Origin of the sequence: Streptomyces sp. PKU-EA00015 (assembly GCF_013387495.1) — a bacterium.
In the GTDB taxonomy this organism is placed as follows: domain Bacteria; phylum Actinomycetota; class Actinomycetes; order Streptomycetales; family Streptomycetaceae; genus Streptomyces.
In genome coordinates this window covers 111063-167126 of the sequence record NZ_JABZEE010000024.1, presented here as the reverse complement: position 1 = coordinate 167126, position 56064 = coordinate 111063, and the positions used below count along the sequence as shown (strand labels likewise).

General features: G+C 72.3%; 57 protein-coding genes and 1 riboswitch (1 of these 58 cut by a window edge). Of the genes, 35 read left to right on the top strand and 22 right to left on the bottom strand.

The genetic code is table 11. The features are described 5' to 3' along the window. Together HW130_RS16495 and HW130_RS16490 are read left to right on the top strand one after the other, a co-directional pair. Positions 1-650, top strand: the 3' portion of a protein-coding gene (locus HW130_RS16495; RefSeq protein WP_177150329.1) for a futalosine hydrolase. The gene continues 22 nt to the left of window position 1, outside the view; 650 of the gene's 672 nt are visible here — the last part of the coding sequence; the start codon falls outside the window, past its left edge; its stop codon occupies positions 648-650. Continuing rightward, complete coding sequence (locus tag HW130_RS16490; RefSeq protein ID WP_177150328.1) at positions 647-1486, top strand: 1,4-dihydroxy-6-naphthoate synthase; 840 nt, start codon at positions 647-649, stop codon at positions 1484-1486. The genes HW130_RS16495 and HW130_RS16490 overlap by 4 nt, the downstream gene beginning before the upstream one ends. A 10-nt stretch (positions 1487-1496) precedes the next feature. On the opposite strand, the gene HW130_RS36580 is transcribed toward HW130_RS16490, so the two are convergent. After that, positions 1497-1880 carry a cold-shock protein gene (locus tag HW130_RS36580; RefSeq protein ID WP_177150327.1) on the bottom strand — a complete coding sequence of 128 codons (384 nt, stop codon included), beginning with the start codon at positions 1878-1880 and terminating at the stop codon, positions 1497-1499. Positions 1881-2060: 180 nt separating this feature from the next. Here HW130_RS36580 and HW130_RS16480 point away from each other — a divergent pair, with 180 nt between their 5' ends. Next, entirely contained in the window at positions 2061-2315 is a 255-nt protein-coding gene (locus tag HW130_RS16480) for a hypothetical protein (RefSeq protein WP_177150326.1), read from the top strand. Positions 2316-2378: 63 nt separating this feature from the next. Here the strand turns inward: HW130_RS16480 and HW130_RS16475 are convergent, their stop codons facing one another. Beyond that, positions 2379-3017 (bottom strand): HAD family hydrolase, encoded by a 639-nt coding sequence (locus HW130_RS16475; protein WP_177150325.1) that lies wholly within the window; start codon positions 3015-3017, stop codon positions 2379-2381. A 98-nt stretch (positions 3018-3115) separates the two neighbouring features. Between HW130_RS16475 and HW130_RS16470 the strand changes: the two genes are divergently transcribed. From HW130_RS16470 to HW130_RS16455, 4 genes are all read left to right on the top strand, one after another. Next, a complete protein-coding gene (locus HW130_RS16470; protein WP_177150324.1) occupies positions 3116-4126 on the top strand; it encodes an iron ABC transporter permease in 1011 nt (336 codons plus the stop codon). Between the two features lie 96 nt (positions 4127-4222). Further along, positions 4223-5296 (top strand): iron chelate uptake ABC transporter family permease subunit, encoded by a 1074-nt coding sequence (locus HW130_RS16465; RefSeq protein ID WP_177150323.1) that lies wholly within the window; start codon positions 4223-4225, stop codon positions 5294-5296. Beyond that, positions 5293-6126, top strand: coding sequence for an ABC transporter ATP-binding protein (locus HW130_RS16460; RefSeq protein ID WP_177150322.1), 834 nt, complete (start codon positions 5293-5295; stop codon positions 6124-6126). Before HW130_RS16465 ends, HW130_RS16460 begins: the two co-directional genes overlap by 4 nt. Further along, entirely contained in the window at positions 6123-7106 is a 984-nt protein-coding gene (locus HW130_RS16455; protein ID WP_177150321.1) for an ABC transporter substrate-binding protein, read from the top strand. The genes HW130_RS16460 and HW130_RS16455 overlap by 4 nt, the downstream gene beginning before the upstream one ends. A 132-nt stretch (positions 7107-7238) precedes the next feature. On the opposite strand, the gene HW130_RS16450 is transcribed toward HW130_RS16455, so the two are convergent. Beyond that, the gene (locus HW130_RS16450) at positions 7239-8246 is read right to left on the bottom strand and encodes a hypothetical protein (protein WP_177150320.1); all 1008 of its coding nucleotides are present in this window, start codon (positions 8244-8246) and stop codon (positions 7239-7241) included. Between the two features lie 101 nt (positions 8247-8347). On the opposite strand from HW130_RS16450, the gene HW130_RS16445 reads away from it, so the two are divergent. Together HW130_RS16445 and HW130_RS16440 are read left to right on the top strand one after the other, a co-directional pair. Next, a complete protein-coding gene (locus HW130_RS16445) occupies positions 8348-10903 on the top strand; it encodes a helicase C-terminal domain-containing protein (RefSeq protein ID WP_177150319.1) in 2556 nt (851 codons plus the stop codon). An 85-nt stretch (positions 10904-10988) separates the two neighbouring features. After that, a complete protein-coding gene (locus HW130_RS16440; protein WP_177150318.1) occupies positions 10989-12659 on the top strand; it encodes a DNA repair helicase XPB in 1671 nt (556 codons plus the stop codon). Positions 12660-13322: 663 nt separating this feature from the next. Here the strand turns inward: HW130_RS16440 and HW130_RS16435 are convergent. Beyond that, positions 13323-13508, bottom strand: a complete 186-nt coding sequence (locus tag HW130_RS16435) for a hypothetical protein (protein WP_177150317.1) — start codon at positions 13506-13508, stop codon at positions 13323-13325. Between the two features lie 364 nt (positions 13509-13872). On the opposite strand from HW130_RS16435, the gene HW130_RS16430 reads away from it, so the two are divergent. The 5 genes from HW130_RS16430 to HW130_RS16410 all read left to right on the top strand — a co-directional run bounded on the left by HW130_RS16430 (position 13873) and on the right by HW130_RS16410 (position 20410). Continuing rightward, positions 13873-15849 (top strand): UvrD-helicase domain-containing protein, encoded by a 1977-nt coding sequence (locus HW130_RS16430; RefSeq protein ID WP_256356133.1) that lies wholly within the window; start codon positions 13873-13875, stop codon positions 15847-15849. A 179-nt stretch (positions 15850-16028) separates the two neighbouring features. Beyond that, the gene (locus HW130_RS35935; protein ID WP_309140454.1) at positions 16029-17132 is read left to right on the top strand and encodes a sigma-70 family RNA polymerase sigma factor; all 1104 of its coding nucleotides are present in this window, start codon (positions 16029-16031) and stop codon (positions 17130-17132) included. A 95-nt stretch (positions 17133-17227) separates the two neighbouring features. Beyond that, positions 17228-18706, top strand: a complete 1479-nt coding sequence (locus HW130_RS16420) for a PepSY domain-containing protein (RefSeq protein ID WP_177150316.1) — start codon at positions 17228-17230, stop codon at positions 18704-18706. 22 nt (positions 18707-18728) lie between these two features. Next, complete coding sequence (locus HW130_RS16415; RefSeq protein WP_177150315.1) at positions 18729-20012, top strand: hypothetical protein; 1284 nt, start codon at positions 18729-18731, stop codon at positions 20010-20012. Between the two features lie 95 nt (positions 20013-20107). Then, on the top strand, positions 20108-20410 hold the full coding sequence (locus HW130_RS16410) for a hypothetical protein (protein ID WP_177150314.1): 303 nt from the start codon (positions 20108-20110) through the stop codon (positions 20408-20410). Between the two features lie 66 nt (positions 20411-20476). On the opposite strand, the gene HW130_RS16405 is transcribed toward HW130_RS16410, so the two are convergent. Further along, the gene (locus HW130_RS16405; protein ID WP_177150313.1) at positions 20477-21175 is read right to left on the bottom strand and encodes a copper homeostasis protein CutC; all 699 of its coding nucleotides are present in this window, start codon (positions 21173-21175) and stop codon (positions 20477-20479) included. Positions 21176-21417: 242 nt separating this feature from the next. On the opposite strand from HW130_RS16405, the gene HW130_RS16400 reads away from it, so the two are divergent. The 3 genes from HW130_RS16400 to HW130_RS16390 all read left to right on the top strand — a co-directional run bounded on the left by HW130_RS16400 (position 21418) and on the right by HW130_RS16390 (position 24644). Beyond that, positions 21418-23682: a cation-translocating P-type ATPase gene (locus HW130_RS16400; RefSeq protein WP_177150312.1), complete on the top strand. Its 2265-nt coding sequence runs from the start codon at positions 21418-21420 to the stop codon at positions 23680-23682. Positions 23683-23749: 67 nt separating this feature from the next. Next, positions 23750-24400 carry a hypothetical protein gene (locus HW130_RS16395; RefSeq protein WP_177150311.1) on the top strand — a complete coding sequence of 217 codons (651 nt, stop codon included), beginning with the start codon at positions 23750-23752 and terminating at the stop codon, positions 24398-24400. Positions 24401-24437: 37 nt separating this feature from the next. Further along, positions 24438-24644 carry a hypothetical protein gene (locus HW130_RS16390; RefSeq protein WP_375256541.1) on the top strand — a complete coding sequence of 69 codons (207 nt, stop codon included), beginning with the start codon at positions 24438-24440 and terminating at the stop codon, positions 24642-24644. Between the two features lie 9 nt (positions 24645-24653). On the opposite strand, the gene HW130_RS16385 is transcribed toward HW130_RS16390, so the two are convergent. Further along, positions 24654-24923, bottom strand: a complete 270-nt coding sequence (locus HW130_RS16385; protein WP_177150310.1) for a DUF4031 domain-containing protein — start codon at positions 24921-24923, stop codon at positions 24654-24656. Then, positions 24920-25276: a hypothetical protein gene (locus HW130_RS16380; RefSeq protein ID WP_177150309.1), complete on the bottom strand. Its 357-nt coding sequence runs from the start codon at positions 25274-25276 to the stop codon at positions 24920-24922. The genes HW130_RS16385 and HW130_RS16380 overlap by 4 nt, the downstream gene beginning before the upstream one ends. A 56-nt stretch (positions 25277-25332) precedes the next feature. Here HW130_RS16380 and HW130_RS16375 point away from each other — a divergent pair, with 56 nt between their 5' ends. Then, complete coding sequence (locus HW130_RS16375) at positions 25333-26280, top strand: MurR/RpiR family transcriptional regulator (RefSeq protein WP_177150308.1); 948 nt, start codon at positions 25333-25335, stop codon at positions 26278-26280. A 42-nt stretch (positions 26281-26322) separates the two neighbouring features. Then, the gene (gene murQ / locus HW130_RS16370) at positions 26323-27267 is read left to right on the top strand and encodes an N-acetylmuramic acid 6-phosphate etherase (protein ID WP_177150307.1); all 945 of its coding nucleotides are present in this window, start codon (positions 26323-26325) and stop codon (positions 27265-27267) included. A gap of 81 nt (positions 27268-27348) precedes the next feature. On the opposite strand, the gene HW130_RS16365 is transcribed toward murQ, so the two are convergent. Beyond that, complete coding sequence (locus tag HW130_RS16365) at positions 27349-27765, bottom strand: PIN domain-containing protein (protein ID WP_177150306.1); 417 nt, start codon at positions 27763-27765, stop codon at positions 27349-27351. After that, a complete protein-coding gene (locus HW130_RS16360; protein ID WP_309140457.1) occupies positions 27762-28016 on the bottom strand; it encodes a type II toxin-antitoxin system VapB family antitoxin in 255 nt (84 codons plus the stop codon). The genes HW130_RS16365 and HW130_RS16360 overlap by 4 nt, the downstream gene beginning before the upstream one ends. Before the next feature lie 22 nt (positions 28017-28038). Here HW130_RS16360 and HW130_RS16355 point away from each other — a divergent pair, with 22 nt between their 5' ends. Next, positions 28039-29364 (top strand): MFS transporter, encoded by a 1326-nt coding sequence (locus HW130_RS16355; RefSeq protein WP_309140456.1) that lies wholly within the window; start codon positions 28039-28041, stop codon positions 29362-29364. A 9-nt stretch (positions 29365-29373) separates the two neighbouring features. Beyond that, positions 29374-30990 (top strand): serine hydrolase, encoded by a 1617-nt coding sequence (locus tag HW130_RS16350; RefSeq protein ID WP_256356118.1) that lies wholly within the window; start codon positions 29374-29376, stop codon positions 30988-30990. 37 nt (positions 30991-31027) lie between these two features. On the opposite strand, the gene HW130_RS16345 is transcribed toward HW130_RS16350, so the two are convergent. Together HW130_RS16345 and HW130_RS16340 are read right to left on the bottom strand one after the other, a co-directional pair. Then, on the bottom strand, positions 31028-31624 hold the full coding sequence (locus HW130_RS16345) for a dihydrofolate reductase family protein (protein ID WP_177150303.1): 597 nt from the start codon (positions 31622-31624) through the stop codon (positions 31028-31030). 74 nt (positions 31625-31698) lie between these two features. After that, positions 31699-32676 (bottom strand): hypothetical protein, encoded by a 978-nt coding sequence (locus HW130_RS16340; protein WP_177150302.1) that lies wholly within the window; start codon positions 32674-32676, stop codon positions 31699-31701. A 261-nt stretch (positions 32677-32937) separates the two neighbouring features. Between HW130_RS16340 and HW130_RS16335 the strand changes: the two genes are divergently transcribed. Next, entirely contained in the window at positions 32938-34170 is a 1233-nt protein-coding gene (locus tag HW130_RS16335; RefSeq protein WP_177150301.1) for an MFS transporter, read from the top strand. Positions 34171-34243: 73 nt separating this feature from the next. Then, on the top strand, positions 34244-36088 hold the full coding sequence (locus HW130_RS16330; RefSeq protein ID WP_309140452.1) for a protein kinase: 1845 nt from the start codon (positions 34244-34246) through the stop codon (positions 36086-36088). Positions 36089-36091: 3 nt separating this feature from the next. Here HW130_RS16330 and HW130_RS16325 read toward each other — a convergent pair whose 3' ends face one another. Together HW130_RS16325 and HW130_RS16320 are read right to left on the bottom strand one after the other, a co-directional pair. After that, on the bottom strand, positions 36092-36310 hold the full coding sequence (locus HW130_RS16325) for a hypothetical protein (protein WP_177150299.1): 219 nt from the start codon (positions 36308-36310) through the stop codon (positions 36092-36094). Further along, positions 36307-36528 (bottom strand): hypothetical protein, encoded by a 222-nt coding sequence (locus HW130_RS16320; protein WP_177150298.1) that lies wholly within the window; start codon positions 36526-36528, stop codon positions 36307-36309. The genes HW130_RS16325 and HW130_RS16320 overlap by 4 nt, the downstream gene beginning before the upstream one ends. A gap of 115 nt (positions 36529-36643) precedes the next feature. Here HW130_RS16320 and HW130_RS16315 point away from each other — a divergent pair, with 115 nt between their 5' ends. The 5 genes from HW130_RS16315 to HW130_RS16295 all read left to right on the top strand — a co-directional run bounded on the left by HW130_RS16315 (position 36644) and on the right by HW130_RS16295 (position 39347). After that, positions 36644-37486: a helix-turn-helix transcriptional regulator gene (locus tag HW130_RS16315; protein ID WP_177150297.1), complete on the top strand. Its 843-nt coding sequence runs from the start codon at positions 36644-36646 to the stop codon at positions 37484-37486. Next, complete coding sequence (locus HW130_RS16310; protein WP_177150296.1) at positions 37467-37676, top strand: DUF397 domain-containing protein; 210 nt, start codon at positions 37467-37469, stop codon at positions 37674-37676. Before HW130_RS16315 ends, HW130_RS16310 begins: the two co-directional genes overlap by 20 nt. A gap of 225 nt (positions 37677-37901) precedes the next feature. Next, positions 37902-38744, top strand: a complete 843-nt coding sequence (locus HW130_RS16305) for a hypothetical protein (RefSeq protein WP_177150295.1) — start codon at positions 37902-37904, stop codon at positions 38742-38744. A gap of 94 nt (positions 38745-38838) precedes the next feature. Beyond that, positions 38839-39090, top strand: coding sequence for a type II toxin-antitoxin system Phd/YefM family antitoxin (locus HW130_RS16300; protein WP_177150294.1), 252 nt, complete (start codon positions 38839-38841; stop codon positions 39088-39090). Beyond that, on the top strand, positions 39087-39347 hold the full coding sequence (locus HW130_RS16295; protein WP_177150293.1) for a Txe/YoeB family addiction module toxin: 261 nt from the start codon (positions 39087-39089) through the stop codon (positions 39345-39347). The genes HW130_RS16300 and HW130_RS16295 overlap by 4 nt, the downstream gene beginning before the upstream one ends. Positions 39348-39446: 99 nt before the next feature. Here HW130_RS16295 and groL read toward each other — a convergent pair whose 3' ends face one another. The 4 genes from groL to thrC all read right to left on the bottom strand — a co-directional run bounded on the left by groL (position 39447) and on the right by thrC (position 43564). Next, on the bottom strand, positions 39447-41069 hold the full coding sequence (groL, locus tag HW130_RS16290; protein WP_177150292.1) for a chaperonin GroEL: 1623 nt from the start codon (positions 41067-41069) through the stop codon (positions 39447-39449). Between the two features lie 307 nt (positions 41070-41376). After that, the gene (locus tag HW130_RS16285) at positions 41377-41580 is read right to left on the bottom strand and encodes a cold-shock protein (protein WP_005315736.1); all 204 of its coding nucleotides are present in this window, start codon (positions 41578-41580) and stop codon (positions 41377-41379) included. A 407-nt stretch (positions 41581-41987) separates the two neighbouring features. Next, positions 41988-42263, bottom strand: a complete 276-nt coding sequence (locus HW130_RS16280) for a MoaD/ThiS family protein (protein WP_018847107.1) — start codon at positions 42261-42263, stop codon at positions 41988-41990. Further along, positions 42260-43564, bottom strand: a complete 1305-nt coding sequence (gene thrC / locus HW130_RS16275; RefSeq protein WP_256356117.1) for a threonine synthase — start codon at positions 43562-43564, stop codon at positions 42260-42262. Before thrC ends, HW130_RS16280 begins: the two co-directional genes overlap by 4 nt. A 17-nt stretch (positions 43565-43581) precedes the next feature. Further along, positions 43582-43726: riboswitch (SAM riboswitch) on the bottom strand. 116 nt (positions 43727-43842) lie between these two features. Between thrC and HW130_RS16270 the strand changes: the two genes are divergently transcribed. The 3 genes from HW130_RS16270 to HW130_RS16260 are packed head-to-tail and all read left to right on the top strand — an operon-like array spanning position 43843 to position 46481. Beyond that, positions 43843-44784 (top strand): glucosyl-3-phosphoglycerate synthase, encoded by a 942-nt coding sequence (locus tag HW130_RS16270; RefSeq protein WP_177150290.1) that lies wholly within the window; start codon positions 43843-43845, stop codon positions 44782-44784. Between the two features lie 38 nt (positions 44785-44822). Beyond that, on the top strand, positions 44823-45041 hold the full coding sequence (locus tag HW130_RS16265; protein ID WP_177150289.1) for a hypothetical protein: 219 nt from the start codon (positions 44823-44825) through the stop codon (positions 45039-45041). A gap of 57 nt (positions 45042-45098) precedes the next feature. Next, positions 45099-46481, top strand: coding sequence for a trehalose-6-phosphate synthase (locus HW130_RS16260; RefSeq protein ID WP_177150288.1), 1383 nt, complete (start codon positions 45099-45101; stop codon positions 46479-46481). 228 nt (positions 46482-46709) lie between these two features. On the opposite strand, the gene otsB is transcribed toward HW130_RS16260, so the two are convergent. The 3 genes from otsB to HW130_RS16245 all read right to left on the bottom strand — a co-directional run bounded on the left by otsB (position 46710) and on the right by HW130_RS16245 (position 49101). Beyond that, the gene (otsB, locus tag HW130_RS16255; protein WP_177150287.1) at positions 46710-47555 is read right to left on the bottom strand and encodes a trehalose-phosphatase; all 846 of its coding nucleotides are present in this window, start codon (positions 47553-47555) and stop codon (positions 46710-46712) included. 10 nt (positions 47556-47565) lie between these two features. Further along, positions 47566-47802, bottom strand: coding sequence for a DUF3263 domain-containing protein (locus tag HW130_RS16250; RefSeq protein WP_177150286.1), 237 nt, complete (start codon positions 47800-47802; stop codon positions 47566-47568). Between the two features lie 81 nt (positions 47803-47883). Further along, positions 47884-49101: an extracellular solute-binding protein gene (locus HW130_RS16245; protein ID WP_177150394.1), complete on the bottom strand. Its 1218-nt coding sequence runs from the start codon at positions 49099-49101 to the stop codon at positions 47884-47886. 287 nt (positions 49102-49388) lie between these two features. Here HW130_RS16245 and HW130_RS16240 point away from each other — a divergent pair, with 287 nt between their 5' ends. The 4 genes from HW130_RS16240 to HW130_RS16225 all read left to right on the top strand — a co-directional run bounded on the left by HW130_RS16240 (position 49389) and on the right by HW130_RS16225 (position 53032). Then, entirely contained in the window at positions 49389-50318 is a 930-nt protein-coding gene (locus HW130_RS16240) for an ROK family protein (protein ID WP_177150285.1), read from the top strand. Then, positions 50318-51481 carry an N-acetylglucosamine-6-phosphate deacetylase gene (gene nagA / locus HW130_RS16235; protein WP_177150284.1) on the top strand — a complete coding sequence of 388 codons (1164 nt, stop codon included), beginning with the start codon at positions 50318-50320 and terminating at the stop codon, positions 51479-51481. The genes HW130_RS16240 and nagA overlap by 1 nt, the downstream gene beginning before the upstream one ends. A gap of 118 nt (positions 51482-51599) precedes the next feature. After that, entirely contained in the window at positions 51600-52526 is a 927-nt protein-coding gene (locus HW130_RS16230) for a 1-phosphofructokinase family hexose kinase (RefSeq protein WP_177150283.1), read from the top strand. Between the two features lie 104 nt (positions 52527-52630). Further along, positions 52631-53032 (top strand): hypothetical protein, encoded by a 402-nt coding sequence (locus HW130_RS16225; protein WP_177150282.1) that lies wholly within the window; start codon positions 52631-52633, stop codon positions 53030-53032. A gap of 122 nt (positions 53033-53154) precedes the next feature. Here HW130_RS16225 and HW130_RS16220 read toward each other — a convergent pair whose 3' ends face one another. After that, positions 53155-54126 (bottom strand): carbohydrate-binding protein, encoded by a 972-nt coding sequence (locus HW130_RS16220; RefSeq protein ID WP_177150281.1) that lies wholly within the window; start codon positions 54124-54126, stop codon positions 53155-53157. Between the two features lie 86 nt (positions 54127-54212). Continuing rightward, positions 54213-55850 carry a diguanylate cyclase CdgB gene (cdgB, locus tag HW130_RS16215; RefSeq protein ID WP_177150280.1) on the bottom strand — a complete coding sequence of 546 codons (1638 nt, stop codon included), beginning with the start codon at positions 55848-55850 and terminating at the stop codon, positions 54213-54215. Positions 55851-56064: the final 214 nt, after the last annotated feature.

Below are 56064 nucleotides of genomic sequence, written 5' to 3'. Positions count from 1 at the left end.
CCGTGGCGGCGGAGGCCGAAGCCGTCGCCACGGGGGACCCCGGCGTCCTCCCGGGCGGCTACGCCCTCACCCGTACGCCCTCGCTCGACGTCCTCGTCGCCGGCGTCGGACCGGCCGCCGCCGCGGCGGCCACCGCCACCGCGCTGACGGCCGCGACCGAGCCGTACGGCCTCGTCGTCTCCGCCGGCATCGGCGGCGGCTTCGCGGCGCACTGCCCGGTCGGTTCTCTCGTCGTCTCCGACGCGATCGTCGCCGCCGACCTCGGCGCCGACACCCCCGACGGCTTCCTCCCCGTCGACGCGCTCGGCTTCGGCCGCACCGTGCACCTGCCGCCCGCCCGGCTGTCCGCGCGCATCGCCGAGGCGGTGGGCGCGGTGCACGCACCCGTCCTCACCGTCTCCACGGTGACCGGCACGGCGGCCCGCGCCGACGAGCTGACCGCACGTCACCCGCGCGCCGCCGCGGAGGCCATGGAGGGCTTCGGGGTCGCCGAGGCCGCCGCCGCCCACGGCGTGCCGGTGGTCGAGATCCGCGCGGTCTCCAACGCCGTGGGGCCCCGCGACCGCGCCGCCTGGCGCATCGGCGAGGCGCTCGGCGCGCTGCGCGGTGCGTTCCAGCAGCTCGCCCCCGTCCTCCAGGAGCAACCGTGACCCTGCAGATCGCCTACTCGCCCTGCCCGAACGACACCTTCGTCTTCGACGCCTGGGCGCACGGCCGCATCCCGGGCGCGCCCGAGCTGGACGTGACGTTCGCGGACATCGACATCACGAACGGCATGGCCGAGCGCGGCGAGTTCGACGTCCTGAAGGTGTCGTACGCGGTGCTGCCGTGGGTCCTCGACGAGTACGCGCTCCTCCCGTGCGGCGGCGCGCTCGGCCGCGGCTGCGGCCCGCTCGTGCTGACCCGCGAACCGGGCGCCGCCCTGGAGGGCAGGACGGTCGCGGTGCCGAGCGAGCGCTCGACCGCGTACCTGCTGTTCCGGCTCTGGGCCGCCGACGTCGTCCCGGCCGGGGTCGGCGAGGTGGTCGTGATGCCGTTCCACGAGATCATGCCCGCCGTGCGCGACGGCAAGGTGGACGCCGGGCTCGTCATCCACGAGGCCCGCTTCACCTACCAGCAGTACGGGCTCCACGCGCTCGCGGACATGGGCGAGCACTGGGAGCGGACGACGGGGCTGCCCATCCCGCTCGGCGCGATCATCGCCAAGCGCTCGCTGGGCGCCGAGATGCTGCACCGGCTGGCCGACGCCGCGCGGACGTCCGTCCGCATGGCCTGGGACGACCCCGACGCGTCCCGGCCCTACGTGCTGGAGCACGCCCAGGAGATGGATCCGGCCGTCGCGGACCAGCACATCGGGCTGTACGTGAACGAGTTCACCCACAACCTGGGCGACGACGGCTACGCGGCCGTGCGCGGCCTGCTGACACGCGCGGCGGCCGAGGGGCTCGTACCGCCCCTCGGCCGGAATGCGCTGTCGTTCGTCTGAGCGCCGGGCGTCACACGTCCAGCTGGTCCGCGACCGCCCGCAGCAGGCCGGCGATCTTCTTGCCCTGCACCTTGTCGGGGTAGCGGCCACGCTCCAGCATCGGCGTGATGTTCTCCAGAAGGGTCGTCAGGTCCTGCACGATGGACGCCAGCTCGTCCGGCTTGCGCCGCTGGGCGGCCGCCACGGAGGGGGTCGGGTCGAGCAGCGTCACCGACAGCGCCTGGTCGCCGCGCTGGCCCGCCACCACGCCGAACTCGACGCGCTGGCCCGGCTTGAGAACATCCACGCCGGAGGGGAGCACGGAGGAGTGCACGAAGACGTCGCCGCCGTCATCGCGTGAGAGAAAGCCGAAGCCCTTCTCGCTGTTGAACCACTTGACTTTGCCGGTGGGCACGTCTGTCCTCGTCCTCGTACTCGTCGGGCGCTGTGGGCACCGCGGGCGGGCGCCGAAAAACGGCTCTGGATAGCACTACAGCGGGTCGCCTGACCCGCCACCCCCAAGGCTAATGGTCCAGAGGCTGGTGACAAGACGTCCCCGATCGGTTCCTACGCGCAAGGGAACTACCCTGGCCGAATGACTGCTACTCCTCCCGCAGCCGCTCCCGCCCCGGGTGACGTGCTGGTGCGCGTCGGCGGCATCGTCTTCGTCGTCGGCGCCGTCGCCACTCTCGTCACCGTCGCCCCGCTGTTCCTGGGAACCGAGCCGTTCCCGACAGTGGCGTACGCCGTGAGCATGCTGATGGGCGTCGGATTCCTGATCGCCGCGGCCGGGGTGCTGCGGTCGGTCGCGGCGCAGCGGCGTCAGGCCAAATCCGCTCGGTCGCGGTAACGACCGCACCAGCATTCGGTTTACGGGGTCGGGTGGCGACCCCGGCGCGGCGGTGCGGTGGCGTCAGGACCGGGCGCCGCTCCGCAGCCAGTCCGGGAACGCGGTGAGGTCGTCCAGGATCACGTCCGCGCCCGCCCCGCGCAGTTCCTCCGCGTCGCAGGGCCCGGTCGGCACGGCCACCGAGAGGGCGCCGGCGACCCGCGCGCCGCGTACGTCGCCGATGTGGTCACCGACGTACACGCTCGCGCCGTGCTCGCGCAGCGCCTCCGCCTTGGCCTCCGCCCACAGCCAGCCGACGACCTCGTCCGGGGCGATGCCGAGGTGGGCGAGGTGCAGCTTGGCGTTGGGTTCGTGCTTGGCGGTGACGACGATGGCGCGTCCGCCGAGCTCCTGGACCGCCTCGACGGCCTCGCGGGCGCCGGGCATCGCGAAGGTCGGCGCTATCGCGTGCTCCGGGTAGATCTCCCGATAGCGGTCGGCCGTCTCCTGGATCGCCTCGTCCGGGAACCAGTGCGCCAACTCCTGCTCCAGCGGCGGCCCGAGACGGGTGATCGCCAGGTCCGCGTCGATCCACACCCCGGTCTCGGCGGACAGCGCCCGGAAGGCGGCGTGGATGCCGGGGCGCGAGTCGATGAGGGTCATGTCCAGGTCGAACCCGACGGTGGGCGGCTGCGGTGCGCTGTGGATGGCCATGCCGGCCATTGTGCCCGGGGCTTGCAGCCCCCTCGGGGCGGCGAATTCCGGACGCATAGACTTAGCCAAGCCTTACCAACCCTGGGTCCTCTCTGCGATAGGTGTTCATGTCAGCCAGACGCGCTCAGGCCGTCCGCCGTATCGGCTGGACGGCGGCGGCCGTGGCGGCTCTGCTGCTGGCGGCCCTGCTCAGCCTCGCCGTCGGGGCGCGCGCGGTCGCGCCGTCGGCGGTGCTCGACGCCCTGCTGCACGACGGAAGCGGCCCGGACGCCGAGGTCGTCCGGGAGCTGCGCGTACCGCGCACCCTGATCGGCCTGATGGTCGGCGCGGCGCTGGCGATCGCGGGCACGGCCCTGCAGGGCATCACGCGCAACCCGATCGCCGACCCGGGCATCCTCGGCATCAGCCAGGGCGCGTCGGTGGGCGTGGTGCTGGCGATCGCGTTCGCCGGCGTCCACACGCTCACGGGGTACGTCTGGTTCGCGTTCGCGGGCGCGGCCCTCGCGTCGGTCGCGGTGTACGCGATCGCCTCCAGCGGCCGCGGCGGTGCGACGCCGGTGAAACTGGCGCTGGGCGGCGCGGCGATCAACGCGCTGCTGGTGTCGGTGACGATGGGCGTCCTGACGACGAAGGCGGCGGCGCTGGACGAGTTCCGCTTCTGGCAGGTCGGCTCGGTGGCCGGACGCGACGCGGAGATCGCGCACCAGGTCTGGCCCTTCCTGCTGGTGGGCACGGTGCTGGTGGTCGCGGTGGCCCGCGGCCTGGACGCGCTGGCCCTCGGCGAGGACGTCGCGAAGGGCCTCGGCCAGAACGTGGCGACGGTACGGATCGTGGGCGGCGTCGGCGCGACGGTGCTGACGGGCGTGGGCGTGGCGGCGGCGGGCCCGATCGCGTTCATAGGCCTCGCGGTCCCGCACATCGCCCGCGCGATCGTGGGCGGCGACCACCGCTGGGTCCTGCCCATGGCCGCGCTGATCGGCCCGGTGATGCTGCTGGTGTCCGACGCGCTGGGCCGCGTGGTGTTCCCGCCGAGCGAGATACCGGCAGGCGTGATGACGGCGCTGATCGGCGTGCCGTTCCTGGTGACGCTGGTCCGCCGCAAGGCGGTGCCGGCGTGACGTCCTCCCCTACCCGCCCTGCCCTGCGGTGCCGATGTGCGGCTCCGCCGCGTGGGGCCTTCGCCCCGGACCCGGCCCCGCGCACGAGGAGGACGCATGACCGCTGAGACCCTCACCCCCGTCCGCCCCGCCGGATACGCCCTCGCCCGCGCCGGGCGCGCCAGCTTCCTGCTGCACCGGCGCGCCGCGCTCACCGCCGTCGGGCTCACCGCCGCGCTCGCCGCCGCCTGCGTCGCCTACCTCAGCGTCGGCGAGAGCTTCGTCGCGCCCGCCGAAGTGCTGAAGGTGCTCCTCGGGCAGCCGTCCCCCGACGAGCTGGTCGTCGGCACCCTCCGGCTTCCCCGGCTCGTCGTCGGGCTGCTCGTCGGCGCCGCCTTCGGGGTCGCCGGCGCGCTCATCCAGACCGTCGCGCGCAACCCGCTCGCCAGCCCCGACATCATCGGCATCAGCCAGGGCGCGAGCGCGCTCACGGTCACCGCGCTGACCTTCGGCGTCACCTCGTACACGGCACTGCCGTACCTCTCCGTCACGGGCGGCATCGTCGCGGCCGCGCTCGTGTACGTCTTCGCCTGGCGCGGCGGCCTGCACGCCACCCGCTTCGTCCTCATCGGCATCGGCTTCGCGATCGCGCTGCGCTCCGTCACCACCCTGGTCATGACCAAGGGCGACTATCTCGTCGCCCAGCAGGCCCAGATCTGGATGACCGGCTCCCTCAACGGCCGCGGCTGGGAAGAAACCGCGCCGCTCGGCTGGACACTGCTCGTCCTGCTGCCCGCCGTGCTGTGGGCGGCCCGCGCGCAGCGCACCGTCGCGATGGACGACGACACGGCGACCGCGCTCGGCGTGCGGCTGGGGCGCGTACGGCTCGGGCTGGTGCTCCTCGGCGTCGTCCTCGCGTCCGTCGCCACCGGCGCCGCCGGACCCGTCGACTTCGTCGCCCTGCTCGCGCCGCAGATCGCCCGCCGCATGACCCGCACCGCGCAGATCCCCCTGTTCTGCTCCGCGCTGATGGGCGCGGTGATCGTCGTCCTCGCCGACCTGCTGGCCCGGCGGCTGTTCTCGCCGACCGAGCTTCCCGTGGGCGTGCTCACGGCCGCCGTCGGCGCCCCGTATCTGATCTGGCTGATCGTCCGCAGCCACACCGGTCGTACCGCTGGAGGCAATTCGTGAGCAGGCTGACGGCGCGCGAGCTGACGCTCGCCTACGAGGACCGCACGGTCGTGCACGAACTCGATCTCGCCGTGCCCGACGGGCAGGTCACCGTCATCGTCGGCCCCAACGCCTGCGGCAAGTCGACGACGCTGCGGGCCCTCGGGCGGCTGCTGAAGCCGAAGGGCGGCGCGGTGCTGCTCGACGGCCAGGAGCTCGCGAGGACCCCGACGAAACGGATCGCGCAGGCGATCGGGCTGCTGCCGCAGTCGCCCGTCGCACCGGAGGCCATCACCGTCGCCGACCTCGTCTCGCGCGGCCGCCAGCCGCACCAGGCGTGGTGGAAGCAGTGGTCCGACGAGGACGAGCGCGCGGTCACCGACGCGATGGCACGCACCGACGTCACCGCCCTGGCCGACCGCCCGGTCGACGAGCTCTCCGGCGGCCAGCGCCAGCGCGTGTGGATCGCTATGGCGCTCGCGCAGGAGACGGATCTGCTGCTGCTGGACGAGCCGACGACGTACCTCGACATCGCTCACCAGGTCGAGGTGCTCGATCTCGTACGCCAGTTGAACCACGAGCGCGGCCGCACCGTCGTCGCCGTCCTGCACGACCTCAACCAGGCCGCCCGTTACGCGGACCATCTCGTCGCCATGAAGGCGGGCCGGATCGTGGCCGAGGGCCGGCCGGGGGACGTCGTCACCGCCGAACTCGTCCGCGACGTCTTCGCCATGGAGTCCGTGGTCGTCCCCGACCCGGTGACCGGCTCGCCGCTCGTCGTACCCGCCGCGCCCTACACCCCCCCGCAGACACCCCCCGTTGCCCCGACCGAAAGGGTCTCCTCCTCATGACCACGTCCATCCGCCGCCACGGCCTCGCCGCGGGTTCCCTCGCACTGGCCGCCGCGATGACGCTCACCGCGTGCGGGTCGTCGGACTCGTCCTCGAAGTCCGGCTCCGCGGACGCGTCCGCGGGCAGCGGCACGCACACGGTGAAGACAGCCATGGGAGAGGTCGAGGTTCCCGACGCCCCGAAGCGCGTCGTCGTGCTCGACACCGCCGAGCTGGACTCCGCGATCACGCTGGGCGTCGAGCCGGTCGGCGCGACGCACGCCGACGCCACGTCCGGCTTCCTGCCCTACCTGCCGAAGGACAAGGTCGCGGGGATCAAGGACGTCGGCGAGATGATGACGCCGAACCTGGAGGCGATCGCGGCGCTGAAGCCCGACCTGATCCTGACGTCCAAGGTCCGGCACGGCGCGCAGTACGCCGAGCTGAAGAAGATCGCGCCGACGGTGATGACGGAGACGACCGGCTACCCCTGGAAGGAGAACTTCCAGCTCCACGCGGACGCGCTCGGCAAGAAGGCCGAGGCCGGGAAGGTCGTCGCGGAGTACGAGACCCACGCGAAGAAGGTCACCGACGCGCTCGGCGGCAAGGAGAAGGCGGCGGCGACCGAGGTGAACGTGGTCCGCTTCGTCGAGGGCGCGGACATCCGCATCTACGGCAAGCAGAACTACATCTCCACGATCCTCGCGGACGTCGGCCTCGGCCGCCCGGCCGTGACGGACAAGGCCAAGGACGGCTTCTCGTACGACGTGAGCCCGGAGAAGATCGACCTGGCGGACGCGGACGTGGTCTTCCACTCGACCTACGGCGACCCGAAGAAGGCGAAGCAGACGCAGACGCTGGACGGTGCGCTGTGGAAGGGGATGTCGGCGGTGAAGAACGACAAGGTGTTCGCCGTGGAGGACCAGCTGTGGATCCAGGGCATCGGGTACACGGCGGCGACGAAGATCCTGGACGAGCTGCAGGCGGATCTGACGAAGTGACGTGACCGGGGGGCGGGGCCGGGGGGGCTGATTTCGCTCCGCGAAATCCAGCCCCGCCGGCGCTTGAGGCGCGGGGGCCCGGGGGCAGAGCCCCCGGTTACGGGAAGGGGCGGGGTGGGGAAAGCGCAGGCGCTACGCCCGCGCCCTCCTCCGCCGCCACAGCAGGTACAGCGCCGACGCCACCGCCGCCCCTCGCAGCACCCACGGCCACGTCCCCGTCAGCGCCTCCCGCATGCCGTCGTCCGGGATCGGCGGGCCCCAGTGGCCGTTGATGCGGCCCCACAGCCATACGGCTCCGGCCGCCGCCGCCGCTCCCGGGAGGCCCGCGACCGCCAGTTTCGACTGGGCGGTGGACAGGCGGCGTGAGCCGTACGCGAGGAGCCAGCCGCCCGCCAGGGCGAGCAGCGAGCCGAGGGCCGCGCCGACCAGCAGCAGCGCGGCGGCCAGCAGCAGCACCAGGTCAGCGGGCCCGCCCCGCTCCCGTCGCGGCAGCCACCGCCGCCGCACCGGCACAGCCTCCTCCGCCGCCTCCTCGCCGGGAGCCGGATCGCCGTCGGCCTCGCCGTCGGGCTCGGTGTCGGCCTCCTCCTCCGGCGGCGGCTTGAGTATCTCGGGGACCTCCACGCCGCCCACGAACCCGGCCACCCGCTCTCCCGCCCCGAACGGCCCCGGTTCGATCCGCCACCAGTCCGGCTCGGAGCCCGAGGGGCCGAGCTCGTCCATCCCGGCCAGGTGCGGCGGCGACGCGGCCGTCTCCCGGGGCGCGGAGTCCGTGCGCGGGCGCGGGATGCGGCGCCACCCCCGCTGCCGCGGCATCGCCGGCCGCCGGCCGGCGGTGTCCGGCGAAGGCGAAGGCGACGGCGGAGCGGAAGACGCGGACGAAGGCGCGCCCGGAGGCGGCGAGGGCACGGCCTCCTCCGCCGCCTCGGCCACCACCGCCTCCGGCGCACCGAGGCGCCCGAGGATCCGGCGTACCGCCGCGGGGCTGTCCCCGCCGAACCGCGACCTCTGCTTGTCGATCTCGCCCCGCAGCGACGACACGAGCCGCATCCGGGCGCCGGACGGAAGCTGGGCCTGCTGGGCCAGGTCCCCGACCCGGCTCAGGTAGTCGTAGACCAGCTGATCGCTCTCGATCCCCACGGACGTTCCCCTGCGCTCCCGGCGTATCCCACGAATCACGGCCCCTTCCGCGGGCCCGCCCTGTCCCCGACGGTAGCGCTCCAGGGGCTACCGTGGGGCGGATGGGGACCAAGCCCGAACCGAGCGGCGGCGCCGCCCCGCGCACGCTGGCCGAAGCGCTGCGCGCCCGCACCGACGAGGAACTGGCCGCGCTGCTGCGTGCCCGGCCCGATCTGCTGAGCCCGGTGCCGACCGACGTCACCCAGCTCGCGACCCGGGCCGGTACCCGCGCCTCCGTCGTCCGTGCCCTGGAGCGGCTCGACCGGTTCGCGCTGCAGACCGCCGAGGCGCTGGCCGTGGCACCGGATCCCGCCCCGTACGAGACCCTGCTCGCGCTGGTGGCCGGCGACGAGGGCGACCCGGAGGTCGAGGCGGCGCTGCCCGGCGCGCTGGGGGTCCTGCGCGCGCAGGCCCTGGTGTGGGGCGGTGACGACCGGCTGCGGCTGGTGCGCACCGCCCGCGAACTGCTCGCGCCGTCCCCCACACGTCCCTCGCCCACCGGTCTCGGTCCGTCCGTCGCCGAGGCGACCGCGGGCATGTCGCCGGGCAGGCTGCAGGAGATCCTCGCGGCGGCCGGACTGCCGCCGACGCACGACCCGGTGTCCGCGGTGGCGGCGCTGACGGCGCTGTTCACGGACCGGCGCCGGATGGCGCTGCTGCTGGACACGGCTCCGCCGCAGGCGCTGGCGGTGCTGGACCGGCTGGTGTGGGGTCCTCCGTACGGGGAGGTGACGTCCTCCCCCGCGCCGCCCGTGCAGTGGCTGCGGGACCGCGGGCTGCTGCTGCCCGCGTCGCCGCGGACGGTGGTGCTGCCGAGGGAGGCGGCGCTGCATCTGCGGGCGGGCCGGGCGCACCGGGTGCCCGAGCCGGTGCCGCCGTCGGTGGCGCAGGCGGCGGAGCGCCGTCCACAGGTTGTGGACAGTGCGGCGGCCGGGCAGGCGTTCACGGCGCTGACGACGGTCGAGGACCTGCTGAAGGACTGGCACGAGGGCGGCCCGCCGGTCCTGCGCGCGGGCGGTCTGTCCGTACGCGACCTCAAGCGGACGGCCGCAGCGCTGGACACGACCGAGCAGCTCGCCGCGTTCTGGGCCGAACTGGCCTACGCGGCCGGTCTGTTGGCATCCGACGGCGAGGCCGACGAGCGGTACGCCCCGACGCCCGCGTACGACGAGTGGCTGGAGCTGCCCCCGGCGCAGCGGTGGGCGCGGCTCGCGGTCGCCTGGCTGTCGGCCACCCGTGCGCCGGGGCTCGTCGGCAGCCAGGACTCCAAGGGGCGCACGCTCTCCGCTCTCGGCCCCGACCTGGACCGTTCGGCCGCGCCCGCGGTCCGGCTGCGGGTGCTGGAGCTGATGGCGTCCCTCCCGGCGGGCGCGGTCCCGGACCCGGAGACGCTGCTGGACCGGCTGCGCTGGGAGCGGCCGCTGCGGGGCGATTCGGTGAGCGGCGGCCAGAACCTGCGGGCGCGCATGGCGACCTGGACGCTCGCGGAGGCGGAGCTGCTGGGCGTGACGGGCCGCGGCGCTCTCGCCTCCCACGCCCGCGCGCTGATCGACCTGCCGGACCCGCACGGCGCCGACGACGGGACGGCCGGGTCCGCCGTGCCGCGCCCCGGTCCCGTCGCCTACCGCGCCGCGGCCGACAGCGCCTCCGACTCCGGCGCCGCCGCGCGCCGGGCCCGTGCCGTCGCCCTCCTCGCCCCGCTCCTGCCTGAGCCGCTGGACCACGTCCTCCTCCAGGCCGACCTGACGGCCGTCGCCCCCGGCCCGCTGGAGCGGCCACTGGCCGAGACCCTCGCCGTCCTCGCCGACGTGGAGTCCAAGGGCGGCGCGACCGTCTACCGCTTCACGCCCGCCTCCGTGCGCCGCGCGCTCGACGCCGGGCGGGCGGCGGCCGACCTGCACACGTTCCTGGCCAGGCACTCCCGTACGCCCGTGCCGCAGCCGCTGGCCTACCTCATCGACGACGTCGCCCGCCGCCACGGCCACCTGCGCGTCGGCGCCGCCTCCGCGTACGTGCGCTGCGACGACGACGCGCTCCTCGCCGAGATCCTGGCGGACAAGCGCTCGCAGGGCCTGCGTCTGCGCCGCCTCGCGCCCACGGTCCTGGCCGCCCAGGCGGACCCGGCGGCGCTGCTCGACGGGCTGCGGGCGATGGGGTACGCGCCGGCCGCCGAGTCGGCCGAGGGCGACGTCGTGATCACCCGAGCCCACGCCCGCCGTACCCCGCCGCGCACGGCGCCGGCCCCGGTCCCCGAAGGGCCGCCGGTGCCCGACGCCACACTGCTCGGCGCGGCGGTGAAGGCGATCCGGGCCGGCGACCTCGCAGCCACGGTGGAGCGCAAGCCGGTCACCGAGGCCGCCGTGCCCGTCCCCGACGGCGAGATGCCCCGCACCACCCCCGCCGAGACCCTGGCGACCGTGCAGGCGGCGGCCATGACCGGCTCGGCGGTCTGGATCGGCTACGTCAACGCGGACGGCGCGGCCAGCCAGCGCGTGATCGCCCCGGTCCGGGTGGAGGGCGGCTTCGTGACGGCGTACGACCACACGGCGGACGAGGTGCGCACGTACCCGCTGCACCGCATCACGGGCGTGGCGGAACTGGCCGACGACTCGGCCTGAGCCCGTCTCTGCCGGCATGCGGCACACTTGAGGTTTGGCCTCACCGGCCTCAAGCGGCCCCGAGCCTTACCGAAAGGGCGCAGGTGTGAACGGTCCCCTCATCGTCCAGAGCGACAAGACCCTCCTTCTCGAAGTCGACCACGAGCTGGCGGACGCCTGCCGTCGCGCCATCGCGCCGTTCGCGGAGCTGGAGCGGGCGCCCGAGCACATCCACACCTACCGGGTCACCCCGCTCGGTCTGTGGAACGCGCGCGCCGCCGGGCACGACGCCGAGCAGGTCGTGGACGCGCTGGTCGAGTTCTCCCGGTACCCGGTCCCGCACGCCCTGCTCGTCGACGTCGCCGAGACGATGGCCCGCTACGGCCGGCTCACCCTCACCAAGCACCCCACCCACGGGCTCGTCCTGACCACCACCGACCGGCCGGTGCTGGAGGAGATCCTGCGGTCGAGGAAGGTCCAGCCGCTCGTCGGCTCCCGGATCGACCCGGACACGGTGGCCGTGCACCCCTCCGAGCGTGGGCAGATCAAGCAGACGCTGCTGAAGCTGGGCTGGCCGGCGGAGGACCTCGCGGGCTACGTCGACGGCGAGGCGCACCGCATCGACCTCGACGAGACGGACTGGGCGCTGCGCCCGTACCAGAAGCAGGCCGTCGAGGGCTTCTGGCACGGCGGCTCCGGTGTCGTCGTCCTGCCCTGCGGCGCCGGCAAGACGCTGGTCGGGGCGGGCGCGATGGCGCAGGCCAAGGCCACGACGCTGATCCTGGTCACCAACACCGTCTCCGCCCGGCAGTGGAAGCACGAGCTGGTGCGGCGGACGTCGCTGACCGAGGACGAGATCGGCGAGTACAGCGGCACGAGGAAGGAGATCCGCCCGGTCACCATCGCCACCTACCAGGTGCTGACGACCAAGCGGAAGGGCGTCTACCCGCACCTGGAGCTGTTCGACTCCCGCGACTGGGGTCTGATCCTCTACGACGAGGTGCACCTGCTGCCCGCGCCGGTCTTCAAGTTCACCGCCGACCTCCAGGCGCGCCGCCGGCTGGGCCTGACCGCGACCCTCGTGCGCGAGGACGGCCGGGAGTCGGACGTCTTCTCGCTGATCGGGCCGAAGCGGTTCGACGCTCCCTGGAAGGAGATCGAGGCGCAGGGCTACATCGCGCCGGCCGACTGCGTGGAGGTACGGGTCAACCTCACCGACTCGGAGCGGCTCGCGTACGCGACCGCCGAGACGGAGGAGAAGTACCGCTTCTGCGCGACGACGGCGACGAAGCGGAAGGTGGCGGAACAGCTGGTCCGCAAGCACGCGGGGCAGCAGATCCTGGTCATCGGCCAGTACATCGACCAGCTCGACGAGCTGGGCGAGCACCTGGACGCCCCGGTGATCAAGGGCGAGACGTCGAACGCGCAGCGCGAGAAGCTCTTCGACGCCTTCCGCAACGGCGAGATCAGCGTGCTGGTCGTCTCCAAGGTCGCGAATTTCTCGATCGACCTCCCGGAGGCGACGATCGCGATCCAGGTGTCGGGCACGTTCGGTTCGCGCCAGGAGGAGGCGCAGCGCCTCGGCCGCGTCCTGCGCCCGAAGGCGGACGGCCACAAGGCGCACTTCTACTCGGTGGTGGCGAGGGACACGATCGACCAGGACTTCGCGGCGCACCGCCAGCGGTTCCTGGCCGAGCAGGGCTACGCGTACCGGATCGTGGACGCGGACGAGCTCCTGGCGGGCGAGGCGGAGGGCCCCGCGGACCCGGTCCACTGAGGGAGGGCGTCGAAGGCGTCCGCCGCCGGGCTCGGCCGAGCCCGAGGAAACCACCCCCCGGCAGCGACCACCAACGGCCCCTGCCCTGGTCGACCACGGCCCGGGCTGGCTCGGCCGAGCCCGAGGAAACCACCCCCCGGCAGCGACCACCAACGGCCCCTGCCCTGGTCGACCACGGCCCGGGCTGGCTCGGCCGAGCCCGAGGAAACCACCCCCCGGCAGCAACCACCAACGGCCCCTGCCCTGGTCGACCACGGCCCGGGCTGGCTCGGCCGAGCCCGAGGAAACCACCCCCCGGCAGCGACCACCAACGGCCCCTGCCCTGGTCGACCACGGCCCGGGCTGGCTCGGCCGAGCCCGAGGAAACCACCCCCCGGCAGCAACCACCAACGGCCCCTGCCCTGGTCGACCACGGCCCGGGCTGGCTCGGCCGAGCCCGAGGAAACCACCCCCCGGCAGCGACCACCAACGGCCCCTGCCCTGGTCGACCACGGCCCGGGCTGGCTCGGCCGAGCCCGAGGAAACCACCCCCCGGCAGCAACCACCAACGGCCCCTGCCCTGGTCGACCACGGCCCGGGCTGGCTCGGCCGAGCCCGAGGAAACCACCCCCCGGCAGCGACCACCAACGGCCCCTGCCCTGGTCGACCACGGCCCGGGCTGGGTCACCGACGGTGGACGCCCGCCTCCTCCGCGTACTCGCCGAGGACGGCCACGGAGAACACGGCCTCGGCGAAGACCTTGATCGCGCGCAGAGCGTTGCCGACGCGGTGGGACGAGTGGCGGACGGCGCCCGTGGCGGTGGCGCCGCCGGGGGGCGTGGTGCCTGGGGCGAAAGTCGCTGTGCTCATGTCTCCATGGTGGCCTCGTCACCCGTCCGGAGCATCGCTCTGCGGGCTGAACCGCGCACCGGGGCGCCTCCTGCTCCCGACCGACGGCGTCCCCTACGGGGAGGACCGCCCCGGAAAAACCGTTCGCCTCCCTCCGGGGCCCCAACTACAATCGCGGGCTTGCCCCCGACGTGGTCGGGGCCTCTCCCGCCTCCCCCGAGGAGCGCCACCGCCCGGACGGAAACCGGCCGGTCTGCCATGTCGTGACCACACAGCATCAGCCCGGAGGCAACCCGTGCCCGCGCACGCCCCTGTACCCGACGTCACTTCCGCCACGGGAGCGCTCACGGCCGACGGCGATCCGCTCGGACGCGAGCGGGCCCATCTGGCCGCCTCACGCGCCGCGTTGCGCGCGATGCGCGAGGACGTCGAGTCGCTCGACATCAAGGACGTCACCGCGAACTGGGTCAACGCGGTCGTCCTGGAAGCCCAGATCGAGGAGCGCATCAAGGCGCTGGCCGACCTGTCGCACACCCCGCTGTTCTTCGGCCGCCTCGACTATCTGCACACCGCGCAGGAGGGGCAGCGCTTCTACATCGGCCGCCGCCATGTGCACGACGCGGTCGGCGACCCGATGGTCATCGACTGGCGCGCCCCCGTCTCCCAGCCGTTCTACCGCGCCTCGCGCAAGGACCCGCAGGACGTGGGCCTGCGACGGCGCTTCGGTTACACGGGCGGCGAGCTCACCGCGTACGAGGACGAGCACCTCACCGACCCTTCGGAGGCCGAGCAGACCTCCAAGCTCCTCCAGGCGGAGATCGAGCGGCCGCGCGTCGGCCCGATGCGGGACATCGTGGCGACGATCCAGCCCGAGCAGGACGAGATCGTCCGCAGCGGCCTGTCCGGCACGGTGTGCGTCCAGGGCGGTCCCGGCACCGGCAAGACGGCCGTGGGCCTGCACCGTGTCGCGTACCTGCTCTACGCCCACCGGGAACGGCTCGCCCGCACCGGCACCCTCGTCATCGGGCCGAACCGCTCCTTCCTCCACTACATCGAGCAGGTGCTCCCGGCTCTCGGCGAGTTGGAGGTCAGGCAGTCCACCGTCGACGACCTCGTCGCCCATGTGGAGGTGCGCGGCGAGGACACGGCAGCGGCGGCGGTCGTGAAGGGGGACGCGCGGATGGCCGAGGTGCTGCGCCGCGCGGTCCGCTCGCACGTCACGCTGCCGACCGAGCCGCTGATGGTGGTGCGCGGGTCGCGGCGCTGGCGGATCCCGGCGTACGAACTGGAGGAGATCGTCCGCGAGTTGCTGGACCGGGACGTGCGGTACGGCGCGGCGCGCGACGCGCTGCCCCAGCGGATCGCGCACGCGGTTCTGGTCCGCATGGAACAGGCGGGCGAGGCCCCGGACGACCGCGTCCAGGACGCCGTGGCACGCAACGCGGCGGTGAAGGCGGCGGTCAAGGCGGTCTGGCCGCCGGTGGACCCGGCGAGACTCGTCCTGCGCCTGCTGTCCGACGCGGAGTTCCTCGCCGCGCACGCCGACGGCATCCTCACCGCCGAGGAGCAGGCCACGATCCTGCTGCCGAAGCCGCCCCGCGGCGTGAAGTCCGCGCAGTGGTCGCCCGCCGACGCGGTGCTGATCGACGAGGCGACGGATCTGGTGCAGCGCACGCACTCGCTCGGGCACGTCGTGCTCGACGAGGCGCAGGACCTGTCGCCGATGCAGTACCGGGCCGTGGGCCGCCGCTGCTCGACGGGCTCGGCGACGGTGCTGGGCGACCTGGCCCAGGGGACGACGCCGTGGGCGACGGCGTCGTGGGCGGAGGCGCTGTCCCACCTCGGCAAGCCGGAGGCGGCGGTCGAGGAGCTGACGGCGGGCTTCCGCGTGCCGCGCGAGGTGATCGCGTACGCCTCCCGCCTCCTCCCCCACATGTCCCCGGGCCTGGCCCCGGTCTCCTCGGTGCGCGAGAACCCGGGTTCGCTCTCGGTCCGCGCCGTGTCGGACCTGGACGCGGCGGTCGTCTCCGCCTGCCTGGAGTCCCTGACCCGGGAGGGCTCGATCGGCCTGATCGCCTCGGACGCCCGCGTGCCGGCGCTGGCCGCGGCACTGGCGTCGGCCGGCCTGCCGTACCTGTCCCCGGGCGAGGAGACGACCCCCGACACCCGCCTGACGCTGGTGCCGGCGTCACTGGCGAAGGGCCTGGAGTACGACTACGTGGTCCTGGACGAGCCGGCCGCGGTGGTCTCGGCCGAACCGGACGAACGCACGGGCCTGCGCCGCCTGTACGTGGCGCTGACGAGGGCGGTCTCGGGCCTGACGGTTCTGCACGTGCAGCCACTTCCGGTGCAGTTGGGCTGACGGGGAGGGTCGGCGCGGCGCGGGCCCGGTCGAGGGTGTGACAGGGAAGCGCTGCTTCGGCCTCCATCCGGACGACGCTCACCGGGCCCCGGCCCTTCTGATCCACTTCCGGCTGGTTAGGTTCCGTGCGGAAGTACGGACGGCCGAGTGCCGACGCGCGGCGGAAGGGAGCGGGGCCCGTGATCACGTACGGCAAGGCCGGGGCGGCGGGGGAACAGGAGCGGGCCGAGAGGTGGCAGCGGATCTGGGGGCACCGGGAGGCGCTGCTGCGGGTGGCCCGGCGGCGGTCGGCGAGCCCGGAGGACGCCGAGGACGCCGTGCACGAGGCGATGGTGCGGGCCATGGAACGGCCGGAGCTGGACGACGAACGGCTCGGCGGCTGGCTGACCACGGTGACGATGCGGCTGTGCGTCGACCGGCACCGTCAGGTCGTCCGGGAGGCGGAGGTGCACCGGCGGGCGGCGTGGGGGCTGCCCGGGTACGTCACCGTCGAGGACCGGGTGTGCGACCGGGCCGAGGCGCACTGGCTCACCCGGCGCGGCCGGGAGGAGTTGCCCGGGCGGCAGGCCGAGGCGCTCGGTCTGCAGGCGCAGGGCTTGGAGCTGGGGCAGATCGCGCAGCGGATGGGGCTCAGCTATCGGGCCGTTCAGTCGTTGCTGGCCCGCGCCCGCAAGACGCTGCGCGGTGTGCTGGCCGGGACCCTGGCCGTCCTGCTGTGGCCGTGGCGGGGCAGCCGTTCGACCTCGGTGGGCGGTGGCGTACCGGCCGGAGCGGCGCCGCTGGTGACGGCCACCGTGGCGCTGACGGTCGCCGGGCTGACCCTGCTCGCCCCGGGAACGGCCGCCCCCGCGCCGGGGAGCGGTCCGGGGCGCCCGGTGCCGGGGTCGGCGGAGCCGGGCAGCCCGACGGCACAGACGGTCCTGGAGCGGGGGACGCCGAAGGATCCGGCCACCCCGGCGGCCGACCCCGGTGCGGGGCTGCCCTACGGCGGCGCGCTATCTCGTCCGGGCGACAACGGGACGGGCACTGCGGGGGCACCGGGAACGCAGGGGGAGCCGGGCGGCCCGGGGCTGCCGGAAGCGCCGGGACTGCCGGAGGTCGCCGGTCCGGCGCTTCCGGGTACGCCCAGGCTGCCGGAGGTCACGGAGCCCGCCCTGCCGGAGGTCACGGAGCCCGCCCTGCCGGAGCCGGACGTTCTGGGCGCCCGGGAAGCGGCTTCGGCGGCGTCCGCCGAGGCCACTGGCACCACCCTCCAACGAGCCGTCGAAGAGGCCACCGAATAAATCGCGAATCCGTGCGACGCAAGCCCCGCCTCTCCCCGTAGAGCGGCTGACAGTGCCATCAGCGGTGGCAACAGCTGCGAAGGAGAGGTCACTCAGTGGCTCACAGCAGAACCGGAGGGGGCAGCGGCGGCGTGACGCGTGCCCTGCGCGGCGGGCTCGCCCTCACGCTGGCAGGAGTGGCGTCGGCGACTCTGCTGTCGTCCCCGTCCCAGGCCGCGTCCGGCGTGAACATCGGGCAGCGCTACAACGACGGGCTGGACAGCCGCTACAGCGTCACCAGCTTCACCAGCGCCGCGAACGCGATGGGCTACGACACCCTCGGCTACACGGGCGGCCGCAGCGCGACCAACACCTTCAACGACGGCACCGGGGCCGCCGTCCTCGGCTTGTTCGGCCACGCCAACGCCGGGATCTTCCAGACCGACGAGGGCCCCACCGACGCCGAGGACGCGATCCTGGCCGCCGGTACGGCCACCGACGTGGTCAGCCCGTACGCCAACCTCCGCTTCGTCTCCGAGTACTTCCCCTACGTCGAGGTCGACGACATGCGGCTGATGGTGCTGGCGGGCTGCTACACCTCGCTGAACGGCCCGTGGGGCAACTTCAACGACGCCGCCGTGTCCCGGGGCGTCGACTCGGTCATCAGCTTCAGCGGCCTTGTCTACTTCCCGGCGACCTCCTCCGGAACGTCGATCGGCCTGACCAACTACTCGGGCAACTACTTCTGGGACCGCTTCGGCTACCACACCAAGACCGGCGTGACGATCAGCACCGCGCTGTACCGGGCCCGTACCGACCTGGTGGCCAAGGAGGGCAGCGCCGGGGGCTGGAACAACTACGTGATCCGGGGCGCCGTCGGCAACCCGGCTGATGTCCGGCTCAAGCCCGCCGGGAACGGTGAGCCGCTGAACAGCCAGCCGCTCGCCGCCCTCCCCTTCACCACCTTCAGCCGGCTCACCCCCACCGCGTCCACCACCACCGAGGGCCCGGACGGCGCCGAGCTGACGGATGTGACGACTGCCGAGGGCATCCAGTACCGGCAGCGGCAGGACGGCACCGTCCTGGACGCCGTGGGCACTGCGTCGACCGAGGGCGAGGTGACCCTCTCCGCCGCCGAGGCCCGTACCGCCGCCCAGGACTTCGCGAAGGCCAACGTCCCCGGCTTCGGCGCGGACTGGCGGCTGGTCACCGACGAGACCACCAGCCACATCGAAGGCGACGCGGTGCGGCTGCTGCGCTGGCGGACCGTCGTCGACGGCCGGGACGCCGCGCGCGAGGTGACGGTGGAGCTGGACCGGCGCACCGGCGCGGTCGTCAGCTTCTCCGCCGCCCGGGGCACGGCCGACAGCGCCGCCTTCCCGGTGACCGCGGAGCAGGCCGAGGCCACGGCCCGCGAGCTGACCGGCGACCGCACCACGGCCGCCACGGTGGTGGCCGACACCTGGAACGCCAGCCGCTGGACGGTCACCTTCGACCGTGCCCCGACGGGCTGGTCCGAGGCCCGCGTCCCGGACGCGGACCGAGTCGAGATCGACGCCCGCACCGGCGAGGTCCTCTCCCGCACCACGGCCTGAAAGAAAGAAGAACAGCGACATCATGAGACCCCACCCCGCCCGGCGGCTGCGCCGGGTCCTCCTCGCGCCGGTGCTCGCCGTCGGCCTGCTGCTCGGTGGCGCGATGCCGACGCAGGCCGCCACCTCGGCGGCCCCGGCGGCCGTCTCCGTCACCGACGACAGCGTCGAGCTGAGCTGGTCCTCCGTCTCCGGCGCCACCGCTTACCTCGTCATCGACGACCGGGCACACGAAGTGCTCTGGCGCGGCGAGCAGACCGCCGCCACGCTTCCCGTCCAGGCCCCGACCTCCGTCTCCGTCCTCGTCGTCGCGCTGACCGAGCAGGGCCCGCGCCTGATCGCCAAGGCGCTGGCCACCGTCCCCGACGCGGCCTCGGGCCTGACCCCGCTCACCGCCGTCACCACCCCCACCGGCACCACCGTCGGCTGGGGCGCCCTGCCGGACGCGGCCGACTACGAGGTCACGGCCGACGGCACGAAGCTCACCACGACCGCCGCCACCCAGCTGCAGACCGAGACGGCGCTGGGCGAGAACGCCGAGTACACGATCGACGCCGAGCTGGTCCTGCCCGCCGAGGAGGTCACCGAGGACACCGTCACTCGCTCCACCTACGGCGTCGAGGTGACCCCGGCGACCACGGACGTGGCGCAGACCCCCAGCGACGCCCGGCCCGGCGACACGCTGCCCGCGAACGTCCGCACCCTGACGACGTCCCGTACGACGTACGAGACGTACATCCCCATGAGCTACCTGCAGGGGGAGAGCTGGGGCTTCGGCTTCCCCTGCGAGTCGGCCGACGACAACGCCCCCTGGTTCTCCGGCGACGGCCGGAGCACCGGCTACGACACCGGGAAGAACCGCACCAAGGCCGCGTCCAACCACTACTGGACCAGTGCCTCGACCTGGACGTCGAAGGGCGTCAGCCCCACCAAGCGCTACCGGAAGGTGGGAAGCACCTACTACTACGACTCCCAGCGCACGGCCGGCGGCGACGGCTTCGTCATCCGGCCGCTGCAGAACGACGGCCGGTATGCCCGCACGGTGATCGAGCACAATGTCGGCAATCCGTACTGCACCGGGATCGCCGATATCAGCTATGACAACCAGCAGGACCTCTATCAGAACGGTTCGCACTGGATCTACGGTGCCCATGACAAGATGCCGAATCACCAGTTCTACCGTTACGACCAGTACTCCGACGGGACCTCTTACCTGAAGCTGGTCTTCGATCACGCGCTGGAAGACCCGAAGTGCCTCGCGGGCTGGATGGGCGGCTGCTCGGCACAGCAGTACCAGTACACCCGCTGAGAAAATGCCGAATGCGCCGTGGACCGGCGCCGGCCTGCGGCTTCGGCCGAAGGTCCCGCGCCGGTCCACGGCCATCACCACACAGGAAAGATGACATGAACGAGCAGCAGAAGGTCGGCATACGGATCATTCGCTGGGTGCTGGGACTGGCCTTTCTGGGGTTCTTCCTGTTCGCGTCCGTGGTCGCGGCAAGTTTCGCCGGGTGGGGGTTCGGTGAGCGGACGGCCGCGGAAAGGTTCCAGGACGCGATTCCCTCGCTGTTGATGTCATTGGCGTGGGGGGCCGTGGCCATCGCCGGTTTCCGCCTGTCGGTCGGCTACCGCCTGCTCTCCTGGTGGCTCGCCTGCGCCCTGATCATCCCGGCCTATGCGGCGCTGCACGCCGCGGACGTGCTGTAGAGCGGGCCGGTACCCCTCAGCCACCGGTCGACTCCCTGGGGGCGTCACGCGCCCCCCGCCGAACCACTACGCGTCCAGCGCCTCGCGCCACTCCGCGACCGCCTCGGGCGACACCGGGCGGGACCAGCCCGCCGGGCGGGACGCGCCGCCGATGTGGAACGCCCGGACGCCCGCCGCCCGCAGCTCCGGAACGTGGGCGAGGCGCAGGCCGCCTCCGACGAGGAGCGCCGCCTCGTAGCCGGGTTCGCCCCGCCGCGCCGCCTCGGCGAGCAGCGCCGGCAGCCCGTCGTCGACGCCCTCCGGCGACCCCGCCGTCAGGTACGTGTCCAGGCCCGGCACGTCCGCCAGCTGCTTGCGCAGCGCGTCGCGGTCCGCCGCGCGGTCGATCGCCCGGTGGAACGTCCAGCGGCTGCCGCCCAGCACCGCCACCAGCCGTTCGACGGTCACGAGGTCCGGGTGGCCGTGGTCGTCCAGGAAGCCGAAGACGAACTCGTCCGCGCCCTCCGCCCGCAGCCCTTCCGCCGCCCGGACCAGCGCGTCGACGTCTTCCGGGCCGCCCGCCGAGAACCCGTCCGTCAGGCGGAGCATGACGCGCACCGGGATGTCCACGGCCGCCCGGACGCGGGCGAAGGTCTGCCTCGCCGGGGTCAGACCGTCGGCCGCCATGTCGGCGACCAGCTCCAGCCGGTCGGCCCCTCCGGAACGCGCTGCGACCGCGTCCTCCGCGTCGAGGGCGATCACCTCCAGGAGTGCACGGTTGCTCATGGGCCCATTCCTCCAGGAGAGACGGCTGCGGCGGTTGCCCGGCCCTTCGGGCCGAGAGGTCTAGTCCAATATCCCAGCCTAATGCCCATCGCACCCCCATGGCAGCCGCACACGGCACTCCGGCACCCGGGTTCCCCGCTCACGCCGACCCTCACCCCTTGCGCCTCTTACGGGGAGGGGGTATACAGGACATGAGTCGAGGATACCCCCTAGGGGTATCACCCCTTGGACGAGGAGCAGGAATGCCGACCGCAGCCGCCCACCCGGCCACCACCGCAGCACGCGAGGTCGAACTCGCCATCGGCGGCATGACCTGCGCCTCCTGTGCCGCCCGCATCGAGAAGAAGCTGAACCGCATGGACGGCGTCGAGGCGACCGTGAACTACGCGACCGAGAAGGCGAAGGTCACCTTCGCCGACGGCACCGAGGTCGCGGACCTGATCGCGACCGTCGAGGCCACCGGCTACACCGCCCACGAGCCCGCCCCGCCCCGAGTCACTCCCGAGGAGAGCGGCGAACCACCGGAGAGCGACGCACTCGCACCCCTGCGCCAGCGCCTGATCACGGCCGTGGTCCTCTGCGTCCCGGTCATCGCGATGGCGATGGTCCCGGCCCTGCAGATCGAGTACTGGCAGTGGCTCAGCCTCACCCTCGCCGCCCCCGTGGTCACCTACGCCGCCTGGCCCTTCCACCGCGCCGCGTTCACCAACGCCCGCCACGGCGCGGCCACCATGGACACCCTGATCTCCGTCGGCACCTCGGCGGCGTTCCTGTGGTCACTGTGGGCCCTGTTCTTCGGGACCGCCGGCACGCCCGGCATGACGCACCCCTTCGAGCTGACGATCGGCCGCAGCGACGGCGCGGGGAACATCTACCTGGAGGCGGCCGCCGGGGTCACCGCGTTCATCCTGGCCGGGCGGTACTTCGAGGCCCGTTCCAAGCGCAAGGCCGGGGCCGCCCTCAAGGCGCTGCTGGAACTGGGCGCCAAGGAGGTCACGGTCCTGCGCGGCGGCCGGGAGGAGACGATCCCCACGGCCGAGCTCCGGGTGGGGGACCGGTTCCTGGTGCGTCCCGGGGAGAAGATCGCCACCGACGGCACCGTCGTCGAGGGCGCCTCCGCCGTCGACGCCTCGATGCTCACCGGCGAGTCCGTTCCCGTCGAGGTCACCGTCGGCGACGCGGTGACGGGGGCGACCCTGAACGCCGGCGGCCGCCTGGTCGTCGAGGCCACCCGCGTCGGCGCCGACACTCAACTCGCCCGTATGGCCGAGCTGGTGGAGGACGCGCAGAACGGCAAGGCCGCCGCCCAGCGGCTCGCCGACAGGATCTCCGCCGTCTTCGTGCCCGTCGTCATCGGCCTCGCCCTCGCGACGCTCGGCTTCTGGCTCGGCAACGGCGCGGGCCGGACCGCCGCGTTCACCGCCGCCGTCGCCGTCCTGATCATCGCCTGCCCCTGCGCCCTGGGCCTGGCCACGCCCACCGCGCTCATGGTCGGCACCGGCCGCGGCGCCCAGCTGGGGATCCTGATCAAGGGCCCCGAGGTGCTCGAGACCACCCGCAAGGTCGACACGATCGTCCTCGACAAGACCGGCACCGTCACCACCGGCAGGATGACCCTGCTCGCCGTCCACACCGCCGACACCACCACCGAGACCGAAGTCCTGCGGCTGGCGGGCGCGTTGGAGCACGCCTCCGAGCACCCCATCGCCCAGGCCGTCGCCACCGGGGCGTCGGACAAGGCCGGTGCCCTGCCCACCCCCGAGGACTTCGCCAACATCCCCGGCCTCGGCGTCCAGGGCATCGTCGACGGCCACGCCGTCCTCGTCGGCCGCGAGAAGCTGCTCGAGGAGTGGGAGATCCCTCTCCCCGTCCAGCTGGAGCGCGCCAAGGCCGAGGCCGAGGCGGCCGGCCGCACCGCCGTCGCCGTCGCCTGGGACGGCGAGGCCCGCGCCGTCCTGGAGGTCGCCGACGCCGTCAAGGACACCAGCGCCGAAGCCATCCGGCGGCTGCGCGGCCTCGGCCTCACCCCGATCCTGCTCACCGGCGACAACAAGGCCGTCGCCGAGACCGTGGCGAAGGAGGTCGGCATCGACGAGGTCGTCGCCGAGGTCATGCCCGAGGACAAGGTGAACGTCGTCAAGCGCCTCCAGGCCGAGGGCCGCAGCGTCGCCATGGTCGGCGACGGCGTCAACGACGCCGCCGCACTCGCCCAGGCCGACCTCGGACTCGCCATGGGAACCGGCACCGACGCCGCCATCGAGGCCGGCGACCTCACCCTCGTACGGGGCGACCTCAACGCCGCCGCCGACGCCATCCGCCTCTCCCGCAAGACGCTCGGGACCATCAAGTCGAACCTGTTCTGGGCCTTCGCCTACAACGTCGCGGCCCTCCCCCTCGCCGCCGCCGGCCTCCTCAACCCGATGATCGCCGGAGCCGCGATGGCCTTCTCCTCCGTGTTCGTCGTCGGCAACTCCCTCCGGCTGCGCAGCTTCGAGGCGGCCGGGTGACGCCCCTGCCCCCGGGTCGGGGCCCCGCCCGTCCCGCTCCGCACGGGAGCCGCTCTAGAGTCGGCACATGAGCGACGCCGCCGCCGATCTCCGTGCCCGCTGGACCCAGGCCCTCCTCGCCGCCCGCGGAGGGGCGGACGGACCCGACCCCGTGCCCTATGCCGACAACCTCCTCGGCCGCTGGGCCGAACCGCAGCGGCGCTACCACACCACGGCGCATCTCATCGCGGTGCTGGACCATGTCGACACCCTGGCCGCCCACGCCGCCGACCCCGACCTCGTGCGTCTCGCGGCCTGGTTCCACGACGCGGTGTACCTGCCTGACCGATCCGAGAACGAGGAGCGCTCCGCCCGGCTCGCCGAGCGTGCCCTTCCCGAGGCCGGGCTGAGCGCCGGGGCCACCGCCGAGGTCGCCCGGCTCGTCCGCCTCACCGTCACGCACGACCCGGCCGGCGACGACCGCAACGGCCAGGTCCTGTGCGACGCCGACCTGGCGATCCTGGCCGCGGCCCCGGAGGCGTACGCGGCCTATGCGGCGGCGGTGCGCGAGGAGTACGCGTTCGTCCCCGAGGAGGCGTTCCGCGACGGGCGGGCGGCGGTGCTGCGCCAGTTGCTGCGGCTGCCGCGCCTGTTCCACACCCCGTACGGCGCGCGCGAGTGGGAGGAGCCTGCCCGCCACAACCTCACGGTGGAGCTGGAGCTGCTGGCCGCATCGTGAGACACCGGCCCGGTGGGGAACGACAGGGACGACCGTCGTGGGCAACACGGGCGGCCCGTGGCTCGGTGGCACGGTCATCGACGCGGACCTCGGTTTCGCGTCGACGGCGTGGGCGGGCGCGGCGATGACCGTCGTGGCCATCGTGCTCGTCGCCGTGTCGCTGCGGCCGCACAGCAGGTCCCGTCTGGTGACGGGCTCGGCGGCGGACCCGCGGGGCGCGGCGGCCCTGACCGAGCACGCCTGACGACAGGCCCTACGCGGACGGGCGGTTCTTGGGCCTGCGCAGGCCCGCGTCGGTCAGGCGGCGTACGAGCTCCTTGGAACCGATCTCGACCGCGCCCGCCGCCACCGCGTCCGCGTACCGGTGCGAGGGCACGTCGTAGTGATCGCGTTCGAACGCGCGGCGCGGGCAGCCGATCGACTCGGCGAACGCGTGCAGTTCGTCGAAGGACACGTCGCTGACCATGTGCGACCACATGCGGCCGTGGCCCGGCCAGCTCGGCGGGTCGATGTAGACCGTCACCGCAGGCCGCCCACCGGTGCCACCACGACCCCGGCCTTGCCGCACACCCAGTGCGGGTCCGGCCCCAGTTCGGGCTCGATCTCCAGCGCGTGCGGGTCGCCCGCGTCGCAGACCGGGCACAGCGGCCAGCGGCCGTGCCGCTCCAGCAGCGCGTCCTGGACGTCCTGGGCGACGAGCCCCGCGACGTACGCGACGCCCTCGGGCCACTGCTCGGCCCACCACCGGCGGTGTGACACCGCCTCCTCGACCAGCGAGACGACACCGGCGTCGGCCACGTCGCGGGCGGCGAGGTCGGCGAGCACCAGCGCGCGGGCGGCGTGCAGTGCCTGTTCCAGTGGGTTCGTCCGATCCATGTCCCCATTGTCTACGGGTCTTGACGGCACCCGAAATACGAAAATATCTTTCAGATGTGACCAATCCAGTGAAGGAAATTTTCAGCGGTGAGGCACCCCTCCCTGCCGCTCCCGGCACGCGGGAGGTCCCCCCTCCCGCCGCCCTCGCGGCGAAGGTGCGCACGCTCTCGCCGTCCATGACCCGCTCCATGCAGCGGGTCGCCGAAGCCGTCGCCGATGATCCGGCAGGCTGCGCCGCCCTCACGGTCACCGGACTCGCCGAGCTCACGGGCACCAGCGAGGCGACCGTCGTCCGCACCGCCCGTCTCCTCGGCTACCCCGGCTACCGCGATCTGCGCCTCGCGCTCGCCGGTCTCGCCGCCCACCAGGAGTCGGGCCGCGCGCCCGCCCTCACCACCGACATCGCCGTCGACGACCCGATCGGGGACGTCGTCGCCAAGCTCGCGTACGACGAGCAGCAGACGCTCGCCGACACCGCCGCCGGCCTCGACACCGTGCAGCTCGGCGCGGCCGTGGCCGCCGCGGCCACGGCCCGCCGCATCGACATCTACGGCGTCGGCGCCTCCTCCCTCGTCGGCATGGACCTCGCCCAGAAGCTGCTGCGCATCGGCCTGATCGCGCACGCGCACAGCGACCCGCACCTCGCGGTGACCAACGCCGTACAGCTGCGCTCCGGCGACGTCGCCGTCGCCATCACGCACTCCGGCTCCACGGGGGACGTGATCGAGCCGCTGCGGGTGGCGTTCGACCGGGGCGCCACCACGATCGCGATCACCGGCCGCCCGGACGGCCCCGTGTCGCAGTACGCCGACCACATCCTCACGACCTCCACCGCGCGCGAGAGCGAACTGCGCCCGGCCGCGATGTCCTCCCGCACCAGTCAACTGCTGGTCGTCGACTGCCTGTTCATCGGTGTGGCACAGCGCACGTACGAGTCGGCGGCGCCTGCCCTCGCCGCGTCGTACGAGGCTCTCGCGCACCGCCACAGTCCGCGCACCCGCTGACCCCCACACGCCGTACGTCCCGAGAAAGCAGAGCCGCTCCTCATGACCCCCACCTACGGTGAACTCCGCGCCCAGCTCGCCACGCTCACGACGGAGGCGTTCCGTCCCGAGCTCGCCGACATCGACCGGCTGCCGACACTGGAGATCGCGCGCATCATGAACGGCGAGGACGAGACCGTCCCCGCCACCGTCGCCGCCCAACTGCCCGTCATCGCCGCCGCGATCGACGCCACGGCCGAGCGCATGTCCCGAGGAGGCCGGCTGATCTACGCGGGTGCGGGCACGGCGGGCCGCCTCGGGGTCCTGGACGCCAGCGAGTGCCCGCCCACGTTCAACACGGACCCGTCGGAGGTCACGGGCCTGATCGCGGGCGGCCCGACGGCGATGTTCACGGCGGTCGAGGGCGCGGAGGACAGCAAGGAGCTGGCGGCGGCGGACCTGGACGCGCTGAAGGTGACCGAGGACGACACGGTGGTCGGCATCTCCGCGTCGGGCCGCACACCGTACGCGATCGGCGCGGTGGAGCACGCGCGGTCGCTGGGCGCGCTGACGATCGGCCTGTCCTGCAACGCGGCGAGCGTGCTGGGCGCGGCGGCGGACCACGCCGTCGAGATCGTGGTCGGTCCCGAACTGCTCACGGGCTCGACGCGGTTGAAGGCGGGCACGGCGCAGAAGCTGGTCCTCAACATGATCTCGACGATCACGATGATCCGCCTCGGCAAGACGTACGGAAACCTGATGGTGGACGTGCGCGCGTCGAACGACAAGCTGCGGGCGAGGTCCCGGCGGATCGTGTCGCTGGCGACGGGGGCGGCGGACGAGGAGATCGAGGCGGCGCTCGAGGCGACGGGAGGAGAGGTGAAGAACGCGATCCTGGTGATTCTGGGGGGAGTCGACGCGGGCACGGCGTCCGCCCTCCTGACCCGCTCGAACGGTCACCTGCGCGCGGCGCTGACGTCATGCGCGCCCGGGTCCCCGGGCGCGTGAGGAGCGGGGATCCGGGGCAGAGCCCCGCAACCGGGTCCCGCTGAGGACCCGGCCCCTTGACGCCCGTTCACGGGCGGGGCCTCATCGCGGGCCGTCGTGCACGTTGTGCTGCTGAAGCTCGACGGCGAAACGGGCCGCGGTCACGAAGTCCTTGTCGTCGTGCAGCACGATGAGACCGTGGTGGGCGGCCGTCGCGCAGATCTGGAGGTCGACAGCTGACAGCGCCTGGTGCGCACCGCGCTCGGCGGCACGCAGCTGCAGGCCCCCGATCCACTTCGCCGCTCCCTTTGGAACGGGAACGTCGTCGTACAACTCGGCGAACATGGCGCTGTACGCCTCGAACTCCTTCAAGTCCCGGGCAGACCGCAGAAACTCGACCCGCTGCGGGTAGCACGACCGGACATCGCCGTTCATGACGGTTGACTGCCACGCTGCGCGCAGCACCTTGTCACGCGTCATTCGCCACAATGCGGTGGAGTCGAGTAGATAGACGTTCACCGACCGTACGCCTCCTTGTCGGCGCGGTGAGCAGCCTCAGCACCCTCGATGTCCCAGTCCTGTGCGAGCTCGAAGTACTTCTCGTAGGCAGCGGCGCGCATAAGACGCTTGTTGTACTCCTCGAGCGCCTTCGCCACCGCCGCCGTCTTCGTGCGATGCCCACCCAAGCGTTTGGCCGTCTCCAGCGCCTCGTCATCGATATCGATGTGCGTCAACGACATCCCCGCCTCCATCCTGTACATGATGAACACCAAACGACGCCTCCGAGTGTACATTGGCGCCCCTCTCGACCCCCGTTCCGCACGCCGTCGCTTCGTCGCCGCCACCGGGCTCTTCTGGCTCCCGGTCGGCCTCTACATCCCCTCCCAGGTCCTGCTGATGACCGAACGCGGCATGAGCCTCGCCGTCGTCGCCGCGCTCTTCGCCGTCCACTCGGTCACCGTCTCCGTCATGGAGCTGCCCACCGGCGGCCTCGCCGACGTCGTCGGCCGCCGGCCCGTTCTCGCCGCCGCCGGGCTGCTCAACGCCGCCGCCCTCACCGTGCTCGCGCTCGGCACCACCGTCTGGATGCTCGCCGTCGCCATGCTCCTGATGGGCTCGGGCCGCGCCCTGTCCAGCGGCCCCGCCGAGGCGTGGTACGTCGACACGGTCCAGGCCCACTCCGGTCCGGGCGCCGAACTGCGCACCGGGCTCGCCCGCGCGGGCACCGCCTCCGCCGCCGCGCTGGCCGCCGGCACCCTCGTCGGCGGCGGGCTGCCGCTCCTCCTCCGCCTCGGCCCCGACCTCGGCGCGGCCACCGGCGGCCTGCTGCTGCCGCTCTCCGCCCCGGCCCTGCTCGGCGCGGCCCTCGGCGCCGGCTACGTCGCGTACGTGCTGCTCGCCCTCCCCGAGCCGCCCCGGCCCCGCACCACGCTGCGCGCCGTGCTCCGCGGCGTCCCCGCCACCGTGCTCGGCGGACTGCGTCTGGGGGCGGGGGACGCCCTGGTCCGGCGTCTCCTGATGACGGCGGGCGCGGCCGGTGCCGGTCTGGCCACCGTCGAACTGCTCACCCCGGGCCGCGCCGCCGGCCTGACGGGCGCGCCCGAGTCCGGTGCCGTGCTGTTCGCAGCCCTGGCCTGCGCGGGGTTCGTCTGCACCGCGATCGGCAGCCACTTCGCGCCCCTTGCGGCCCGGGTGACGGGCAGCGGCGAACACGCGGTGCTCGCGAGCATCGGGCTGAGCTCCGCCGGTCTGATCCTGCTCGGTGTGACCGCCGCGTCGCACGGACCGGTGGCCCTCGCTCTCGCCGCCCTGGGGTACGGCCTGATCTACCTGGGCCTCGGCTCGGCCGGACCCAACGAGAACGACCTGCTGCACCACCGCGTCGACAGCGACGTCCGCGCCACGGCCCTGTCCGTGCGGTCCCTCGCGCTCCAGTCGGTCGGCGCGCTGGCGGGTGTGGTCGCGGGCGCCCTGCCGGCCGGCCCGCCCGCGTGGCTCCTGGGCGGCGCGGTCCTCTGCGCGGGCGCGCTGCTGTGGGCCCGCCGCTCGGCTCCGCGCCCTCCCCTCACAGCGCACCCGGAACCGCCCCGCGCGACAGAGGCAACCGCCGGGCGTTGAATGGAACGCATGGGTGTCCGACGGTACGGAAGGCACCGCAGGGGCAGGCCACGCGTGTACGCCGCGGCAGGTCTGGCCTCTGTCCTCGCGGCGACGTACGCGACGACGACGGCCACGGCCGGCCCGCCGCCCCGCTCCCCTGCCGCCCATCGGGCCGTCGCCCCGATGCTCACGGACAAGCAGGTGGCCGACGCCGTCGCCGAGCTCGACGGGCAGATCCGGGCGGGCATGGAGAAGACCGGCGTGCCGGGCGTCGCCGTGGCCGTCGTCCACAAGGACGAGGTCGTGTACCTGAAGGGCTTCGGCGAGCGTGAGGTCGGCAAGGCGGGCGCCGTGTCCCCGGACACGGTGTTCCAGCTCGCCAGCCTGTCGAAGCCGATCGCCTCGACCGTCGTCGCCGACGCGGTGGGCGACAAGGCCATTGGCTGGGGCACCCCCGTGACCCGGCATCTGCCCGACTTCGCGCTCAAGGACCCGTGGACGACGCGGCACGTGACGGTCGCCGATCTGATGTCCCACCGCAGCGGGCTGCCCGACCACGCGGGTGACCTGCTCGAAGACCTCGGCTACGACCAGCAGTACATTCTCGGCCACCTGCGGCTCGAGCCCCTGTCGCCGTTCCGTGCGAGCTACGCGTACACCAATTACGGTTTCACCGCGGCGGCCGAGGCGGTCGCCGACGCGAAGGACACGACGTGGGAGAAGCTGGCCGAGGACTCGCTGTACCGGCCAGCCCGCATGACGGCGACCAGCTCATCGTTCGCCGACTACGAGAAGGCCGCGAACAAGGCGGTCACCCACGTGCAGAACGCGCAGGGCGACTGGGAGGCGAAGTTCGTCCGCGACCCCGACGCCCAGTCCCCGGCCGGCGGAGTCAGTTCCACGGCCCGTGACATGACGCGGTGGCTCCGCCTGCAACTCGCGAACGGCAAGCTCGCGGGCGAGCAGATCGTCCCCGCCGAGCAGTTGCAGCGCACCCACCTTCCCGAGATCGTCTCCCAGCCGCCCGCGCCCCCCACGGACCGGGCCGGCTTCTACGGCCTCGGCTGGAACGTCAGTTACAACGACCAGGGCCGCCTGCGCCTGAGCCACTCCGGCGCGTTCGAGCTCGGCGCGAACACCAACGTGACGATGGTGCCGGCCGAGCAGCTCGGCATCGTCGTGCTCACCAACGGCAAGCCGGTGGGTCTCGCCGACTCCGTCGCCCTGAACTTCTTCGACACGGCACAGCAGGGCAGGCCGACGCAGGACTGGCTCCCCCTGGTCGCCCGGATCTACGAGCAGGAGGAGAACGCCGGCCGCTCCCCCACCGACTACACGAAGCCGCCGTCGGGCGCCGCCGACGCGAGGGCCGACGACGCGTACACCGGGACGTACCGCAACGACTACTACGGTCCGCTGACGGTCACCGCCGACGACGGCGCGCTGTCACTGCATCTGGGGCCCAGGCCCCTGCGGTTCGCGCTCACCCACTACAGCGGTGACACGTTCAGCTTCGAGACGGTGGGCGAGAACGCGGTCGGCCGCACGGGCGTCACGTTCACCGTCGGCGACGACGGACAGGCCTCGCGGGTGAGGGTGGAAAGCCTCGACACGAACGGCCTGGGCACCTTCACCCGCGAGTGAAGCCGGGCCCCTTCGCCCTCGACCGGGCCCGCCCGGACTACGCCTCGGCCACCGGCCGGTAGGTGCACACGTTCACGCCCGTACCGCTGGTGACCGTGGAGACCAGCTCCAGCGTCCGCAGCGCACCGTCGTCGGGGAAGATCCTCTTCCCGCCGCCGAGGAGCACCGGCATGATCATGAGCCGGAGCTCGTCGACCAGGCCCTCGCCCAGGAGGGTGCGCGCCAGTGCGGAGCTCCCCATGACCAGCAGGTCGCCGCCGTCGGCCTCGCGCAGCTTGCGGATCTGCGCCACGGCCTCGTCGCCGGGGATGCGCGTGGTGTTGTCCCATGTCAGCTCGTCGTCGCCGAGCGTGCGCGAGACGACGTACTTCGGGAGGGAGTTCATCCGGTCGGCGAACGGGTCACCGGCGCGGTCGGGCCACGCCGCGGCCATCGCCCGCCACGTGCGACGCCCGAACAGCAGCGCCTCGGCCTGGGACAGCGCGTCGTCGAAGGTGCCGCCCACCACCTCCGGGTCGAAGAACGGATGCGTCCAACCCCCGTGCGCGAAGCCGCCGTCGGTGTCCTCACCCTGACCGCCGGGCGCCTGCACGACGCCGTCCAGGCTCATGAACTCACTGATCACTATGCGCACGGGACTCGCTCCTGTTCCTCACGGTGGTGGGTACGGCAGAAGAGACTGCCGGGCCGTTCGAAAATCATCGCGCCTCACGCACCCTGCCCCCGCAGCGTCACTCCGTACCGGGTGCGCAGGCGGCCGATCTCCCACCACGCCACCGCCGACACCGATGCCGGGCCGCCGATCACGGCACAGATCTGGACGAGCGGCGGGCCGGGCGGCATGCCGGCCGTCACCAGGTTGATCGCCGCGAGCTCCCACACCAGCACGCCCGTCAGCAGGGCGGGGAGCGCGGCATGGATCTCGGCGGTGTCGAACGCCCCCCGGACGACCGTCGACGAGGCGAAGGCGACGAAGAACAGCACCCACAGGACGGGCAGGAGCAGCGCGAAGGTGAGCAGCGTGCTGAGCACGCCGTCGGGCAGGGCCCGGCTGAGGAACATGACCCCGGCGAACAGGATCGGCACCGCCGTGAAGGCGCCGAAGTACCGCAGCGCCAGGCGGACGGCGGGGCGCACCCGCGCACGCATCGCCGCCCGCGCGTGGGCGGGCGCGAGGCGGAACAGGACGGCGATCACGACGGGGGCGGTGAGCAGCAGCAGCCAGGGCGTGACCGCGAGCCGGAAGAGCACCTGGTCCTGCGCCTGCGACCAGTCCGCCTCGGTGCCGTACGCGGCCAGGATGGCGAAGGACGCGGCGAGCGCGATCCAGGCGCGGATCTTCTGCACCCGCACAACGTCCGGGTCCTGGATACGGCGGTGGCTGTGCACGGGGAAGACCGAGCGGGCCGTCCGCCGCGCCGAGCGGGCGACCGGGTAACAGATCACCACGAAGAGCGCCGGCCAGACGCAGAAGAGGATCGCGACCCACGCACAGCCGGGAACCGGCAGACGGCTCATCACCTCCCGCAGCGGCGGCCACTCGTCCTCGCGGAACCGCTGCCACAGCGTGGTGGCGGGCGGGCGGTACGGCGGCGGTCCGTACGGCGAGGGAGGCGGCACGTACGGCGGCGGGCCCCCGTTCGGCTGCCACGTCGGGCCGTACGGATTCTGTCCCCCGAAGGTCACGCCGGATTCCTCCCTGCGGTGAGTGATGCCGAGTGACGATCTTGCTGGATCCCGGGGGAGAGTCAACTCCCGGCCGCATCACGGCAGATGCCGCGGGGACGCGAAAACGGAGAGCCGCCGGACCCGCATCGGCGTACCCTCGACCGTATGAGCCGACGACGACATTGATCCACGGCAGCAGGTCCCGGAACGGGCTGTCGCGGGCCGCCGCGCGGGTGAGCACCCGGCGTCCCCGTCCGTTCCGCAGAAGGACCACACACCATGCTCACCGCTTCGCCGCGCCCGTCCGGCCGGCCGGTCTCCTCCGGCTCCCCCGACCCCCGCGTCCGCGCCCTCGCACGCAGGCTCTACGCCTACGCGGGCCTCGAGGACTTCGTCCTGCTCTACCCGCTGTACGCGCTGCTGTTCGCCCGGAACGGCCTGACCACCGCCGAGATCTCGTCCCTGTTCGCCGTCTGGTGCGTCGTCGGCCTGCTGGTGGAGGTCCCCTCGGGCGTCTGGGCCGACGCCGTCTCGCGCCGGGCCATGATGGTCGCCGGTCCGCTGCTGTCCGCCGCCGGCTTCGCCCTGTGGGCCGTCACACCGTCGTACGCCGCGTACGCCGCCGGCTTCACGCTCTGGGCCGTCGGCGGGTCCCTGCGCTCGGGCTCGATGGAGGCCCTGGTCCACGACGAGCTCGAACGGCTCGGCGCCGCCGACCGGTACGGCCGGCTCATGGGCAGGGCGGCCGCCGTGAGCATGGCCGCGGCGGCCGGTGCCACCGCGGCCGCCGCCCCCGCCCTCGCCGTCGGCGGGCACACCCTGGTGTGGGGCGTGAGCATCGGCGCCTGCGTGCTGTGCGCGGCGGTCGGCGCGACGCTGCCCGAGCACCGGGACCGCACTCGCCCCGAGGGCACGCAGGGGCCCGGCTACCTGGCGACGCTGCGAGCCGGCCTGTCCGAGGTGCGCGGCAGCCGGCCCGTCCGGCACGCGATGCTGCTCGCCGTCGTGATCACTTCGCTGTGGGGAGCGCTCGACGAGTACCTGCCCCTGCTCGCCGCCTCCACGGGGGTGGCGACCGAGACCGTTCCGCTGCTCGTGCTGGTGGTGTGGGTCGGCGTGACGCTCGGCTCGCTGCTGGTGACGGCAGGCGAACGGCTCTCCCCACGTGCGCTCGGCACGCTGGTCGCCGCCGCGGCGTGCGCGCTCGCGGCGGGCGCCCTGTCGGGCAGGCCCTCCGGTTTCGTGTGGGTCGGCGCCGCGTTCCTCGTCTTCCAACTGGCGGACGTGCTGGCCGACGTACGACTCCAGGCGGCGATCACCGGCCCGAGCCGCGCGACGGTCACCTCGCTGACCGGCCTGGGCACGAGCCTGGCGTCCCTGGCCGCCTACGGTGCCTACGCGGCGCTGTCGCCGCGCGCGTCGCACGGCGTGGTCTTCGCGCTGCTGGCCGTGCCGTACCTCGTCGTTGCCGTGGCGCTGGGGCGGCGCCGACCGGCCGGTCCCGACTCCTGAGGAGGGTGCGGAGACGGGTCCGCTCTCCGCTAGCCTGTCGGCCATGCACGGGGGATTAGAAGATCACTCTGATGTGAGCGGCAGCGGGGCGAAGCCTCTCGAGCCGTCGGATCCGCGGCGGATCGGCTCGTTCGCCCTGCTCGGCGTCCTCGGCTCGGGCGGCATGGGCCGGGTCTACCTCGGTACGGCGGCGGGGCGGTACGCGGCGGTCAAGCAGGTGCTGCCCGCCCTCGCCGAGGACCACGACTTCCTGCGCCACTTCGGGCACGAGCTCGACAACCTGGCGAGGCTGCCCGCCGGGGTCAGCGCGCGGCTGCTCGCCAGTGACCGCGTCGTGCAACCGCCGTGGTTCGCCACGGAGTACATCCCCGGGATCACCCTGAGCGAGGCGCTGCGCCTGCACGGCGGCCCGCTGCCGGTCGACAGTCTCTGGCGGCTGCTGCGCGACGCGGCGGACGGCCTCCGCGCCGTGCACGCCGCCGACATGGTGCACCGCGACCTGAAGCCCTCCAACGTCATGCTGACCCTCGACGGCCTGACGCTCATCGACTTCGGCGTGGCGCGGGCGGCCGACCAGAGCAGGCTGACGCGGACGGGCATGGTCATCGGCACACCGGCGTACATGGCACCGGAACAGGCCGTGGCCGACCGCCGGTTGTCCCCTGCCGCGGACGTGTTCGCGCTCGGCAGCCTGCTGCTGTACGCGGCGAACGGACGTCCGCCGTTCGGCGACGGATCCGGGCCCGACCTGCTCTACCGCATCGTCCACACCGATGCCGACCTCGGCCGGCTGCCCGACACCGACCCCGAGCTGTCGGCCGTCGTCGAGTCGTGCCTCGCCAAGGATCCCTCCCAACGGCCCACGGCGGCCGAACTGTTCGACCGCGCCCGAGGTCACGTGCCCGCCGCGACGACCTCGCCCTGGCCCCCGGCCGTCATGGACCGGATCACCGAGCGGGCCGCCTTCGCCGCGAACCCGCCGCCGGCCGTCGGGCCCGAGCCCAAGTCGCCGGGCCCCGAGACCCCGCGGCCGGCGCGCGGACCCGGATCGACGGAACCCGACACACCCCCGGCCGAGGCGGCCGGCCCGGCCTCCCGCAAACCGCGTGAGCGCCGCACCCGCGTGCTGTTCCTCGCAGTGCCCGTCGTGGTGGTCGTGGGCACGACCCTCACCCTCGTCCTCGGCCCCTTCGACGGCTCTTCCGAGGGCGCGGGCCCCGGTCCCTCGGCGCCGACGGCCGTCGTCCCGCCCTCCGAGTCGGCGGCAGGCGGGCGGTCGCCGAAGCCCACCCCGCCGTCGTCCCGCCCTCCGGGTTCCCAGCCGGGATCGAGCTCGTCGCCCGCTTCCCCGGGCACCCCAGGCGGTGGCGGGGACGACGACACGGGAGACGCCGGCGCCGGCAACGCAGCCGGAGGCTCGACCGGCTCCGACGGTTCCGGCTCCGGCGGTTCGAGCGGCTCGGGCGACTCCGGCAGCGGGGACGGGGACAAGCCTCCGGCCCAGCCCGCGCCCTCGGGAACACACCTGCTCAGGGGCGCCTCGACGGGCCGGTGCCTGGCGGACTCGTACTCCGCCTACTCCGGCTCCTCCGTCTCCAACTCGGTGTGCGGCGCGCCGTCGGGCAACGGGACCACCATGAGTTATCGGTGGACGTACACATCGGTCTCGGGCGGCACATTCCGCCTGGTCAGCCAGGGCACCGGCCGTTGTATCGAATCCCGGAGCTACGCGGGGATCGCGATCGTGGAATGCAACGGCTCCGAGGCCCAGGCATGGCAGGTCACCGCGACGAAGCCGAACGGCCACACCCTGCAGAACGTCGCCGACAAGACCTGCCTGGCGATGTCCAGCTCCATCGGCTTCGAGTCGACCTCCTGCAACCCCTCCCAAACGGCGCAGCTCTGGCGCAACTCCTGACCGCTACGGCAGCCGGCCCTCCGCGTTCCGCTCCCGCACCCGGGCGCGCACGATGTCCGCGGGCGGGGCCGGCCGTACGTCCCCGGGCGGGCAGTCCCACTCCCGGCCCCCGCCCGGCGGCCGCAATTGGACATACGTACCGACCCACCCCATCACCACACCCACCCGCCCGTCGCGCGCGTCGACGGCGTAGGCCCCGAGCTCCGGGACGTCGGCCGTCATTTCTCGAGCCCCTGCAGAACGGCGGCCAGTCGCAGCGCCGTGTCGAGGTTGCAACGCCCCAGGTCCACCAGCGGACACGGCATCTCGCTCGCGAGCGAGACGAGGTCGACCCGCAGCGACGGGAGTGCCACCGACACCACGTGGAGCCCGTCCCTGAGCTGGGCGACCACCTCCTCGGCGGCCCGCAGCCGCTCCGCCGATCGCACCGCATCCACCATGCCTGGCACCTCCACCACCGAGTGTTCGCTTTCCTCACCCAGCGTGTGCGCGTCTCGCTAGCCTGGGAAGAGACAGCGGCCCAACAACGCGACCTGCTGATCCAGGAGTTGCACCATGCCCGGACCCAAGGATCTCGACCCGTCCACCTCACCCCGGGCACTGCTCGGCGCGGAACTGCGCCACGCCCGCATAAAGGCCGGCCTCACCCAGGACGAGTTGGGCCGACCGCTGTTCGTGAGCGGCTCCTACATCGGCCAGATGGAGGCGGGCACACGCCGCATCCTGCGCGAGCACGCGGTCCAACTGGACGAGGTGTTGGGTACGGAGGACTTCTTCACGCGCAACTGCGAGGTGTCCAACAAGTCGCGCTACCCGGACCACTTCGCGGAGGCGGCGGAGGCGGAGGCGATGGCGGAGACGATCAGGGAGTACGCGCCGCTGCTGATTCCCGGATTGCTGCAGACAGAGGCGTATGCGCGAGAAGTGTTCCGTGCATACCAGCCGACAGCCCCGGAGGACGTCATTGACGAGCTGGTGGAGGCGAGACTCGACCGCGCCCGCCTGCTGGCTGATCCGACAAAGCCCTTGTTGTGGGCGGTGTTGGACGAGGCGGTGTTACGCCGCAAGGTCGGCGGCACGTCCGTGACGGCAGACGCCCTGCGACATGTGGCGGGGCTGGCACGGCGTCATCGCATCATCGTGCAGGTGCTGACCTTCGACGCTGGAGCACACGCGTCCATGGGCGGCGCTCTCAAGCTGATGAGCTTCCCCGACGCACCCCCGCTCGCCTATCTCGAGGGCCCTGGCACCGGCCAGTTGGAGGACTATCCAGCCACGGTCAGACGCCACCAGCTGGCCTACGATCTGCTCGGGGCCAGCGCACTGTCGCCGGAATCATCCTTGGCCCTGATCGAGTCAGTGGCGGAGGATTACACACATGAAGACCAGCAGTCCTGAGTACGACCTGACGACGGCAGTCTGGCTCAAGTCCAGCTACAGCGACGGCAGCGGCGGCAACTGCGTGGAGGTCACCACCGCCCACCCCGGCATCGTCCCTGTCCGCGACTCCAAGAACCCCGACGGCCCGCGCCTGGTCTTCCCGGCCGCCGCCTGGTCGGCCTTCGTCGCGGACCTCAAGCGCGCGTAACCGTCCCGGATCTCGGGCGTCGAGAGCCGAGCGCCTTTTCTGCGGAAGGGGAGAAAGGGCCTCAACCCACCCTCCCACCCTGCCGGTTGACATGCACGCGGACTTTCCGCGACCGACTTGCCACGGAGCGTCATCACGCTCTAGCGTTCCGATAAACGAACAACCCCCGACAGGTGCGGGAACACCTGCGGGGGTCTGACCATCGAGATCGAATCGAGCGATCCCATGGATGACATCCAGCTTAGTGCTGCCCCGCACCCCCTCGCCAACCCCGGCTACGGCAAACGGACGGTTTCCGACCAACTTCCCCGTACCGCCGACGACTTCACGCACCTCCCGCCCCGCGAGGGGGCGATCGCCGCGTACATCGACAGGCTGCCGGACAACAGCGACATCTCTGTGAAGACGCTGGCCAAGTACACCCCGTACGGCCAGACGGCAGTCGGGAAGGCGCTCAACCACCTGATCGCGGCGGGCCATCTGCGCCGCGGCCTGGAGGCGGTCACGGTGGCCTCGGGCAGCACACAGTGGGTCACCCGCACGTGGTGGTCCCGTACCGCGCGGGACGACGCATGGTGGGCGGCGTACGCGAAGGGCGACGTCCCGCCCGAGGAGGCCGACAGACGTCGGCCCACCCGCTCACGCGCATACATCCTGCTGGCCGCACTGGGCCGGACGAACCCGGTGATGTCGCTGTCCCACGCCGACTGCACGGCCCTCGCGCCGCTGGTGGACGAGTGGTTCGCCCGGGAGGCCACCGAGCGGCAGGTGGTGCACGCGCTCACGGACGGCCTCCCGGTCCCGGTCCACCACCCTGCAGCCCTCGCCCGCCGCCGCCTGATCGACAAGCTCCCACCCGCACCGCCACCGAAGCCCCGCCCGGTCCGCATCCTCGAATGCGCCGAGTGCGGACGCCCGGCCGGCGCGGGAGACCTGCGGTCCGGCAAGTGCGCCCGCTGCCGAGGCGCCCGCACGACCCCACCCCCGACGCTCCCCCCGGCCCGCGTCCACGCCCTGGCGACCCTGGCCCGCGCGGCGGCGGGCCACGAGCGGAAAGCGCTTCCGTGAGGAGAGCTCACCGCCTGACCGCCTTGCTTCACACTCACCCCTCACGTACGGCTTTCTGTACGTACAGGATTTTGTACAGAAGAGGGAGTCGACGATGCGCACCATGACCTACACAGAGTCCCGGGCGAAGTACGCCGAGACGCTCAACGCGGTGGTCGACGACCGGGAAGAGGTCATAGTGACACGGTCCGGCCGCGAGCCGGTGGTGATCGTGGCGCTCGCGGAGTACGAGTCCTTGAAGGAGACGGCCTACCTTCTGCGCAGCCCCGAGAACGCCCGGCGCCTGCTGGCGTCCATCGACCGGCTGGAGAACGGCGGCGGCACGATTCGGGAGCTTGCCGAATGAAGTTCGTCTGGGACGAGTCGAGTTGGGCGGACTATGTCTGGTGGCAGGCCCAGGACCGCAAGATCCTCGAGCGGATCGACACCCTGCTCCAGGACATCGCCCGCAATGGCAACGAGGGCATCGGCAAGCCCGAGCCATTGAAGCACGGCTTCCAGGGCTACTGGTCCCGCCGCATCACCGACGAGCACCGCCTCGTCTACAAAGTCGTCGACGACGAAATGCGCGTCGCCGCCTGCCGTTACCACTACGAGCGCTGAGGAGGAGTGCCGCCTCCGGGAACGCCCGAGGGCGGCACCCCTGGGAGTGGGGTGCCGCCCTCGGTCCGTACAGCTTCCGAACTGCCGATCCGCGAAGGATCAGAAGTCCATGTCACCGCCCGGCATGCCGCCACCGGCAGGCGCGGAGGCCTTCTCCGGCTTGTCGGCGATGACGGCCTCGGTGGTGAGGAACAGCGCCGCGATGGAGGCCGCGTTCTGCAGAGCGGAACGGGTGACCTTCGCGGGGTCGATGATGCCCTCGGCGATCATGTCGACGTACTCGCCGGTCGCGGCGTTCAGACCGTGGCCGACGGGCAGGTTGCGCACCTTCTCGACGATGACGCCGCCCTCGAGACCACCGTTGACGGCGATCTGCTTGAGCGGGGCCTCCAGCGCGAGCTTCACGGCGTTGGCGCCGGTCGCCTCGTCGCCCTGGAGCTCGAGCTTCTCGAAGACCGAGGAAGCCTGGATCAGCGCCACGCCACCACCGGCGACGATGCCCTCCTCGACGGCCGCCTTCGCGTTGCGAACGGCGTCCTCGATGCGGTGCTTGCGCTCCTTGAGCTCGACCTCGGTCGCGGCGCCGGCCTTGATGACGGCCACGCCGCCGGCCAGCTTCGCGAGGCGCTCCTGGAGCTTCTCGCGGTCGTAGTCCGAGTCGCTGTTCTCGATCTCGGCGCGGATCTGGTTGACGCGACCGGCAACCTGGTCGCTGTCACCGGCACCGTCGACGATCGTGGTCTCGTCCTTGGTGATGACGACCTTGCGGGCGCGGCCCAGCAGGTCCAGGCCGGCGTTCTCGAGCTTGAGGCCGACCTCCTCGGAGATGACCGTGCCGCCCGTGAGGATGGCGATGTCGTTCAGCATGGCCTTGCGGCGGTCGCCGAAGCCCGGGGCCTTGACGGCGACGGACTTGAAGGTGCCGCGGATCTTGTTCACGACGAGCGTGGACAGGGCCTCGCCCTCGACGTCCTCGGCGATGATCAGCAGCGGCTTGCCGGACTGCATGACCTTCTCCAGCAGCGGAAGGAGGTCCTTCACGTTGCCGACCTTGGAGTTGACGATCAGGATGTACGGGTCGTCGAGGGACGCCTCCATACGCTCCATGTCGGTGGCGAAGTACGCCGAGATGTAGCCCTTGTCGAAGCGCATACCCTCGGTGAGCTCCAGCTCCAGACCGAAGGTCTGGGACTCCTCGACGGTGATGACGCCTTCCTTGCCGACCTTGTCCATGGCCTCGGCGATGAGCTCACCGATCTGGGTGTCGGCGGCGGAGATGGAGGCCGTGGAAGCGATCTGCTCCTTGGTCTCGACATCCTTCGCCTGCTCGAGCAGGGCGCCGGAGACGGCCTCGACGGCCTTCTCGATGCCGCGCTTGAGGGCCATCGGGTTGGCGCCGGCGGCCACGTTGCGCAGACCCTCGCGGACGAGCGCCTGGGCGAGAACGGTCGCGGTGGTCGTACCGTCACCGGCGACGTCGTCCGTCTTCTTGGCGACTTCCTTGACCAGCTCGGCGCCGATCTTCTCGTACGGGTCCTCGAGCTCGATCTCCTTGGCGATGGACACACCATCGTTGGTGATCGTGGGGGCGCCCCACTTCTTCTCGAGGACGACGTTGCGACCCTTGGGGCCAAGGGTGACCTTGACGGCGTCGGCGAGCTGGTTCATCCCGCGCTCGAGACCGCGCCGTGCCTCCTCGTCGAACGCGATGATCTTGGCCATGTGAAGTGGTCCTCCCGGACTGGGGTGGATTGCTTCGGATCGCATCCGGCGCCCGCGACGGACGGCCTGCGCGCCGTGTGGTTCCTTGCCCCACCCGGCCTGCGGACCTCACCGACCCGATCCAAGTTCTGTCACTCTCACTGGGAGAGTGCTAACGCAATGATTAGCACTCGACCCCTGAGAGTGCAAGCGCCTCCCCCGCATCGGACCCACGGAACACGCACGAGGGGCCCGCATCCCCGTCTGCGGGATGCGGACCCCTCGTGTGTGACTGCGTCGGTGGCCGAACGCGCCTGGATCAGTTGGATCAGACGGCGAGCTTGACCATGTCAGCCTGCGGACCCTTCTGGCCCTGCGAGATCTCGAACTCGACTCGCTGACCCTCTTCAAGGGTGCGGTATCCGTCCATCTGGATCGCACTGTAGTGGACGAAAACATCCGCACCACCGTCGACCGCGATGAAGCCGTACCCCTTCTCCGCGTTGAACCACTTGACGGTGCCCTGAGCCATGCCTAACTCCCCTATTACTGGCCCTTGCACAGGACCGCACTTCGCGGACCCGGGTCAGACCTCACCCCAGCAGGAGGGGTGTGCGCCGGAACGCGTCGACCGCGGCTGAATGTATCTGCCCAACTGCCCTCTGCAACAGGTCAATCGGACGAGAAATCTGGGCAGGACCGATCGGCCGATTCATGCGAATTCATTGAATTCCGGGGCAAGTCGGGCCCGGCAAAGTGCCACTTTCGACGCAATTCGATCGCTTACTTTGGCGCATTCTCGTGGAGCGCGGAACGCATTGCCGAGCGGCCGGCGGAGGGGGCTTCCCAGACTCTACCGCGCTCAACCATGCAGAATTGCCCCCTCCGCTTCTCTCGCGGAGGGGGCAATACCGATAACGCGGGGTGACGCGGAGGAGATCAGCCGCCGGCGACGGCGGGGATGATCGAGACGCCCGCACCGTCCGGCGTCGCCGTCTCCAGGCCCTGCTCGAAGCGGACGTCGTCGTCGTTCACGTACACGTTGACGAAGCGGCGCAGCTTGCCCTGGTCGTCCAGGACGCGGGCCGCGATGCCCGTGTGGTTCTTCTCCAGGTCCGCGATGACCTCGGCCAGGGTCGCACCCTCCGCGGGGACCTCGGCCTGCCCGCCCGTGTACGTGCGGAGGATGGTGGGGATACGGACGTTGACGCTCATGCGAGGCCAGCCTCTCGGAAAGAGTCCAGGTTGGGTCGGATGACAGCGGTCATACCCGTCGTGGGCGCCACCGCGTCGAGGGTCTTGAGGCCGTCACCCGTGTTGACGACGACCGTGGTCAGGGACGGGTCGATTTCACCGGCCTCGATCAGCTTCTTCGCCACGCCGAGGGTCGTGCCGCCGGCGGTCTCCGTGAAGATGCCCTCCGTGCGGGCCAGCAGCTTGATCGCGTCCACGATCTGCTCGTCGGTGACGTCCTCGACCGCGCCGCCGGTGCGGCGGCAGATGTCCAGGACGTACGGGCCGTCGGCCGGGTTGCCGATCGCCAGGGACTTGGCGATGGTGTCGGGCTTCTGCGGCTTGACCACGTCGTGGCCCGCCTTGAAGGCGACGGACACCGGGGAGCAGCCCTCGGCCTGGGCGCCGAAGATCTTGTAGGGCTTGTCCTCGACGAGACCCAGCTTGATCAGCTCCTGCAGCCCCTTGTCGATCTTGGTGAGCTGGGAGCCGGAGGCGATCGGGATGACGATCTGGTCGGGCAGCCGCCAGCCGAGCTGCTCGCAGATCTCGTACGCGAGCGTCTTGGAGCCCTCGGCGTAGTACGGGCGGAGGTTGACGTTCACGAAGCCCCAGCCCTCGCCGGCCGGGTCCCCGATGAGCTCGGAGCAGAAGCGGTTGACGTCGTCGTAGTTGCCCTCGATGCCGACCAGTTCACCGCCGTAGACCGCGGCCATGACGACCTTGCCCTGCTCCAGGTCGTGCGGGATGAACACGCAGGAGCGGAGGCCGGCGCGGGCCGCCGCGGCGCCGACCGCGCCCGCGAGGTTGCCGGTGGAGGAGCAGGAGAGGGTGGTGTAGCCGAAGGCGCGGGCGGCTTCCAGGGCCTGGGCGACGACGCGGTCCTTGAAGGAGTGCGTCGGGTTGCCGGAGTCGTCCTTGACGAAGAGCTTGCCGGCCTCGACGCCCAGCTCACGGGCGAGGTTGTCGGCCTGGACGAGCTTGGTCCAGCCGGGGTTCAGGTTCGGCTTGTCCGCGACGTCGGCCGGGACGGGCAGCAGCGGGGCGTAGCGCCAGATGTTCTCGGGGCCGGACTCGATCCGCGCTCGCAGGGCCTCGGGGTCGCCGCTCGGCACGTCGTACGCGACTTCGAGCGGCCCGAAACAGACCTCGCACGCGAAGATCGGACCGAGGTCGAACCGCTCGCCGCACTCGCGGCAGGAGAGCCCGGAGGCGGGGCCCAGGTCGACGGATCCGGTGGAACCAGCGGATTCGTTCGTGGTGGCGACAGTCTGCACAGCCATGGAGGCGAGGCCCTTTCTCCTCATCTTCCCCGCGGCGCATCTCGCCGCGAGACGGAATTGGCACCTTCCCTAGCCGTGAGCCTCGCGCGATGAGCGCAGAGATCGGCTGGAGGGTTGCCGGGGCTTCAACGGGCCGTGTCCCTCTGCCCCTCTGGATGAGCGGTATTCGATTGTCGGCGCGGTGACCCCGACATGCGGCGGCCCTGCGCGTTGTTCAAGACTGTAACCGAACCCCTGGACGCTTGAGATGGTCGTCCGATCCGCGAGATGGAGATCACGTGCTGGATGAGGTGGAGCGCTGGCTCACCCGACGGTCCTGGTCGGTGGCCGACCGCCCTCTCGGCCGGCTGCTGGCCGCCAAGAAGAACACCACGGTCAGCGTGGTGCTGCCGGCCCTGAACGAGGAGGAGACGGTCGGGGAGATCGTCACCACGATACGCGGCGCGCTGATGTCGGGCCCCGTTCCGCTGGTCGACGAACTGGTGGTGATCGACTCGGCGTCGAGCGACCGCACGGCCGAGGTGGCCGCCGCGGCGGGCGCGCGGGTGGTCCACCGGGACGCCGTCCTGCCGCGCATACCGGCGGTGCCGGGCAAGGGCGATGTGCTCTGGCGGTCACTGATGGTGACCACCGGTGACATCGTGTGCTTCGTGGACGCGGACCTGCGCGAGTTCTCCCCGGACTTCGTCGTCGGGATCGTGGGGCCGCTGCTGACCGACCCCGAAGTGCAGTTCGTCAAGGCGATGTACGACCGCCCGCTCGGTGCCGCCCCTGCTCAGGGAGGCCGGGTGACCGAGCTGGTGGCGCGGCCGCTGCTGAATCTGCACTGGCCGCAACTGGCCGGTTTCGTCCAGCCGCTGGGCGGCGAGTACGCGGCCCGGCGCTCCCTGCTGGAGCAACTGCCGTTCCCGGTCGGTTACGGAGTGGAGCTGGGCCTGCTGGTGGACGCCCTCAACCTGGTGGGACTCGACGCGCTCGCACAGGTCGACGTGGGCACGCGCAGGCACCGCCACCAGGACGGGCAGGCTCTTGGCCGGATGGCGGCGACGATCTACCGCACGGCGCAACTGAGGCTGGCCCGCGGCCATTTGGTGCGGCCCGAGCTCACCCAGTTCGTGCGCGGCGAGCACGGATTCGTAGCGCGGGACCACCCGGTGGACACCGAGGAGCGGCCGCCTATGCGCGAGATCGGTGAGTACGCGGCGCGTCGCGCGGCATAAGCCGTACCCTCTGTTCCTTTTGTCTAACTTTCCTATGTATGAACCTCATGGACCTCACCGACTTCATGGACGTCATGCGCCAGCTCCAGGGCACGGCGCCGGCCCTGGCCGCCGAGGGGCCGCGGCACACCGGTGCGCCGGCCCTCACCGGTTCCACCGCCGAGCAGCTGTGGCTGCTCGGCGGGGTCGCACTCAGCCTGACAGCGGCGGGCGTGGTCGCCGTCGCGGCCGCCCGTGGCCGGAAACGTGACCACTGACCGACGGCGCGGCCGCACGCACGTTTGAGGCCATACAGGACGGGCTAGGTTCGCCACATGGTCACCGACGCTGCTCAGATCCTCGTCGCCTCCAACCGCGGCCCGGTCTCCTACTCACCGGACGGCAAGGGCGGGCTCGACGCCCGCCGCGGCGGAGGCGGCCTCGTCTCCGGCCTCTCCGCGATCGGCTCCGACGCGCAGTCGCTGTGGGTGTGCGCCGCCCTCGGCGAAGGCGACCGCGAGGCCGTGCGGCGCGGGGTGAGCGAGCCGGGCGTCAGGATGCTCGACATCGATCCGGCCATCCACTCCGACGCGTACAACGGCATCGCGAACTCGGTGCTGTGGTTCGTGCACCACATGCTCTACCAGACTCCGCTGGAGCCGGTCTTCGACCGGGAGTTCCGCCGGCAGTGGGGAGCCTACCGGGCCTACAACCGCGCCTTCGCCGAGGCGCTGGCCGCCGACGCGGCACAGGGCGCGGCGGTGCTCGTGCAGGACTACCACCTCGCGCTGGTGCCGGGGATGCTGCGCCAGATGCGCCCCGACCTGCGGATCGGCCACTTCACGCACACACCGTGGGCGCCCCCGGACTACTTCGGGCTGCTGCCGGACGACGTCGCCGAGGAGCTGCTGCGAGGGATGCTGGGCGCGGACCGGCTGGGCTTCCTGACGCGGCGCTGGGCGGACGCGTTCGCCGCGTGCTGCGAGCGGGTCACCGGCGGCACCGGCACGACGGCGATCGGGGTCCACGGGCTCGGCGCCGACGCGGACTTCCTGCGCGAGCGGGCGCACCGGCCGGACGTGGCGGAACAGATGGCACAGCTGCGCGAGCAGGTGGGCGAGGGCCGCAGGACGATCGTGCGCGTCGACCGGACCGAGCTGTCCAAGAACATCGTGCGCGGTCTGCTGGCGTACCAGGAGCTGCTGGAGACCCGCCCCGAGTGGCGCGAGCGGGTCGTCCACATCGCGCTCGCCTATCCGTCGCGGCAGGACCTCGCGGTCTACCGGGAGTACACGGCCGAGGTCTCCCGGATCGCCGCCGAGATCAACGAGCGGTACGGCACCGCGGGCTGGACCCCGGTCGTCGTGCACGTCAAGGACGACTTCGCCCGCTCGCTCGCCGCGTACCGGCTGGCCGACGTCGCCCTCGTCAACCCGATCCGGGACGGCATGAACCTGGTCGCCAAGGAGGTCCCGGTCGTCTCGGACGCGGGGTGCGCGCTGGTGCTGTCCCGGGAGGCGGGGGCGCACTGGGACCTGGGCGAGGAGGCGATCACGGTCAACCCGTACGACGTGACCGGCACGGCGGAGGCGCTGCACGCGGCGCTGACGATGCCGGACGGCGAACGGGCGGAGCGCACGAAGCGCCTGTCGGCGGCGGCGACGTCGCTGCCGCCGCGGCGCTGGTTCCTGGACCAGCTGGAGGCCCTGCGGGCGTGACGCCCGGGGCCGTGGCCGCTGCGCGGGGCCGTTTCCCCACCCCGCCCCTTCCCGTAACTGGGGCTTCGCCCCAGACCCCGTACCGCGCTCCGCGCGGTGTCCTCAATCGCCGGACAGGCTGGATTTCGCTGCGCGAAATCAGCCCCGCCGGCGATTGAGGCGCGGGGGTCCGGGGGCAGCGCCCCCGGTTACGGGAAGGGGCGGGGTGGGGAAAAGCAGCCCGCAGGGCTAGACCCGTTCCGACAGCGCCGCCAGCAGCGACGCCACCGCACCCGGCCCCGGCACCACCAGGTCCGCGCGGGACGCCAGTTCCGGGACCTCGGTGCCGCTGCACACCAGCAGCCCCGGCACCCCGTCCGACCGCAGCTTCTCGACCGCGCCGTACGCGGGCAGGTCGCCCAGGTCGTCCCCGGCGTAGAGCACGGCCGTGGCGCCCACCTCCCGCACGTACTCCGCCAGCGCGACGCCCTTGTCCATGCCCGGAGGGCGCAGTTCCAGGACCATGCGGCCCGGCTCCAGGATCAGGCCGTGGCGGGAGGCGAGCGCGGCGAGCGGTTCGCGCAGGGCCTCGTAGGCGCCCTGCGGATCCTCCGCGCGGCGCGTGTGCACGGCGACGGCCCGGCCCTTCTCCTCGATCCACGTGCCGTGCCAGGCACCGTGGCCGTCGAGGAAGCCGGGCAGCTCCGCACGCGCGGCGGCGACACCGGGGTGCGGCGCGGGCGCGTTCACGGTCCCGGTGAGGGCGTCCCAGCGCTCGGCGCCGTAGTGCCCGAGGACCACCAGGTGGTCGAGCCCCTCGACGCCCGCGAAACCTCCGTAGCGCACGGCGACACCGGCCGGCCGGCCCGTGATCACCGCGACGGACGCGATCTTCGGGGCGAGGGCGGCCAGCGCCGGTACGGCGGCGGGGTGGGCGCGCGCCTGCTCGGGGTCGGGCACGATCTCGGCGAGGGTGCCGTCGAAGTCGAGGGCCACGACGGCACCGGCCGGCCGGTCGAGCAGTGCCGCGAGCCCGTCGCGGCCAGCGGGGGTGGACGGCGTCGGCAGGGTGTGTGCGTACGGGGAGCTGCCCATGTACCCGACCTTATCGGCGACTTCTCCTGGCGTCCCTCACACGGCGAAGCCGGTTGACGGTGACAGGGTCGTGGGCGAGGGCGCGCGGGTCGTCGAGGAGGGCGTTGAGGAGCTGGTAGTAGCGCACCGGGGACATCCCCAGCTGCTCCCTGATCGCCCGCTCCTTGGCCCCGGGCCCGGACCAGGACCGTCGCTCCACCCCTAGGACGGCGCGCTCACGCTCGGTCAGCGTGGGCTCGTCGGTCATACGATCCAACCTATCGCCGCAGGGGGGTGCACGGGGACACGCTCGGGGACATCGATACCCGCTCGCCCCGCCCGGGCGCGGCTACTCCGCGGCTTCCGCCGCATCGGCCTCGCGGGCGATGCGGCCGAGGACGCTCGCGGGGCTGCCGCCCGGCTCCACCGCCTTGCCGATGTTCTTCTTGACGCTCTCGCTGACCGCGGCCCACGACGTCTTGCCGACGGGGGGCAGCACCGAGCCGGGCAGCTCCCGCAGGAACGCCTTCAGGTCCTTGTGCGCCGGGTCCAGCTCCATCGCCTCGGAGGCGGAGACAGTCACGGGGAGCAGGTCGTTCTGGTCGGCGAAGTCCAGGACGTTCCTGTCGGTGAAGACGAAGTCGAGGAACGTGCCGATCTCCTTGCGGTGCCCGTTCTCCTTGAAGCCCATGATCCAGTCGGCGACGCCCATCGACGCCTTGGCCTCGCCGTGCCGGCCCGGCAGGGCGACCTTGCCGACCTCGATGCCCTTCTTCTCGGCGGCCTGCATGAGGGAGGGGTGACCGTTGAGCATGCCGACCTCGCCGCGCGTGAACGCCGCGAAGGCGTCCTTGCGATTGAGCTTTCCGGGCGCCACCGGACCGGTCAGGCCCTCCTCGACGAGGTGGTCCTTCAGCCACTGGAAGGTGTCGACGTTGCGCTGCGAGTCGATCGTGTACTTGTCGACCGGGTCCGTGTAGCCGTCGCCGCCGCTGAGCAGCCACATCATCGTCTCGGCCTGGGCCTCCTCGGGCCCGAGCGGCAGGGCGAAGGGGTAGGCGGCGCCGGTGCCGGCCTTCAGCTTCCGGGCGGCCTCCTCCAGGTCGGCCCAGGTCTTCGGCTCGTCCTCGACGCCGGCCTCGGCGAACAGCTCCTTGTTGTAGAAGAGCAGCCGGGTCGAGGCGACGAAGGGCAGTCCGTACTGGGTGCGCTTGTGCTCGCCCGCCGTGGTGAGCGGACCGAGGAAGTTGGACTGCACGGGGATGGAGAGCAGCTGGTCCGCGGAGTAGAGCTTGTCGGCGGCCGCATAGTCGGCGTAGGCGCCGATCTGCGCGATGTCGGGGGCCTCTCCGGCCTCGACCATCTCGGCGACCTTGCGGTCGACGTCGTTCCAGGACTCGATCTGGACCTCGACCTCGATGCCGGGGTTCTCGGCCTCGAACGCGGCCGTGAGGTCGGCCCAGTAGGTCTTGCTGCTCTCGCCGCCGGCGACGTCGTAGTCGGCGGCCACCAGCTTGAGGGTGACGTGGTCGGATCCGTTGCCGCAGCCGCTCAGCGCGACCGTCATGCCGAGTGCGGCGACTGCCGCGGTCAGACCTATGAAGGGCCGCTTCACGGCACTCCCCCACCCTCTGCTGTCAGTTGTCGATTTGCCACGGTCGGTCCCCCGCGACGCCCTGCGAGACGAGCATCGATTCTTCCACGTCCGTTCATGAGGTCTACACCATTGCCGGTATCGCTTTCACAACGTCCCGCCGGGATGCGCCCCCTCGCGGCTCCCGGTTTTGTATGGCGTGACAACAATCCCCTCTACTGGACTAGACCTGTTCCCGGTCCACGCGCCACACTGTCTTCGTGAGACACGTCATCGCCCTCGATGTGGGCGGCACCGGCATGAAGGCCGCCCTGGTCGGGGCGGACGGGACACTGCTGCACGAGGCGCGGCGCGCCACCGGGCGGGACCGGGGAGCCGACGCCGTCGTCGCGTCCATCCTCGACTTCGCGGCGGACCTCCGCGCCCACGGACAGGCGCACCTCGGCCGCCCGGCCGAGGCCGCCGGACTCGCCGTGCCCGGCATCGTCGACGCCGAACGCGGCATCGCCGTCTACGCCGCCAACCTCGGCTGGCGCGACGTCCCCCTCCGTGGCCTGCTCGCCGAGCGGCTCGGCGGCGTGCCCGTCGCCCTCGGCCACGACGTCCGCACCGGCGGCCTCGCCGAGGGCCGGATCGGAGCCGGCCGCGGCGCCGACCGGTTCCTCTTCGTCCCGCTCGGCACCGGCATCGCCGGCGCCATCGGCATCGACGGGACCATCGAGGCCGGCGCGCACGGCTGCGCGGGCGAGATCGGCCACGTCGTCGTACGGCCCGGCGGCCCCGAGTGCGGCTGCGGCCGGCGCGGCTGCCTGGAGACCCTCGCCTCCGCCTCCGCCGTCACGCGCGCCTGGGCCGCCGCCTCCGGCGACCCAGGCGCCGACGCCGCCGACTGCGCCAAGGCCGTCGAGTCCGGCGACCCGGCGGCCCTGCGGGTCTGGCAGGACGCCGTGGACGCGCTCGCCGACGGGCTCGTCACCGCGCTCACCCTGCTGGACCCCCGCACGCTGATCATCGGTGGCGGCCTCGCCGAGGCCGGGGAAACCTTGTTCACACCGCTGCGGGCGGCCGTCGAGGAACGCGTCACGTTCCAGCAGCTGCCCGACATCGTCCCGGCGGCCCTCGGGGACACCGCCGGATGCCTGGGCGCAGGGCTGCTCGCCTGGGATCTACTCACGGAGGTAACCGCCTGATGGCCGCCAGCACCGGAAGCACCACGAGCACCGTTCTCGCCGGAGCCCGTGTGGTGCTGCCGACCGGGACCGTGGAGAACGGCCGGATCGCCGTCGAGGGCACGAGGATCGCCGCGGCCGCACCCGGGGATGCTCCCGCGCTCGACCTGTCCGGTCACTGGATCGTTCCCGGCTTCGTGGACCTCCACAACCACGGCGGCGGCGGAGCCTCCTTCACCTCCGGCACCGCCGACGAGGTGCTCCAGGGCGTGCGAACGCACCGGCAGCACGGCACGACCACCCTGGTCGCCTCCACCGTCACCGGCGACATGGACTTCCTCGCGCACCGCGCCGGTTTCCTGTCCGAGCTCGTCGAACAGGGCGACCTCGCGGGCATCCACTTCGAGGGCCCGTTCATCTCGCCCTGCCGCAAGGGGGCCCACAGCGAGGCGCTGCTGCGCGACCCCGACCCGGCCGAGGTCCGCAAACTGGTGGACGCGGCGCGCGGCACCGCGAGGATGATGACGCTCGCCACCGAACTGCCGGGCGGCATCGACTCCGTACGGCTGCTGGCCGAGCACGGCGTCATCGCGGCGGTCGGGCACACGGACGCCACGTACGAGCAGACCCGTGAGGCGATCGACGCCGGCGCCACCGTCGCCACGCACCTGTTCAACGCCATGCCCGCGCTCGGCCACCGCGCGCCCGGACCGATCGCCGCGCTGCTCGAGGACGAGCGGGTCACCGTCGAGCTCATCAACGACGGCACCCACCTCCACCCGGCGGCCCTGGAGCTAGCCTTCCGCAGCGCGGGCGCCGGCCGGGTCGCGTTCATCACCGACGCGATGGACGCGGCGGGCTTCGGCGACGGCCGCTACCAGCTCGGACCGCTGGAGGTCGAGGTCAAGGAGGGCGTCGCGCGGCTCGTGGAGGGCGACTCGATCGCCGGTTCCACGCTCACCCTGGACACGGCCTTCAAGCGGGCCGTCACCGTCGACCGCATCCCGGTCGCGGACGTCGTGACCGCCATCTCGGCCAACCCGGCGAAGCTGCTCGGCGTGTACGACGAGGTCGGCTCGCTGGAGCCCGGCAAGTACGCGGACCTGGTCGTCCTCGACGAGGAGTTCGCCCTCAAGGGCGTGATGCGCCGTGGTGAATGGGTGATTGCACCACAAGTGGTGTGATTTCTGCGCAAACCCCGGCAAGGCGGTTGGTCACCAGGTCTTGGGCCAACCGCCTTCTGTTTGGCATGATCAGGACTCGTACGAGTACGGCAGGCGCGCTATCCGGGGGTACAGACGAGTGATCCTTACGGTCACACTCAACGCCGCCCTGGACATCACGTACAAGATCGCCGCCCTCGCCCCGCACACCACGCACCGCGTCGCCGAGGTCCGCGAACGCCCCGGCGGCAAGGGCGTCAACGTCGCCCGCGTGCTCAGCGCCCTCGGCCACGAGACCGTCGTCACCGGCTTCGCCGGCGGGCACACCGGCGCCGTGCTGCGCGAGATGCTCGCGCCGCTCGCCCCGCGCGACGCGTTCGTCCCCGTCGCCGGCACCACCCGCCGCACCATCGCCGTCGTCGACGACGCGAGCGGCGACACCACGCAGCTCAACGAGCCGGGCCCGACCGTCACGCCCGAGGAATGGTCCGCGTTCCTCGCCGCGTACACATCCCTCCTCGCCGAGGCCCACGCGGTCGCGCTCTGCGGCAGCCTGCCTCCGGGCATCCACGTCGGCGCCTACGCCGAACTGGTCCGCCGTGCCCGTGCCGCCGGCGTGCCCGTCCTCCTCGACACCAGCGGCGAACCGCTGCGCCGCGGCATCGCCGCCCGCCCCGACGTGATCAAGCCGAACGCCGACGAGCTCGCCCAGCTCACCGGCTCCCGCGAACCGCTGCGCGCCACCCGCGACGCCCGCCGCCGCGGCGCGCACGCGGTCGTCGGCTCGCTCGGCCCCGACGGCCTGGTCGCGGCCACCCCCGACGGCATCTGGCAGGCGTCCCCGCCCACGGCGGTCCGGGGCAATCCGACCGGCGCGGGCGACTCCGCCGTGGCAGGTCTTCTGTCCGGCCTGGTCGAAGGGCTCCCCTGGCCCGACCGCCTGGCCCGCGCGGTCGCCCTGTCGGCGGCCACGGTGCTGGCCCCCGCGGCGGGCGAGTACGACGCCGCGGCGTACGAGAAACTCCTGCCGCAGATCACGGTGACGGAGCACCTGGCGACGCTGTGAGCCGACCGACACCTTCTCAACAAGCTCGCTAGCCGCCCCCAAAGGTCGCATAACATACGACAGTTAGTTCGATTCATTACCTAGGGGGGATTGTGCGTTCTCGCATGCCGATCGCAACTGCCGCATTGACTGCGGCGGTTGCGCTCACCATTGGCACAGCCGGTCCCGCGCAGGCTGACGGCACCAGCGGCTACCACGGATGCAGCACGACCGGCGCATCTGGCGGCTACGACTTCAGCAACTACTACGGCCCCGACGCCAGGGTCAAGTTGTCCTTCAGGCTGTATGACACGCAGGCAGACGGACACCACGTACGCATTCGCCTCATCTCAAAAAACGTACACGGCACCATCAAGAGATGGGGGTGGCGCAGCCACACCGGCGGATCCGGAACGTCGCAGACATGGGAGACCTACGCCGAAGACTCCTCCGGGCTCTTTGACATAGGTGTCGAAGTAGCGCGGTTCGAGGGCAACACCATGCTCAACCAGTGCTTCGACTGGTAGGTCCTCAGGTCTCGCGTGCTCTGGCCTCACCCCGACTCGGGGTGAGGCCAGACTTCTTCTGCGGCAGCCGATGCATCCGGGGGCACGGCATCCTCGCTGACACCAGGGGCTTGCGGCAAGCCTCAGCCCTTCTGGCCCGCCTCCAGCCACACCTGGTCGAGGTACGCCTCACACTGGTTGCCCAGCTCGCAGGAGATCTTGAGGTCGTTCTTGCCCTTGTCGAGGTTCACGAAGACGTAGGTGTTGGTCCAACCCTTCGCCCAGTCACCCTCGGCGGCCTTGGAGAAGTTCGCCATGTTGATCTCGCGGGGCGTCTGGCCATTGATCGTGAGCGAGGTCTTGGCGTCCTTACCCGGCACGCTGTAGGTCAGGTACATGGTGTAAGCGCCCGCCTCGGGCACCTCGACGGACCAGCTCGCCGAGCCGCCCGGGCCGTTGAACATCACATAGCCGCCGCCGGTGCCCTTGGCGCCCGGCACGGTGTTCGCCGCGGTCGCCGGGGCACCCAGCTTCAACGACGCCGCGTCCTGCTTCGGCAGCTCGGCCGGCTCCTCGGGCTTGTCCGAAGGACCGTCGCTCGGCTTGACCGATTCCGCCGCCGTCGGGCCCGTGCTCGCGCCGGGGTCGCCGCCCGCGTCGTTCTTCTCGTCGCCGCTCGTCAGCAGCGCCGCGCCGATGCCGATCACGACGACCGCGACGACCGCGATGGCGCCGATGAGCAGGCCCCGGGTGTTGGGACCGCGGCCGCGGCCCTGCGGGGGCACCGCCGGGGTCTGCCGGGTCTGCGCACCGCCGGGGTACGTCTCCGGTGCGGCGTACGCGGCGGTCGGCTGCTGGCCGTAACCCTGCTGCGGGCTGTAGCTCTGCTGCGGGAACCCCGGGGCGGGCGGCTGGGCGTACTGACGGCGTTCGCCGACCGTGCGCACCTGGTTGTACGAGGTCCGCGGGACGCCGGGCTGCGGGGCGGGACCGGGGTAGCCGTAGCCGCGACCCTGCCCCGGCGGGGTGGCGCCCGCGGCCTGCCCGTCCTCGTACAGGTAGCCGAACGGGTCGTCGTCCTCGGGCGTGCTCGCGCCGTTGTTCGCGGCCGTCATACCGGTCACTCCTCACCATCTCGTCAGCACGTCGCCGACCCGGCGAGCCTACCCGGTCGCAGTGGTCCCAAGGGGTGGCCTGCGCCTCATCCGGCCCGACGGTGCACCTTGGCGCGGGACCGCTTCTCGACGTACATCCGCTGATCGGCGGACTGCAGGACCTCCTCCACGGACATCCCGCAACTCGCCCAGCCGATTCCGAAGCTCGCCCCGACGCGCACCCCGCGGCCGCCGACCCTGATCGGCAGGATGATCGCGTTCCGCAGCCGTACGGCCAGATCCGCGGCGTCCGCCGCGCCGAGGCCGTCGGCGAGCACGACGAACTCGTCACCGCCGAGCCGCGCGACCGTGTCCCCGTCCCGTACGCCGGTGGTGAGCCGGCGCGCGACCTCGACCAGCACCGCGTCACCGGTCTGGTGTCCGAACCGGTCGTTGATCGACTTGAAGCCGTCCAGGTCGCAGAAGAGCACCGCGAGGCCCTTCGCGCCGTCGTCGATCTCGTCGTCCGGGGCGACGGTGTGCACATGGTGGTCGTACGGCCGGCCGCCGACCGCGCCGAAGTCGAAGCCGTCCGCGCCGAAGCCGCCGTCGCCCTCGTACGCCGCGTCCAGCGACTGGATGTCGCTTGCGTACGGCGCGTGCGGCCGCTCGCACAGCCGCGCGCTCAGGCGCGCCCGCAGCTCGGCGCTGTTCGGCAGTCCGGTGAGCGCGTCGTGCGAGGCCCGGTGCGCGAGCTGGAGCTCGTGGCGCTTGCGGTCCTCGATGTCCTCGACGTGGGTGAGCAGGAAGCGCGGCCCGTCGGCGGTGTCGGCGACCACCGAATTGCGCAGCGACACCCATACATACGTGCCGTCCCTGCGTCCCAGCCTGATCTCGGCGCGGCCGCCCTCGGCGGAGGTCCGCAGCAGCGTGCCGACGTCCTCGGGGTGGACGAGGTCCGCGAACGAGTAGCGCCGCATCGCGGAGGCGGGCCGGCCCAGCAGCCGGCACAGGGCGTCGTTGGTCCGCAGCAGCCGCCCGTGCTGGTCGCCGCCCATCTCGGCGATGGCCATCCCGCTCGGCGCGTACTCGAACGCCTGCCGGAAGGATTCCTCGCTGGCCCGCAGCGCCTGCTGCTCGCGCTCCAGGCGGACCAGGGCGCGCTGCATGTTGGCGCGCAGCCGGGCGTTGCTGATCGCGATCGCGGCCTGCGACGCGTACATCTGGAGGGCCTCCTGGCCCCAGGGGCCGGGCCTGCGCCCGTTGCGGGGCCGGTCCACGGAGATCACGCCGAGGAGCTCCCGCCCGCCGCCCGACGCGTACATGGGCGCGTAGAGCCGGTCCTGGGGGTGCCACTCGTCCTCGAAGCGGGGCTCGGGGCCCTCGGTGTGCCACTGCGGGACGTCGTCCTCGATCAGGACCCAGCCCTCGGTGTGCGGGATGAAGCGGAGCTCGCCCCACGCCTCGCCCATCGACAGCCGCCGCTCCCAGGACTCGCGGGAGCCGACGCGCCCGGTGATCAGGGCCTCGGCCGCGGCGCTGCCGGCGAAGGCGGCGACGACGAGATCACCGTCGGGGCGGACGAGGTTGACGCACGCCAGCTCGTATCCGAGTCCGGCCACGACGCCGTCGGCGACGGTCTGCAGGGTGTCGGCCAGGCTGCGGGCCGTGTTGAGGTCAGCGACCACCTGGTGCAGCTGCCGCAGGGTCGCAAGACGGACGTAGGGCTCCGACTCGGTCTCCATCGCTTGCTCTCCCCGAGACTTCGACAGCAAAACTCCAGGGTTCTGATTGGCGTACTTGTTGCGGTATACGAGCCACTGAATCACAGCGAGCTGCCCCGCCGGTACAGAGGGTCAACAAATACCGGCCTCTGTGACTCAAGTCACATCAGAGGATGAAGGGTCGAATGGGTCCGCCATGGGCACACCCTCGCTTTCTTGAACACACAACCATCTG

Coding starts and splice junctions, on each gene's coding strand:
- HW130_RS16480 (WP_177150326.1), top strand. CDS start 2,061: ATGACTGCTACTCCTCCCGCAGCCGCTCCCGCCCCGGGTGACGTGCTG.
- HW130_RS16475 (WP_177150325.1), bottom strand. CDS start 3,017: ATGGCCGGCATGGCCATCCACAGCGCACCGCAGCCGCCCACCGTCGGG.
- HW130_RS16470 (WP_177150324.1), top strand. CDS start 3,116: ATGTCAGCCAGACGCGCTCAGGCCGTCCGCCGTATCGGCTGGACGGCG.
- HW130_RS16465 (WP_177150323.1), top strand. CDS start 4,223: ATGACCGCTGAGACCCTCACCCCCGTCCGCCCCGCCGGATACGCCCTC.
- HW130_RS16455 (WP_177150321.1), top strand. CDS start 6,123: ATGACCACGTCCATCCGCCGCCACGGCCTCGCCGCGGGTTCCCTCGCA.
- HW130_RS16445 (WP_177150319.1), top strand. CDS start 8,348: ATGGGGACCAAGCCCGAACCGAGCGGCGGCGCCGCCCCGCGCACGCTG.
- HW130_RS16435 (WP_177150317.1), bottom strand. CDS start 13,508: ATGAGCACAGCGACTTTCGCCCCAGGCACCACGCCCCCCGGCGGCGCC.
- HW130_RS16415 (WP_177150315.1), top strand. CDS start 18,729: ATGAGACCCCACCCCGCCCGGCGGCTGCGCCGGGTCCTCCTCGCGCCG.
- HW130_RS16410 (WP_177150314.1), top strand. CDS start 20,108: ATGAACGAGCAGCAGAAGGTCGGCATACGGATCATTCGCTGGGTGCTG.
- HW130_RS16405 (WP_177150313.1), bottom strand. CDS start 21,175: ATGAGCAACCGTGCACTCCTGGAGGTGATCGCCCTCGACGCGGAGGAC.
- HW130_RS16400 (WP_177150312.1), top strand. CDS start 21,418: ATGCCGACCGCAGCCGCCCACCCGGCCACCACCGCAGCACGCGAGGTC.
- HW130_RS16395 (WP_177150311.1), top strand. CDS start 23,750: ATGAGCGACGCCGCCGCCGATCTCCGTGCCCGCTGGACCCAGGCCCTC.
- HW130_RS16380 (WP_177150309.1), bottom strand. CDS start 25,276: ATGGATCGGACGAACCCACTGGAACAGGCACTGCACGCCGCCCGCGCG.
- murQ (WP_177150307.1), top strand. CDS start 26,323: ATGACCCCCACCTACGGTGAACTCCGCGCCCAGCTCGCCACGCTCACG.
- HW130_RS16350 (WP_256356118.1), top strand. CDS start 29,374: ATGGGTGTCCGACGGTACGGAAGGCACCGCAGGGGCAGGCCACGCGTG.
- HW130_RS16335 (WP_177150301.1), top strand. CDS start 32,938: ATGCTCACCGCTTCGCCGCGCCCGTCCGGCCGGCCGGTCTCCTCCGGC.
- HW130_RS16325 (WP_177150299.1), bottom strand. CDS start 36,310: ATGACGGCCGACGTCCCGGAGCTCGGGGCCTACGCCGTCGACGCGCGC.
- HW130_RS16320 (WP_177150298.1), bottom strand. CDS start 36,528: ATGGTGGATGCGGTGCGATCGGCGGAGCGGCTGCGGGCCGCCGAGGAG.
- HW130_RS16315 (WP_177150297.1), top strand. CDS start 36,644: ATGCCCGGACCCAAGGATCTCGACCCGTCCACCTCACCCCGGGCACTG.
- HW130_RS16310 (WP_177150296.1), top strand. CDS start 37,467: ATGAAGACCAGCAGTCCTGAGTACGACCTGACGACGGCAGTCTGGCTC.
- HW130_RS16305 (WP_177150295.1), top strand. CDS start 37,902: ATGGATGACATCCAGCTTAGTGCTGCCCCGCACCCCCTCGCCAACCCC.
- HW130_RS16300 (WP_177150294.1), top strand. CDS start 38,839: ATGCGCACCATGACCTACACAGAGTCCCGGGCGAAGTACGCCGAGACG.
- HW130_RS16295 (WP_177150293.1), top strand. CDS start 39,087: ATGAAGTTCGTCTGGGACGAGTCGAGTTGGGCGGACTATGTCTGGTGG.
- groL (WP_177150292.1), bottom strand. CDS start 41,069: ATGGCCAAGATCATCGCGTTCGACGAGGAGGCACGGCGCGGTCTCGAG.
- HW130_RS16285 (WP_005315736.1), bottom strand. CDS start 41,580: ATGGCTCAGGGCACCGTCAAGTGGTTCAACGCGGAGAAGGGGTACGGC.
- HW130_RS16280 (WP_018847107.1), bottom strand. CDS start 42,263: ATGAGCGTCAACGTCCGTATCCCCACCATCCTCCGCACGTACACGGGC.
- thrC (WP_256356117.1), bottom strand. CDS start 43,564: ATGGCTGTGCAGACTGTCGCCACCACGAACGAATCCGCTGGTTCCACC.
- HW130_RS16265 (WP_177150289.1), top strand. CDS start 44,823: ATGAACCTCATGGACCTCACCGACTTCATGGACGTCATGCGCCAGCTC.
- HW130_RS16260 (WP_177150288.1), top strand. CDS start 45,099: ATGGTCACCGACGCTGCTCAGATCCTCGTCGCCTCCAACCGCGGCCCG.
- otsB (WP_177150287.1), bottom strand. CDS start 47,555: ATGGGCAGCTCCCCGTACGCACACACCCTGCCGACGCCGTCCACCCCC.
- HW130_RS16250 (WP_177150286.1), bottom strand. CDS start 47,802: ATGACCGACGAGCCCACGCTGACCGAGCGTGAGCGCGCCGTCCTAGGG.
- HW130_RS16245 (WP_177150394.1), bottom strand. CDS start 49,101: ATGACGGTCGCGCTGAGCGGCTGCGGCAACGGATCCGACCACGTCACC.
- nagA (WP_177150284.1), top strand. CDS start 50,318: ATGGCCGCCAGCACCGGAAGCACCACGAGCACCGTTCTCGCCGGAGCC.
- HW130_RS16225 (WP_177150282.1), top strand. CDS start 52,631: ATGCCGATCGCAACTGCCGCATTGACTGCGGCGGTTGCGCTCACCATT.
- HW130_RS16220 (WP_177150281.1), bottom strand. CDS start 54,126: ATGACGGCCGCGAACAACGGCGCGAGCACGCCCGAGGACGACGACCCG.
- cdgB (WP_177150280.1), bottom strand. CDS start 55,850: ATGGAGACCGAGTCGGAGCCCTACGTCCGTCTTGCGACCCTGCGGCAG.